Genomic DNA, 56,061 nt, shown 5'->3' on the forward strand with positions numbered 1-56,061 from the left:
TATAGAATGGGCAGAGAAGAGCGCGTTATCGGATATTGAATTTTTGACAAAATGTGAGAATGCAGGACAGCATTTCGTGGGTGATTTTCCGCTTAAAGAAATCACTTTTATTTATAAATATGGAGAAAATGATGAAACACGAACCTATATTAGATCCTCGAATGATAAAAATATGAATCCCAAGGATATAGATATCGAAGTTCTTAGAAAGAACCTGTTTGTAGCTGAACATTAATCAAATCGATTTCCATGTGGAGATCATGAAGGCATGAGCATTTAGCGAAATTAAATTTATAGAAGGACCCGAAACAGAAGATGATCATAACTTGAAAGAGAAGAGCGAACATGGACAAATTTGCCCAAGCAAGAGCCGAGGAAATGAAGTATCACGAGGACTTTTATGCCAGCAATGCGTTGTTTGAACCAGGCACATGGTTATCCAAACCTGTAAAGATTGTGATGGAAATGCTCGAAGCCCTGGATGTGAGCGGCATTCGGATTCTCGATCTTGGATGCGGAGTGGGGCGAAACAGCATTCCTATTGCTCAAAAGATCAAGGAACACGAAGGCACGGTGACCTGTATAGACTTAATTCCGAAGGCGATTGAGTTGCTGGAAGAAAACGCAAAGACCTATGAGGTTGAAGACTGTCTGCTTGCAGAAGCATCAGATGTGGAGTTTTACCATATTGAGCCTGACCATTATAACTACATCATTGCCTGCTCTTGCCTGGAACATGTCTCGTCTGTTGAGGCTTTTGAAACGGTTGTAGCCCGAATGATCAAAGGAACAAAGAACGGTGGAATTAACACGATTTTGATGAGTACGGACATTCAAGATTATGACCTGGCAACAGGAGAACTAACAGAGGGATTGATCGAACTCAACCTGGAGACCCACAAGGCCTATTCAATGCTTGAAGAGCTTTATCGCGGGTGGGAAATTTTAATGGAAAGAGACCTTCCTCAAACAATAACCGAACAGAAGTATGGAAAACAAATCGAATTTCGATCCAATTGGGTAACATTTGTAGCTCGAAGGGTAGATGGCGTTGGCTCCATTGAAACTTTATGAATACGTTGAGGTTATCATATGAATTGTAAAAAAGTAATTTTGCTTATGATAATGATGTTTACCGTTTCTGGATGCGTTCAGCGTAATAGCAATCAGAATTCTGATATTCCTGTTGGTTCTGGTATAGCAAAAGACTACAAACCGCGCTCAGCAAATGAAGGTGCAGTACCAGTGAAAGTTAACATACAAAACGAACCCGAAACGTTTAAACTGGATCAAACCGTTACAACTCATTTAAAGGCACGATCGGGAACAATAAAATTAGACTTCTACTATTTCTTGATAACAATAACCAAATAACAGGCAGCTATTACTATGAAAAGTATCAGAAGAAAATCCAAGTAAAAGGAACTTACAATAAGGATTCAGTGCGGCTAATTGAGCTGGACAATACCACGGGCTCAGAAGCAGCAAGTATTGCGTTCAAAATTTTTAATGATTATGGAGATGCCACAGGAGAATGGATCAGTCGAAATGGGGATAAAAAATATTTGGTGAAATTAAGCCTGATGTCTACCTTTCCTGGAGCTAAGAACAATATATATATTGATGCAGGGGCACAAAGTACAGAAGAAGTAGAGAAATTTGCGATCGAATTGAAGAAAGGGATTCTAGAGAAGAATAAGAAATCGGTCGCAGATAAGATTGCCTACCCCATTGATGTAGAAGTCGATGGCAAAATAGTGGAGATAAAGAATAGGCGTGCTTTCATAGATCAATTTGATAAGATCTTTTATCCTGATTTTGTTGAGGTAATCCGGAATCAGTGTTTTCCTCTAAATATGGATTCGAGCTATCGGGGGATCATGCTTGGTGATCGCGGGGAGATATGGCTTAATTATGTTTATCACAAAACGATCAGTGATGCACAGCTAAAAGTAGTTGGTATCAATAATGGGAAAGAGCAGTAAAGAACTATATGGATTCCGGGGAGTAATTTATGGATATAACGAATTTGCAGCAAAGCAAATCACCGGGAAGCATCTTGCATTCTTAATGTGAGATGCTTTTTGTATTGACTCTCACATGTTGTCAGGGTCTATATTGAAAATGTAAATCATGAAGTAGGGGGAGGAATGCAATCATGCAATTCTCCATGTACTCCTGCATTTTCATTTATCCGCTGAGTATTATCTTCTGCCGTAGACTATAGCGGAAAGGAGTTCTGTATGAAAGCAAATAGATGGGGGTTACGTGTTCTGATAATGGCGTTAATCGTGATGGCCATGTTTTTGTTATACCAATTATATAGGCTGACCGAGAGAAGATAGCACTCCGGGCCGAGTGCAAAAGCGAATCACGGTGAATGGGGCTGGCAATTATCGAGAATGGCTTGGATTAAGCAATACCTATACAGGTATTCGGCATTTAGTGGTAAAATTTCATTATAATTGATAGTTAATGATGGAAGCGCTACAAAAATTGTGTGGAGTGAATACAATGGAGATTACAGAAATCAAGAAAGATCTTTTTACAATGCCGCAAGAATACTGCTTAGCACATTGCATATCAGCCGATGCCAAAATGGGAGCAGGTATTGCCGTGCAATTTCGAAAAAGATTTAAACTGACTTCGCTTCAGGACAGAGCAGCAAACCATGAACTTGAGGTAGGAAAATGCTACAGGGTAGATCGGGTATTCAACTTAATCACGAAGAGCAAGTACTGGCACAAACCCACATACGAAACATTAACGATGGCACTCAGATCGATGAAGGAACTCTGCGAACAAGAGTCCATTCAGAAAATGGCTATGCCTGAAATCGGCTGTGGGCTGGATAAATTGCAATGGGGACGAGTCAAAGAAATCCTTGTGCAAGAATTTGAAGATTTGCCTATCGAGATTACGGTATGTAGGCTGTAATAGAGGAGGCCTGCATGACAAAGCGTGCAAAGCTTAGAGTATGGACTCTAATAGTCTTGGTTAGCATAGCGATTGCTATTGCGCTGAGATATCTCTTTTTGGAAAATCTGGCGCTCAGCTATATGGGTACAACCCAAGAACTGGTATATTTAAACCGGAGTATACTTGGATGGAAATAACATCGGAAGGCCAAAGACAAGATTATCTGGAAGTGTTTCAATTGAAGCTGCCTGAGATCGATTTTGATCAAAATAATATGATTATTTCCAAACATAAAATCTATAAAGCGTACTATACGAAATACGAGTGTTCATGTGATGGTGCGCCGGATGGTTTAGCTGTGTTCAATTATTTGTCCTCGCGGAAAAAAATCTATATTTATAAAATCCCCAAAATATTGATCAGCCAGGGAGTCGGATAATGGATGCAAATAGTGAATGGCCAAATGACGAGTCAGAGAGATGGATCAAGTTAGGGCATTTATTCGGTAAGACCGTATTTGATCAAATCAAACAATATGCTTCAGATCGAATCGATACGAATGCCACCAATGAAAGCAAAATCATAGTGTTGAATTTGCACTAATGGGTAGAGTGTACAATATACAAACGGGACAGCGTTTAGAAGAGATTGAACTAGCGCCTGAGGGGCGATGGTCTGTGAATGGGTTATCATATGTGGGCTGATGGAGAGTTTGAGTAATTTGTTAATCAAGGAGGCGTAATTGAAGGCTATAACCGGTTGAGGGTGGGTTAGGGGCTTTTAGACTTATTCGATTAAGTCAAATTCATTACGGAGTAGAGAAATAGCCGGGAGGTATTTTCAATGGATGTAAGTATTCGTTTTGGAACGGAAAAAGACAAGCCTGCCTTCAAAGCATAGATCGGCATATTGATCCGGAATACATAGACTTCAAATTGAATCATAGAGAAATTCTGATAGCCGAACATAATGATCAAGCAGCAGGATATCTTCGTCTTGAATACATATGGACTAAAGTTCCTTATATAGGGCTGATTCTCGTCAAAGAAGAATATAGAGGACAAGGGGTCGGGACTGCACTTATTCAATTTCCGTTCCCGATGAAGAGGATGTCATATCAATGGCTAAGGAATGGACAACCGATCCCGATATGGACACCGGGCAGCTAGACAAGGGCAGTGGAATTGCAGGAGTCAGATCAAAGAGGTGAAGACACATCAATCTCATCAAGGTGGCAAACCGCAGAAGCGAATATGTGAAAATCGAGCACTACAACATTCTGGTAGATGATGTTCCGTTAGATATGCAGCTGCATCAACTATACCCCGATCATTTGTTTTTAGGCTTAATTCCTGTAATGACAGAGTGGCTTAACACCGACGAGGAGAAAAGTGTCGCAAGAACCCGATACTTGTCATCCCGGAATGGAGAAATTCTTCCGATCCTGATGTGTCCGGATGATTGCGATTTCTACTGCACCCTGCTAGTGGCGGAGGTTGTTATAGAGGGAGAAGAGATCGTCTGGAAGCGGATTGGTCTAGACGAGAGTATGTGAGAAAAAGGAGGATTACCCATGACTTTCAATCTCGACAGGCTTTACCTGATTTCTGAAATACCTGGTTATTCACCGCAAATCGGACACTTGGTATCCATGATGAATTTTGCCAGAGCGACTACACTTGAATCCGTTAAGGATTTGACACAGGAACAGCTGGATTTCATTTATGACAGCAACAGTAATTCGATAGGTGCATTGCTTTTACATATGGCAGCTATAGAATACGCGTATCAAGTTTGTACATTTGAAGAGAGAGAATTCAATGAAGAGGAATTGAATCGGTGGGGGCCCGCGTTATGCTTAGGGGAAGAAGGCAGGACGCATATTAAGGGTCACAATTTAGACTATTATTTATCCGTAATGAGCGAAGTGCGTGAACGAACCTTTGAATGGTTTAAAACCAAAAGTGATGAATGGCTATATGAAGAGAGGGACTTCTGGAACAATCGGCAGGCAAACTTCTACTTTATGTGGTTTCATGTGTTTGAGGATGAAATCAATCATCGAGGACAAATAAGATGGATTGGCAAGCGGATTCGTGAGTAGATGGTGATGGAGCATCACTATGAAGGAAATGAATCGGAATATCTTGCATGGAGATATTTATTGAGCCAATTTGGAGGCAGCCACTATGAAACTTCATGGAGCTTGTATTCAAACGCATAACATTACAGAACTCGTGGATTTCTACAAGAAGTTATTCGAACAGGAGCCTGAGGTGGACGGGGGCGTGGATTTTCGTTTTTATGCGCAGCAGCTCATTATTTTCAAGCTGAATGATGAGGATTCGTCATCAACGAAGAACGTTGCACTCATTTATGCGGTGGATGATGTGGATCATGAATACCGCAGACTGGTGAACCTGGGTCTGGAAGCGGTTTCTCCGCCGAGCGATAAACCATGGGGAGTACGCTCCTTTTTGTTGCATGATCCCGACGGCAATACGGTCAGTTATTTTGTTAATCTGGTACAGCATCCATAGTCTTCTGCAGAACGCTCCAAGCATATCATTATTATCGGTCTGAGGCATAACTACCTCCTACGAAGGATAGGGAGGAGTTGGCCTTTTTTTTGTCTAAATTAGTCCGCTAGGTTCATTTTTCATGTCTAGTAGGAAATATTTATTATTTGTTAGCCAAACATATTGATTTTATGGATAACAGAATATAGAATCAATATAGAAGAGGAGGATTTATTTGTCAAAAAGATTCGGAAGTTAGCGAAAGATGTCAACGAAATTACTTGAAATTCGCTTTTTGAAAGCGCTTATCGTATTATTGCGTAGATTTTGCTTTGGTTTTTGTTTTTTATTTTGTTTGGTTCTTTTTTCGTAACTGAAATTAGGTGTGAGAGGAGGAGGGTGAGTCCGTCTCGGTTATGAAATTTGAATAGATGCTCATTATTCAGCATGAACAGACCGAATATGCGTAAGGGGTTTACCAAGAACAAACAAATAATCTTGGAGGTTCGTATATGAAGAAGGGTTTTATTAGCTTGCTCATGGTGATGATGGTTATCGGTATGATGCCGACCCTCTATGTAAGCGCTGCAACGAATGCGGCTCTTAATCAATCCGCCACCGCGAGCTCGACTGAAGATTCCGGTAAGACGCCTCAAATGGCGGTGGACGGGGACTCATCGACAAGATGGTCATCAGTCTATTCCGATCCGCAGTGGATCAGCGTCGATCTTGGCGCAGTCACCCCCGTTAACGGAGTAAAGCTGAATTGGGAAGTTGCATACGCGAAGGCGTACCAAATTCAGGTTTCAACTGATAATACGACCTGGACTACCGTTTATGCCACCACGGAAGGCGATGGAGGCATCGACAATGTTTCTTTCGAGACGAGCAATGCAAGATATGTAAGAATGTATGGAACGCAGAGAGCGACCAATTATGGATACTCGCTCTGGGATTTCGAAGTACTTAAAGCCGATTCGAACGATCATACCGCTCCGACGGCTCCGGCTAACCTGGCTAGCACCGCCAAGTCGGATACGACAGCAACTCTGGCCTGGACAGCTTCGACTGATGACACAGGCGTAATCGGCTATGACATCTACCAAGGAACAACGATTGTTGGCTCGACAACAACGACCAATTATGTTGTTACCGGTCTGACAGCCAACACGCTGTACACCTTTATAGTCAAAGCGAGAGACGCTGCGGGCAATGTATCGACGGCGAGCAACTCGGTAAGCGTTACGACGAGTGCTTCCGAATCCAACATTATTTCGGGAACCGTGTACAAGCTTACGGCACAGCACAGCGGCAAAGTTCTGGATGTAGCGGGCGGTTCTACTGCTGACGGCGCGAATGTGCAGCAGTGGACCGACAATGGCAACACACAGCAGAAGTGGAGAGTTGTCAGCGTCGGAGACGGCTACTACAAATTGATTGTACAATCCAGCGGCAAAGCTCTGGATGTTGCACAAGGCTCCACATCGGATGGGGGAAATGTGCAGCAATCGACTGATAATGGCTCAGCAAGTCAAATGTGGAAGATTGTTGACATCGGTGGCGGTTACTATAAGCTGATCGCCAAGTCCAGCGGCAAAGTTCTGGACATAGCAGGCGGTTCCACCGCTGACGGAGCCAATGTTCAACAATGGACCGACAACGGAAATCCACAGCAAAAATGGAAATTCACAACTGTTGAGGCTGCGGATAACACCGCTCCTACTGCCCCAACTAATGTAACCGCTGCTTCAAAGACGGACACGACGGTCAGCCTCAGCTGGACCGCTTCGACGGATAATGTCGGCGTAACGGGCTATGAAATTTACAATGGCTCTGTGCTGGCAGGCACCAGCACAACGACGAGCTATACCGTAACCGGTCTGACTGCAAGCACGGCGTACACCTTCACGGTCAAAGCCAAGGACGCAGCGGGCAATGTATCGGCAGCCAGCAGCGCGGTACAAGTTACGACGAATGCTCCGTCTACCGATACCACGGCCCCTACGGCTCCGACAAATGTAACCGCTGCCTCGAAGACGGCTACAACGGTTAGCCTTAGCTGGACCGCTTCGACGGACAATGTCGGCGTAACGGGCTATGAGATCTACAATGGCTCAGTGCTGGCAGGTACCAGCACAACGACGAGCTATACGGTAACCGGTCTGACCGCGAGTACGGCATATACCTTCACGGTCAAAGCCAAGGATGCAGCGGGCAATGTATCGGCAGCCAGCAGCGCGCTGAACGTAACGACCAATTCGTCCACGGATACCACAGCTCCTACGGCTCCGACAAATGTAACCGCTGCCTCGAAGACAGCGACGACGGTCAGCCTCAGCTGGACCGCTTCGACGGACAATGTTGGCGTAACAAGCTATGACATCTACAATGGACAGACGCTGGCAGGCAGCAGCACAACGACGAGCTATACAGTAACCGGTCTGGCTGCAAGCACAGCGTACACCTTCACGGTCAAAGCCAAGGACGCAGCGGGCAATGTATCGGCGGCCAGCAGCGCGCTGCAGGTTACGACCAGCCCGGCTTCAACGCATGACGGATTCTACATCAGCGGCAACACCCTCTATGATGCCAATGGCAATCCATTTGTCATGAGAGGGATCAATCACGCTTACAATTGGTATAAAGGCCAAGAATCGGTTGCTATTCCGGCAATTGCCGCAACCAAAGCAAATACGATCAGAATCGTACTGTCGGACGGTCAACAGTGGACCAAAGACAGTCTGGCCGCCCTTCAGAACCTGATCACCTTGTCTGAGCAGAACAAACTGATTGTCATTCTGGAAGTCCATGACGGAACAGGCTCGGACAATGCGACGGTGCTGGACAATATCGCCAACTACTGGATCGAAATGAAGAGCGCGCTGATCGGTAAAGAGAAGACGGTCATCCTCAATATCGCGAACGAGTGGTACGGTACTTGGGATGGCGCCGGCTGGGCGAATGGATACAAATCCGTAATTCCTAAGCTCCGCGATGCGGGAATCAAGAATACCATTATCGTTGACGCTGCCGGTTGGGGACAGTATCCGCAATCGATCTTCGACTACGGAACACAGGTATTTAATGCAGACCCGCTCAAGAATACGATGTTCTCGATTCATATGTACGAATATGCTGGGAAGGATGCTGCAACGGTCAAGAGCAATATCGACAATGTGCTCAACAAGAATCTGGCACTCATTATTGGTGAATTCGGAATCAAGCACACGAACGGCGATGTAGATGAAGCAACCATTATGAGCTATTCCCAAGAGAAGGGTGTAGGTTATCTCGGATGGTCCTGGAAGGGCAACGGCTCGGGCCTCGAGTATCTCGACATGGCTAACGACTGGGCCGGAACGAGCTTGACCGAGCAAGGCCAGGCTATCGTTAACGGAACATACGGAATCAAGGCGACTTCCAAAATCTGCACCGTATATGACACCACACCGACGGATACCGAGGCGCCTACAGCTCCTACAGCTCTTGCAGGCACTTCGCCAACTTACTCATCGGTTGCGCTGACATGGGGAGCTTCGACGGACAATGTTGGAGTAACCGGGTACAACGTTTATCAGAATGGCAATCTGGTTGCCATCAGTCAGACGAACAGCTATACCGTGACTGGCCTGAAGGCCAACACAGCTTACACCTTTACGGTGAAGGCTATTGACGCCGCAGGCAATGTATCCGCTGCAAGCAACTCGGTCATCGTTACGACAGCGGACAGCAATGATCATACGGCACCTACAGCTCCGGCCGGATTGGCCGTAGTTCCGGCGATCACGACCGCTACCCTGACCTGGACAGCATCTACGGACAATGTTGGAGTAACCGGATACTATGTGTATCAGGACGGGGTCAAAGTCGGCACGACAGATGCCACCCGTTTGATCGTATCGGGCCTTGAGAGCAAGACGTCCTATACGTTCACAGTCAAGGCGTTCGACGATGCGGGCAACCTGTCGGATGCAAGCAACGCGGTAACGGTAACTACAGGCGATCCCAATCAGCTGCCAGAGATTGATCCGGGAATCATCACCAAATATTCGGATTGGTATGTTGGCATCAATGGTGCCGACAAACCGGCCGCAGGCACGATTGCTCAGCTTACACCGCTTGATAACGGCGGTTTGAACATGACCTTCAACCTGAAGACGGAGAATTATCCTTGCTTCCAGGTGGACCCGGTTCCGGCAGAGAACTGGAGTGCTTACACCAACATGAACTTGATCGTAACCAATCCGAACTCTGTTGAGATCCAATTGCAGCCGATTGTTAAGGACGGCGACTGGAAGTGGGTCGAGCTTGGACAATACGTCAAAATTCCGGCGAAGACCACAACCATGGTATCGGTTCCTTTGGCTGGACTTGTCAACAAAGATGTTAACCGGATCATTCTGCGGGTTCAAGGCGGAAGCGGCGGTGTTGAAGGAAGCCTCCAGCTGCATACGATCAGCTTCGATCTGGCTGCGGATGCCTACGCTTCGACCATTGCCGAAATGAATCGTCCGAAGACGGCCAGCTATTATCCATGGACCTTCGTAGAGTCTTCCTTTACGGCGAACGTATCGAGCGGACTCAATGGCGAGACCGTCTTCGTTAATTACGCTTCTACATTGAGCGATACGAAGGCAGCCGGTGTGGGAACCGAGACAAAAGCGGGACTCGGCATCGGAGATGACTGGTCGAAATATGCCAGTATTTCGAGCACTCTGACCAACAAGGGAACGTCTCCTATCCATGTATCCCTGGTTCTGAGAGTCGGCACCAACTGGACATGGGAAGAGACAGGCGGTCAGACGGAAACTGATCCTTCGTTCGAGAGAATCATTGCTCCCGGAGAGAGTGTGGATGTCACTTACGCCTTCAATTCTCCGATCTGGAAATCGGCGCTTACCGAGTGGGTAAACAGCGCCGCCGTGTCCAAGCTGACGGATATCCGGGGTATTGAGTACAAGGTATACACCGGTGTCGGCGAGACAGCAGCGGCCGGAACCCTGGAGATCACCAACTTCAAATTGAATTTCTAGAATAGCTGCGAATCCTCAAAAAGGGTGAGCGAAAGAGACTGCCGGGAATGCCCCCGGCAGTCTTTGTTTAGAATGCTGGATCTGAAGCAGCAATAACGGCTATCCAATAAGCGCCGAACCCAAGGGGCGCTTCCAAAACCTGAATGGCGGCGCGCTACATCCGCGCGCCGCTGCTTGCAGCCTCCGGCTGCCGCATACCCGAGGAAGTACAGGGTATGCGGCGGAGGAGGCTGTTTACTTTTTCCATAGCCAGTTGTGTCTACCGATCTGTTCCACATCATGGTAAAATCCTCAATATAGACGCTTTCATAAGTCAGTGCTCAAGTCGAGGACTCAAGATAACGGAAGCAATCCCGAAGCAATTCCTGGCATGGCAACCGGATCTTCTAATTCAGGGAATGGAGCGGAGGATGAGAAGAGAGAAGATTGTTCGAATATCGATCGGTATCCTGCTCGCGGTTCTGATCATGACGCCAATCGTATATGTCCAGGCGAATAAACTCATTTACGCGCATCGGGTAACAGCCTATCTGTTGGAAGACGGACATTATCGGAAAGAAGAGATTCAATCGGTTCGGGGAATATGGGGGATCAAGCTGCCGTCATTTTTCGCTGTCGTTACGTTTAAGGATGAGCCTCATGTGGAGTATGTCTATTTTGCCCATAATGAGGTGCATCAGTTTGGCTATCGGCTGACCCCGGAAGGCAGGGACCATGATTTTAAGGAAAAGGATTTGAAGCATTACGTCCCGTTCTAATATTCGTATAGCGGCTATATGGAAATGAGGGTTAAGATGAAAATAGCGTTGCTGATTGTGGATATGCAGCCCGTGCATGTGCAGGAGCAAGTGGATATGAGACAAATAAACCGGGCCTGCGAGTACATCAACTATGTCGCCGGGGAGCTTCGTTCGAAGAATCATGTTGTAGTTCATGTGCAGGATGTCGAGGGGATGACAGAGGATAACCGGGAGCTGTATGCGGTGATTCCGGAGATTCATGAACATGAATCGGATCTGAGGGTAGCCAAAGAGAGCGGAAACGCCTTCTGGAACACGGAGCTGGAGCAGCTTCTGGGCCGCCACGGGGTGAAGCTGGTCATTATCGCGGGATTTGCGGCTGAGCAGTGTGTGCTGTTCACCTATAATGGAGCGGAGGAAAGAGGATTCAGACCTGTTATTCTGCAAAATGGCATTCTGAGCACCCACAGTGACGCTGTGGACGCGACATACCGAGACCGCAATGTCATTTCTTATCCTGTTGTTGAGTTTTTGATTTAGGCAGCCCTTAAATCCAGGGGACGGAACCAGAAAGGAACCGGACTATTGAATCCCAACGAATTTTGGAACCAGGCGTTCGGCAGGCCCGGCCTGCAGCCTCTTTATGATGACTGGCTGGACAAATATAAGGAAGAGCTGGATCGATGCAGTCGAGCTATTCTGGACTTGGGCTGCGGCATCGGAAATAATGCAAAATACTTGACGGAGCGGGGGCATAAGGTCCTCTGCTGCGATCAGTCTGAGGTTGCCCTGGAGAAGCTGCACGCTTTTGTGCCCGAGGCGGAGACCAAAAGGTTGAATATGCTGGAGGGCCTTTCTTTTGCTGACGGGAGCTTTCCTGTTGTCATCGCGGACTTGTCCCTACATTATTTCGATGAGGCGGATACTTTTCAGATTGTGCGGGACATTCATAGGGTGCTGGAGAATGGGGGTCTGCTGCTCTGCCGGCTGAATTCCGTCCGGTCCCTGCCGGTTAACACCGGATACTACATAGAAGTCGAAGGCTTAATGCGCCGGTATTTTGACAGGGGACAGGTCGATTATTTTTTCGGGAATGAGCTATGGGAGAAACAGACCTGCCTAGAGTATCCTATGGACCGGTATTTCAAAGGGAAGATTGTATGGGAGGTGCCGGCGAGAAAGAGAGGCTGAACGCTTGGCACACAATGTAATTGTTCTACTGAGCAAAATAAGATTAAGGTCGCCTGAAGGGGAACAAGTATGGTCAATGAGTATTTTTACGTTGGTCCCGATATAATCCAGATCTGCCAATCCCCACAGAGAACAGGATCACAAAGCGGAATCATAAGCCGCCTGCGATCCTGCTGTTAACTGCATTTTATAATGAATTAGTTGACCTCGTAATTATGGCCATAGTTATTATCCCAATACGTTTGCCCGTTAACTGTATACGAAATCGCATATTTAACATCTGCAGCACCAGGAACATTGAAATTGTAGCTCCATCTATCAACACTATTGAAATTATTGAAGGAGCCATTGTAAGCAGCGTTGCCCTCTTGAACTGTTGCCCAGTTGTCCGTTGTGTACACTACTTTTACTGTTTTCGTCGAACCCAGGTTTTTAACATAGATGTTTCCGCTAAATTCACCATTGTTCAGAAGACTACTGGCGTTAAGCACATTTGGTGCTCCCAAGATAACGGAATCCAGAGGAACAGTACTATTGACTTCATTGTAATAATTCACTCCACCGTTGTTATCCCAATAGGTCTGGTTATTCACTTCGTATTTAATTGCGAATTTTACGAAGCTCAGATCTTTCAATTCGGAATGATCTGTTGTAGAGCCATTTGTGGAAATGCCAAAATACCATTTCTCATGGCTTCCATCCGTCGGCCCTACATAACTCGCACTCGTATCATACCAATTTGTGTTATCTGTCGTGTAATGGACAGTGACATTTTTCACGGCTCCCAGATTGGCAACATCAATATTTCCGCTGAATCCGACATATCCAGGTTTATAAATAACGCTGACATCCGAGTCAATAAGCTTGACCTCATCACCGCTGGCAAATGCCGATCCCACAAAGGATACACCAAAAATCAGAGTAAACATCATCAATCCGGCAAATAGTTTTTTCATTGCAGTCATTGTTCTCTCTCCTCTAATTTTAAATTTTTTACACCTGGGTCTTGAGCCGACGGAAATGTTGTTCATACGTTTGCACAATTCTTCGTGTTTTTTCATTCCTCCTTTGAACTTAGAGAATTGGTTGTAATTTGATGAATGTTAATTATTTCCTATCAATAAGGATATCTTTAGCAAAAATTTATGTAAATANATATGGTATATTTTGTCATAAAAGGTCAAAAAAACAGGAAGACAGCACAAAAAGTTCCCTCAAGGCTTCCGACATTCGCCCATATTCTGAAATCAAGTCAATAGAAAGGGATTAGAAAACCGTCAAAAGCCTTGTAAATCTTGGCCACTCCCTGTCCAAGCATTATATTTCTTCACAGGAATGCAATACCGCCATTGCGGCGGGCCTCTTTGCGGGATTGATGCTCTCAAGAGGTTTATTTGGGACCTGGCGAGGAGGTAAATACACTTTTGCAGTTAGTCTTGTCAGTAACGATGTTAGCCCCTATTATACTAATTAAAGAAGGCTTGGAGTTAACAGCAGCACGATAATTTTGATTCTTGTGTTGGTCATCGTTCATGGAGGCGATGGATTTTAGAGGTCTTCAATTCGTACATCAAGAGCTAGGGTTGGCGGCAATTCAGGCGTATCTTCATTGGTGAAACAAAAACAAACGCAAAGCAATTATTCTAAGTGACAAAATAAGATCAAGGTAATCTAAGGGGAGCAAGGACATGCAATATATCCTGATTTTGTTCATGCTGCTGGTTTCGGGGATTGGCGACAATTCGGCCTACAAGCACTATGTTGCGGACGGACCGTCGATGGAGCCGACGATTGCAGCAGGAGAGCGTCTGACTGTAGACACCCAATACTACTCGAACCATGTCTTTGAGCGGGGCGACCTTATCGTATTCAAGGCGCCGTCCACGGATGTCACCTTTATTAAACGGGTTGTAGGCTTGCCCGGAGAAAAAATCAAGCTGGTCGGAAATGTCCTGTACATCAACGGCGCTCCGCTTAAGGAAACGTATCTGCAAGGCCCGGTCGACCCGGACAGCCCCAATGGCGATATGGAGGAAATGAAAATTCCGGAGAACAGCGTATTTGTATTGGGCGACAACCGCGGCGACAGCGTGGACAGCCGGATGCTGGGAGCCATCGCTGAGGATCAGATTATCGGGAAGGTTGTTCAAAACTGGCATCCATAGAGATTCGGAAAAGAATCTATTTCGGGTTCCTGCGTTTCATTTTAATACGGGGGATATTGAGGAAGCTTACAACTGGTTTAACTTTAGAGACCCCGACGGCAACCACTTGATGGTATGCAAATGCTGATCCAAGCCCTGCCGCTAAGCTAAGTATCAATCAAATAAAGGGAAGTTTTGATGACCCTTGAAGCCTTTTACACCAACCTGTCCCAGGAAGACAGCGCGTTGTTCGCAGAAATTGCCGAATCTGCAATACAGCTCGGATATAGGCCGAAAAAGTCGAGAACCGAAGCAATCAACTATGTCTTTACCGGCAGTCAGCGTGCCTGGCATTACCATTACCACAAGCGAACTGCCGGAGATCAAGGAACTGCTGGAGCGGCAGCCTCTATTTTGCGCAGAAAGGAAATGAACCATGATTCAATCTATCGTCCACATCGCGCTTGTCGTCAAAGATTACGATGAGGCTATCGAATTCTATACCCGGAAGCTGAATTTCGTATTAGTCGAGGATATTGACCAGCCGGAGCAGAACAAACGCTGGGTTGTCATCTCGCCTCCCGGTTCCGTAGGAACGACGATTCTGTTAGCGAGAGCCTCCAAACCGGAGCAGGAGCCTTTTATCGGAAATCAGACGGGCGGGAGAGTATTCCTGTTTCTGAACACGGATGACTTCTGGCGGGATTACAACGATATGGCTGCCAAAGGCATTGAATTCGTCCGGGAGCCGAAGGAGCAGCCTTATGGCATGGTTGCGGTATTCAGGGATCTGTACGGGAACCAGTGGGATTTGCTTCAGCTCAATGAGGATCATCCCATCATGAAGCGGATGAAGTAGCGGGCAGGAGATACGCTGACATGATTCAGTTCGCGAACCTGCTGATCCCCGCTGCCGTTCTGCTGCCCAATTTGTTATATGCCTTTTGGCCGGCGGTCAACGTTCCTGAAATTACGGATTCTCCCAAGAGTCTTGTGTATAAAATAGCCGAAGGCGTAGGTAGGGCAGGGGTTATGATAGCCCCCCTGTTCTCCGCTTCCCCGCAGATTGATCTGTATGAACTCCTGTTCTTGTCCGGAATGTTAATCTTCCTATTGCTCTATTATGCCGGTTGGGCAAGGTATTTGGCGGGCGGCCGGGAATGGGCGCTGCTCTTTCTTCCGATGGCCTGGGTGCCTGTTCCTATGGCTGTCGCGCCCGTTCTTTTTTTCATATGCGCTTCGCTCTTTATACATTCCCCCCTGCTGCTAATGAGCGGCCTGATACTTGGAGCCGGGCATATACCGGCCAGCCTGCATATTTACCGGCAATTCACAGAGAGCAATAAAAAATGAAATTTCAGTATCGAGGTTGCCAAGGCATTGAATTTACGGTTGGACAGATTGGCCCGGCAGCAAGACCGTACATGAGGAGGTATTATATGAAAAACCGATTAATTCTGATTGAAGGGCTCCCCGGCTCGGGAAAATCAACAGTCGCTCAGCTTACGGCGCAGCTGCTTGCGGAACAGAGCATCAAGGTACAGCTATATCTGGAAGGGAATCTCGATCATCCGGCGGATTATGACGGAGTCGCCTGTTACATGCAAGAGGAGTTTGAGGCGCGGAAGACGAGAGCTCCCGGCATCGCTGAAATGCTGGATACCCGGGCGAAGAGACTGGGGGAGGATGTGCTTATTCCCTACCGGAAGCTGCTGAACGAAGAAGGGCTTGCCATTCCGCAGGAGGCGCTGGAGGATATGATGACCCGGGATCTATACGAGCTTCCCTTTGAACGGCATGTCCGGCTGATCGCGGAGAATTGGGAGCGTTTCGGCACAAGCCACCTTCATGACCCGGCCGTCTGCATGTTCGAATGCTGCTTCATCCAGAACCCGATCACGATGGGGATGGTCAAATGCAATAGATCCAAGGAAGAGGTCGCTTCGTACATACGAAGGCTGGAAGAGGCGGTCAAACCGCTGAACCCTCTGCTGATTTATGTGAATCAGGAGAATCCTGCGGCTGCCTTTATGAAAGCGGTTAAAGAGAGACCTGCGGAATGGTCCGAAGGGTTCATCTCTTATTATACAAATCAGGGCTTCGGCCATGCAAAGGAATGTAAAGGAATGGAAGGTGCAATACAGGTGCTTCTGGAGCGCAAGGAATGGGAGCTTGAGATTCTGGGTCTTCTGGACATTGAGACATGCATGCTGGATAACTCGAGCTACAGCCGGGATGCCTGCACAAGCGCTCTACAGGCGATTCTGTCAGGAAAGTAGGGAGGCGACAGCATAAGGTTCTTTGAACCGGGAAAATCCGCCAATATTCTGCTGCATCTGCTGCGGGCGGGCATGACTTTCTAACCTTTCAGCAGCAGCTATTCTTCATGTTCTTCGTCTTGCTTGAATCCCACTGTGTTTTTCTTCTGTTACTCACCCGTTAATCCCCGCGAATAACTGAACCATTCGATACATCCTTCCCTGCAATTTTATTTAGCCATGATTACAGGCTCACACCTTTGCACAGATGCCCCTTTTCAGGTAGTTGCTTGTCTCAGGCGGACAATCATACAGGAAGTCCGGGAGGCGTGAGCGTACTGTATAGCAGGCTTGTGAGAAAGGAGAGGGACGTTATGGCAGGAAGACAGCTGGCAAGCAAATGGCGTAAGACGGAAGCGCTGCTGAGCGACAAACGGATATGCGGCTATGTACCCAGAACGGTTACTTACAGCGGCACCGCCTTGCATTCCATGCTGAACCGGTACGGCGTCGTTGTAATCAAGCCGATTGTGGGCGGAGGCGGATACGGTGTTATCAAGGTGTTCCATGACGCCAGAGGCTACGGCTTCACCTACATGTCGGCGACCAGGGCGTTCGGGAGCTTTGCAGGAATGGAGAAGGCGCTGTCACGGGTCAAGGTGAAACGGCGCTATCTGATCCAGCAGGGTATCTCGCTGGCAAACATCGGGGACCGTCCAATTGACTATCGGGTGAAGGTGGTGAAGAACGGCGAACATTGGGAATTTCGTTCCATGGTTGGCCGCCTGGCCAGACCCGGTCTGTTCGTGACCAATCTGTGCAAGGGAGGAACGATGCTGACCTGTTATCAAGGGCTGCGGCGCTCGCTCCCGAAGCAGAAAGCTGCTGCCAAGAAGAGAGAAATGCGGAATTTGACACATGTCTGCATCGAGGTATTGGAGCGCCATTTTCCGGGAATCGGAGAGCTTGGATTTGATTACGCTGTGGATCGTTCAGGGCGAATTTGGATACTGGAAGTCAATACAAGACCCCAATAGATAAAGAAAACGCTTTAATTTTCCGATAGTAAATATAAGAACAGAAAAACTTAAATATTCGTAAAATTGTAATGGAAAAAAGGAATTTTTTTTATTATACTACCAAAGGTTGAAAAATCCTGTGTATAACTTTTATCCCCAAATTCCACTGCAGTTTAATCGAGGAAATGAACGCTATACACAATCTATGCACAGGATTTCCACATGCTCCTGTGGATATTAGGAACACTTGTTCGAGAATAGATAGTTTGCTATGATTAGAGAGAACCAAATAAAGGAAAGGTAGGTGAACGTTGTGGTGGAATTATCGGATGAGATGTTGCTTGACTCTTATCATAAAGCCATTGAACTTCAGCTGGAGCATGATTTTATCGCACTGCTGCTTGTTGAAATTCTAAAACGGAACTTACACTCTCCAGAAGATGCGGTGCTCCAATAGTGGTTTAGACCTGATAACGACGAACTACATATCATTAAACCGCTGCTGTTATGAAATAGGGTATCCTGATGAGCTTCGAGAAATCGCTTGCCCCTCGGGATACCCTTTTTGTTGTATTTAGAGCCTAGGTAATAAGATCCAGGGCAATTAGAGCTTCAGATTGCTGCTGTGTCCCGGGGACAGCTTGGCTTCAGGGTCGATATACACCTTGGCGTTGTTGACCGCTGTCGGAGCTTCTCCGAAACCGACGGCAATAAGCTTCAGCTTGCCGGGGTATGTGGTAATGTCGCCGGCTGCGAAGATGCCGGGGATGCTCGTCTCCATCCGCGAATCAACGATGATGGAGTTGTTCTCGATCTCAATTCCCCATTCGGCAATAGGTCCGAGCGAAGAGACAAACCCGAAGTTAACGATAACACTGTCAACTTCAATGTCCTGCTTCTCCTTCGTCTTCACATCCGTTAATGTGACCTTCTCGATAAATCCGTCGCCATGAAGTTCAGTGATCTCGGAAGGCGTAATGACCTTGACTTTGGACTTCATCAGATTCTCCACGCTGTGCTCATGCGCACGGAACTTGTCGCGGCGGTGAATCAGCGTAACCTCAGCGGCTACCGGTTCCAGCATAAGCGCCCAATCGACTGCGGAGTCTCCGCCGCCGCTGATGAGCACCTTCTTGTCCTTGAACGAGTTCAGATCGCTCACGAAGTAATGAAGATTCGCTTTCTCGAACCGTTCCGCACCCGGGGTTTCCAGACGACGGGGTTCAAAAGCGCCGACCCCAGCCGTAATGATAACGGCCTTCGCATGGTATTCCGCTTTGTCGGTTGTAACGATGAAATGCCGCTCTTCTTGTTTAACGACGGATATGACCTTTTCCTCCAGGCAGATATTGCTTTGGAACAGATCCATTTGACGGGAAAGATTGTTTACGAGTTCTTGAGCGGTTATTTTTGGAAATCCTGCCACATCATAAATATGCTTTTCCGGGTACAGAGCGGCAAGCTGGCCGCCCAGTTGGGGCATACTCTCTATTAAGGTAACGGTAGTCTGGCGCATACCGCCGTAGAACGCGGCGAACATGCCGGCCGGACCTCCGCCGATGATTAGCAGATCGCTCATGGGAACGTCGGGTTGCTGGGAAGTCACAGGATTATTACACCTCCGAGTTGATATAATCAATTTGCCATACTACTCAATTATAACCACAGCCGAGCCATCCTGCAAAGAGACAGTCAGGCAGGAAAACGGGGATTCCAGGATTATCTGATAACAATTGCTATTTGCCAAATAGCACGATATTATTTAAAATATATATGATATTTTTTTGAATCCTTTAAGTTTTATTGGAATTTATTCTAATTCCATGTGTATAATTTCACAAAAATAAAGCAGAGAAAATCTGTATGGCTGTTGGAAGGAGCCGGAACATGAACAGCATTCCCAAAATCGTTATTCTAGGTGCGGGCTACGGAGGCATTTTGACCGCACAGCGTCTGCAGAAAGCACTGAACTACAATGAGGCGGATGTTACGCTCGTTAACCGTCACGAGTACCATTACTTTACGACCCATCTTCATATGCCCGCAGCGGGTACAGACAGCATTGAGCACTCGCGCGTTGCGATTTCCAAGCTGATTGACGAGTTCAAAATTGACCTGGTGAAGTCTTCCGTCCAGGAAATTCGGACCCAGCAGAAAAAAGTGATTCTGGAGGACGGCACCCTGTCCTACGATTACCTGGTCATCGCGCTCGGAGGAGAACCGGAGACCTTCGGTATCCCGGGACTGGACAAATACGCCCTGACGATCCGCAGCATTAACTCCGTTCGCCTCATTCGCGAGCATATTGAGTACCAGTTCGCCAAATACAAGAATGAAGGCAACCCGCAGGAGCATATCAATTTCGTAGTCGGCGGCGCGGGCTTCAGCGGAATCGAATTCGTCGCCGAGCTGGCCGACCGGATTCCGGATCTGTGCAAGGAATACGACATTGATCCGAGCATGGTCAACATCTATAATGTGGAAGCCGCACCAACCGCGCTCCCGGGCTTCGCTCCGGAGCTCGTTGAGCATGCCATGAACGTGCTGAGCAAGAAGGGCGTGACGTTCAAGATCGGCGTTGCGATCAAGGAATGCATGCCTGGCGCCGTACTGCTGGCAACAGGCGAAGAAATCAAGGCATCGACCATTGTCTGGACGGGCGGTATTCGCGGCAACCGTCTGATCGAAGCCGCAGGCTTCGAGGCAATGCGCGGACGCGTCAAGGTTGACGAGTTCCTGCGCGTGCCGGGACATGACAACATCTTCATCATTGGCGACGGTTCGCTCGTCATGGGCCCTGAAGGACGTCCTTATCCGCCGACAGCCCAGATTGCGATGCAGCAAGGCGAGTGCTGCGCACATAATCTGGTAGCCGCAATTCGCGGACAGCAGTCTAAGAAATTCGTGTTCAGCAACAAGGGCACGGTCGCTTCCCTGGGCAAGGGTCAAGGCATCGCCGTTGTCGGAGACAAGAAGTACAAGGGCTGGGTTGCCGCGCAGCTGAAGAAAGTCGTCGACATGCGCTACCTATTCATTATCGGCGGTATTCCGCTGGTGCTGAAGAAAGGCAGATTCCTGTAAAATGCGTCACTGCAGCGTGCAGGTAAGGGGGCTGCTGACCCGGGAGGAGCTTGACCGGTATAACGGTCTGATGGAGGTTGGCTCTTACCTTGAGGACCAGAGCCGGTATGAACTGGCCTATATCGTCCAGAAAGAGGTGGACATTCTGATCCTTCCCGCGATCGAGCGGCTGAAGGAGAAGAGTCGTGCCCGCGACCGGGCAACTGCCAATTATTTGAAAGCCCTGCAGGACGGGGAAGTGGAATCCGAGTCCTGATAGCTCGAAATAAAGAAGGGTGCGTCCGAGGCGTTCAACACGCCAGGGACGCACCCTTTGTTACGTTTCAGTCCAACCCACAATCCTTATACCTTGAGCATCTCGTCTAATGCTTCCAGGTCAAGCAGGTTGCCCACATAGAACGGCCCGAACTCGCCATACCGGGCGCTGACTTCATCAAAGCGCATTTCATAGACGAGCTTCTTGAAATGCAGTGCGTCATCGGAGAACAGGGTAACTCCCCATTCCCAGTCGTCAAAGCCTACCGAGCCGGTGATGATCTGCTTGACCTTGCCGGCGTAGCCGCGTCCGATCAGACCGTGCGAGTACATCAGCTCCTTGCGCTTCGCCATGTCGAGCATGTACCAGTTATCGTCCAGCTCGCGTTTCTTGTTCATCGGGTAGAAGCAAATATGCTTGGCCTTCGGCAGCACCGGCTTCAGCCGTGCGGCGACATGCGGATTCTGCATCGGGTCACCGCCGCTGTCTCCGCTTGGGTTATAATTGCTCAGCTCCACAATGCTGACATACGAATAAGCTTTAGTCGTAAATCGGGCGAATGCGGTCTTATTAAAAGCGGTCTCCAGCTTGTTCAGCTCTTCCAAGCTCTCACGCAGATGCATCATCACGAAGTCGGCCTTCTGCCCGACGATCGAATACCAGGCAGAGCTGCCAAGCTTGGCGTCCTCCACACCAGACCATTCCTGTACAAAAGCGTTCAGTTCATCCAGAGCCACAGCGCGTTCCTCATCATCGGCCGCCGTCCAGGCGGTCCAATTCAGAGAGCGGAAGTCATGGAGCGCATACCATCCTTCCAGCGTCAAAGCGGCTTCACTCATGCGATCACTCCTCAATTGGTTGTCCTCTATGCATTGTAGCGCAAGCGGGACGGCTGAATCAAACGGGTGAATCCGTTTCTTTATGATTCGTTGTTTCGTACGTTCTTTTCAAGTACACTATCCTGAAATAACCGGGTTCCGAATTCCCCGACCTTCAATTTCTGACGACGCCTGATAGCTCCGAGAAGCAGAATGAAATGCCGATAGTGGATCACTGGTTGAGAATGTTATTTTGAGAGCGCTTAATAATAGGAAGAAAGAGGTGGAGAATGAATGGGATTCATCTCGATATTTGGACAAGCTGTCCTGTTTTTGGTCATGATGTTCGTCATCGGATATATCCTCAACATGCTGATGAAGACCACCTGGTTCCCGGTCTATCTCTATGTACTATTGATCCTACCGGTGATGGTGTACTCGATATGGGACCGTTCCTCGGTATCCCTGTGGGAGCATATATCATCCTATAGCCTTGTGGATTATCTGACCGGAATCGCGGGTCTGGCCGGAGTGGTACTCAGCGGCCGGATGATCCGCCGTCTGCGGCTTGGCGGGTACAAAATGTTATAGTTATAGGAGCAGGACAAGACTTCCCTAAAGCCGTCCCCGGGTCAAGCCGGAGGAGTAGCCTTCAACTGATCCGGGGAGCTGTTTCGAATAAAGTCCAAAAACCCCCTGGCTGCGGGAGGCAGATAACGGTCCGTTCTCCATTTAAGGCCGATTTCCCACATCCAGCCCTTCTCTTCAATCGGGAGCCAGGAGATGCCATCGAGCTGGAGTCCCGTCATTTTGGGCAGTACGGACACCCCGAGTCCGGCGGAGATAAAACCTGCGACAGTGATTAAGTCTTCAGCGTCATACATGGCATTTAGTTCAAAGCTTGTATTCTCAAACCGGGCTGCCAGCGTCTGTTTAAGCCCACAGTTCTTGTTCATTCCGATGAAAGGTTCTCCGGTAATCTCTCGAAGACTGATTGATCCGCGAGACGCAAAGGAATGGCTGTCAGGCACGGCGAGGTACAACGGAACCGTGTTGATGGATAACCACTCGTACTGGCCATCAGTCGCCTCTTTGGACGTTATCATCAGATCCGAGAACCCTTTTTCAAGATGGGCGTTGATAACGTCATAGTTACCCTGCGTCAACTCGAATCTAATCCCCGGCTTCTCCAGCTGATAGCGTTTGATGAGTCGCGGAACCTGCTCGGCGCCCAAAATATTGAGATATGAGAGATTCACGATTCCCGTATCGGGGTTTGTATAGGCCTCGATCTCATGAACGCCCGCTTTCAGTTCCATGAGTCCCTGCTCCACCCGCTTGGCGAACATGAGGCCGTAGGCATTAACCCGGATATTGCGCCCGGTCCGATCAAATAAAGGAACACCCAATTCGCTCTCAAGCCTGGAGATGGCATGACTTAGGGCGGACTGGGTTACCCGCAGTTCCTCAGCCGCCTTGGTCAAATGCTGGTGACGGACAACCGTCAGGAAATATTCAAGTTGAGTCAGTTCCATAAGGGACTGTCCTTTCATGATAAATATTCATTAATTTGATGAAAATAATAAAATAGATTAATCAAAAAGTCCATTGTATGATGTACCTGTCCGATCGGAGCACATGATACAAGGAGATGAGACAATGGCTTTTCACATTACGGGAGAGAAGGAATTCGCCGGGAAACGTGTGTTGGTGACTGGCGGTACCAAGGGGATGGGAGCTGCGATTGCGGGAAGGATGGCGGATTCCGGGGCAACAGTTATCACCACAGCCCGTTCGATGCCAGAATCGGGGAGCTTCCCGGGCATATTCGTTGAAGCGGATATCAGCACGCCGGAAGGAACGGACAAGGTTGTACAAGAAGCTTTGAACCGTCTGGGCGGAGTGGACATCCTTGTGAACAATGTCGGAGGTTCGTCCGCTCCATCAGGAGGTGCGCTCGCCTTAAGCGATCAAGATTGGCAGGAGACAATTAACGCCAATCTGCTTGCGTCCGTCCGGCTGGACCGCGGCTTGCTGCCAGGCATGGTTGAGCGTAACAGCGGAGTTATCATACACATTTCCTCCATTCAGCGACGGCTCCCCCTGTATGAGGCGACTCTCGCTTATGCAGCGGCCAAAGCGGCGCTTACCACCTACAGCAAGGGATTGTCGAAGCAATTTGCTCCCTTAGGGGTACGTATCAATACGGTAGCTCCGGGCTTTATCCAGACCAAGGCTGCCGATGCGTTAATAGATAGGCTGGCCGTAGAAACGGGAAACCGGGAAACGGCACTGAATGCATTGATGGATTCGCTTGGTGGCATTCCGATTGGCCGGCCTGGATATCCGGAGGAGGTGGCGGAGTTGGTTGCGTTTCTGGCATCCGGCCGGGCGGCCTCCATCACCGGCAGCGAGTATGTGATCGATGGCGGGACGCTTCCCGCCGTGTAACAGGCAAGAGCGGGATTGAGACAGGGATAGCCTGGTTAAGCCGCATAGATTAAAGAGAAGGGAGCCGCTTAATGCTGACGAATAATCTGCTTATTAAGCTGAAAGACAACAGCCCGGAAATGAGAAGCCGCGTTAGGGAGAGACTGCTCGGCATGAAAGGACAGATTGAGAACCTTTCAGGGATTGAAGTCAGGGAGGAGGTCCGGACCGGACAATCAGCCTTTGACCTGATGCTGATTACCTGTTTCCGGTCCATGGAGGATTACGAAGCTTATTTGACGCATCCCATTCATGTTGAGGTGTCGGTATTTATGCAGAGCGTTATAGAATCCGGCGCTTCGCTGCTCTATCAAGACTGAGTTATATCAAGGCAGGGTCAAGCATATCCATAGAGAAGGCGCATTGAGACGGCCGCTTCCGTGAGGATTTATCCGGGATGCGGCCGTTTCGCCTATTTTCATGACAGGGCCCCAAAAATCCAGCAAGATACAGGATGCCGGGGACCGGATGCGAAACGTCCCTAGAAAGCGCCTGATTTGGGCTTTTTTCCACATTTCCAGACAGTCGATTTATGATAGAATAGAACTCTACTTGTCGTAGACAAGATTATGAATTCGTGATTTTTTGTGGGGGGTTCCGGAAGATGCATATCCAGCATCTGCATCATTTCACCGAGCATCATCGGTACTGCGTTTCCCGCGAATTCGGCCTCAGTCCCGTTGACGAGCGTATGCTGAATTCGATCTATCAGCCTATGGTCGGCGCCTTTGCGATAAGCCTGTACCGTCTGCTCTTCAGCCATGTGCCCGCGGAAAACATCGGCTACTCCGCTGCGGAACCGCAGCGCCGGCTGTTTCTGACGCTGGGCGTTGAGCCGAACGAGAAGGGCCGGAGAATGATGATCGAACAGGCATCCCGGCTGGAAGCCGTCGGACTGCTTCAGACCAGCCGGATATTTGTCCCGGAGTCGGAAGATTATATGTACGAATACGAGCTGCTGCAGCCCTTGTCTCCAAATGATTTCTTCTCCACCCAGCATCTGACGCTGCTGCTGCGCGACAAGGTCGGCAAATTCGCTGTCCTGTCTCTTAGAGAGCAGTTCTGGAGCCGGGAGCCGGAGGAATGGAGCCGGGGAGCCGTCGGCAAGGAGAATATTTCGCGGCCTTTCTATGATATCTTTGAATTGAATACACATGTTATCGATTATGAGCTGGAGCAGGCGCTGACTGAAGTGGCTTCCGTCCGTCAGCCCCTGAAGAGCGCGGAGGGCAAGCCGGCGATCGGATACAGCGATCTCATTCTGCGTTTCCCGCGCGAGTCGGTCAACCGCGCACATGTCGAGAAGCTGCGGTTCGATTTCGAGCAGATGGGCGTCATCAACTATGTCGCTCACAAGTACAAGCTGAGCGCACAGGACCTGTGCCGGCTGCTGGATGAGGACGGCGTATTCTCGGTAGAAGGCGAGCTTATGCTGGATGTGATTCAGCACCGGGCGAGCCAGCATTTCCGGCAGGGCATGAAGCGCAAAGAGCAGCGGGAGGTGGCGGCCGCCAAGGTGGTGTCGCTGCGAGCTTCCGGGCTGGAAGGCGAGGAGGCTTTTCCGCAGGAGCATCCTGTGGAGATGGAATATTACGTGGAGGTTCCCCCGCAATTCCTCTCGAAGTGCGATATTCATCAATATAATATGATGCTTCGCAACGAGCCCTATACGCGCATGCTGGAGAACTTCTTCCCCGGCGCAGTGCCGGGCGGACTTATGGATATCTTCCAGAGCATCGACAGCAATTACAAGCTTCCGGAGGAAGTGATCAACATTCTGATCCACTATCTGATGACGATGGTGGCGTCGGAGGGCGAGCAGCGAATCAACCGCAATTTCGTGGAAGCGATCGCTTCCAACATGCTGGTGAAGCAGGTTAACACATACGAGAAGGCGGTACGCTACATACGCGATCAAGCCAAGGTTAAGGGCAAGGGGGCTTCGGGATCTTCGGCTCGCCAACGGACTTATGCCAAATCGGGAGCCCGGCCGGCCAAGCCTGAAATCCAGATGGCGGTGGACGACGGACAGGCTGGAGCTGTATCCGAAGAGGAATTCGCGGAGATGATGAAGATGGCCGCCAGCATCAAGGCCAGCAAGAAAAAAGGAGCGGCGGATCAGCCGTAAGCGAAAGAGAGGTGTGTGGGGATGGAATCGATGGGCGAAGTGCTTCGTTCGATGAGTAATCCCGCTGTACGCCTGCGGTCAAGGGATCTGGAACGTGAGCTTCTGAACCATGAATTGGTGCTTCGGCTGAGAGCCGAGCATCCCGAACTGGACGAATCCAGGCTGAGGCTGCATCTGCCCCGCCTGTATCAATATGTGGAGGAGGCCCGGAATTGCGCGAGCTGTCCCGGGCTTGACAAGTGCCCCAATGATTTCCAGGGGCATTACAGCAAGCTGACCGTGGAAACGGCCGGGGGATTCCCGGATCTGTATGAACGGAAGACCGCCTGTCAGCTTCAGATCGCCAGAGACAGCCAGGAGCGGATTCGACGCCGGATCACCAGCTTCTATGTCGACGAGCGGGTGCTGAACGAAGGTTATGACGAGATTGAGATTATGGGCAAGGATTCGCGCCGCGCTCCGGCGGTAGGGCGATTGTTTCAGTATATCGAGAACGTCAAGGAGAACGGCTTGTCTGCGCGCGGCCTGTACCTGTACGGCTCTTTCGGGACGGGCAAGACATTCATGATGTGCTATCTGCTTCACGAACTTGCCGTTGCGGGACATAGCGGCGTCATTGTCTACATGCCGGATTTCATCGAAGAGCTGAAATCGATGATGACGGACGGAGCCAAGCTGAAGGAGACGGTCGATACGCTGAAGAACTGCGATCTGCTGATCTTCGACGATATCGGCGCAGAGAACCTCAACCCCTGGGCGCGTGATCATGTGTTGGGGCCGATCCTTAATTACCGGATGGAACGCAAACCGACGTTTTACACGTCCAACTATCCGCTGGAAGGCCTGGAGAAGCATCTCAGCTTCACGAGCAAGGACGGCGAGGAGATGCATAAAGGCCAGCGTCTGATGAACCGGATCTCGCCGTATGTCGAGGTGGTGCAACTGGTCGGGGACAATCAGCGGGGCCTGCCGCGCTCCTGATAAAACACAACCATCCACAAAGGCAGGTCTGTCTTCCGGGCCTGGCTTTGTTTATTTTATCCGAGACTTGATCATAGCCTTAATGAAAAAATAAACCGGTTATCACCGTCGCCATTCCCATATGACGCCTGTCAAATCCAGTAGTGGAAGGTGCAACCATATCTTTTTCAAAAAGATGTGACATTTCACATATTGGATCAAATTATGTTATACTGATTATGTGTCGGTAAATGGCAATCTGGTTATCATACTTACATGACTGCAGTTCACAATACCGGCTTTCTTCAATACCGGATGACCGCAAGTCGATTGCGGGTCCGCAACTGCATAGAACGGGCAGTTCCATCCGCTACGGCGCAGAACACCGGCATATATAGAGCAGTTCGTTGTCTTACGGAATTCCTGAAGACCGCCCGTATTGCTGATATGTGAAGGGTTTTGAAACCGGGCATGGGCTGTCACTACCATTTAAGGAGGAACTTATCATGGCAATCGTGAACGTGTCTGACCAAACCTTTAATAACGAAGTCCAAACAGGCGAAGGTACTGTAGTCGTGGACTTTTGGGCCCCTTGGTGTGGTCCTTGCAAAATGCTGGCTCCTATTCTGGACGAACTGTCCAGCGAACTGGGCGACAGCCTTAAAATCGCCAAATTGAATGTAGACGAGAACCCGGAAACGGCTTCCAAATTCGGCGTGATGAGCATTCCTACGCTGATCTTCTTTAAAGACGGCCAGCCTGTCGATAAAGTAGTCGGACTGAACTCCAAGGAATCCCTCAAGAACATCGTCGCTAAACATCAATAATCAATAAACCGCCGCATGTCCGGGCCCTGCGCCCATCCAGCGCCTCCGGTTCATACCGGAGGCGCTTTGTGCGCTATGGAAGCAGGCGATCCCCGAAGTAGAGCGATTCCCGAAGGGAGAGCGCGGGGAACGCGAGTGCTGAGAAAAGCACGCCCACCCGCGCCGAAGTAGAGCGATTCCCGAAGGGAGAGCGGCGGGGAAGCGCGTGTGCTGAGCAAAGCACGCTCACCCGCGCCGAAGTAGAGTGATTCTCGAAGGGAGAGCGGCGGGGAAGCGCGTGTGCTGAGCAAAGCACGCTCACCCGTGCCGAAGCAGAGCGATTCCCGAAGGGAGAGCGGCGGGGAAGCGCGAATGCAGAGTAAAGCACGCCCACCCGCGCCGAAGTAGAGCGATTCCCGAAGGGAGAGCGGCGGGGAAGCGCGAGTGCTGAGCAAAACGTTGCCCACCCGCGTGCCGAAGTAGAGCGATTCCCGAAGGGAGAGCGGCGGGGAAGTACGAGTGCCGAGCAAAGCACGCTCACCCGCGCCGAAGTAGAGCGATTCCCGAAGGGAGAGCGGCGGGGAAGCGCGTGTGCTGAGCAAAGCACGCTCACCCGCGCCGAAGTAGAGTGATTCTCGAAGGGAGAGCGGCGGGGAAGCGCGTGTGCTGAGCAAAGCACGCTCACCCGTGCCGAAGCAGAGCGATTCCCGAAGGGAGAGCGGCGGGGAAGCGCGAATGCAGAGTAAAGCACGCCCACCCGCGCCGAAGTAGAGCGATTCCCGAAGGGAGAGCGGCGGGGAAGCGCGAATGCAGAGCAAAACGTCGCCCACCCGCGCGCCGAAGTAGAGCGATTCCCGAAGGGAGAGCGGCGGGAAAGCGCGTGTGCAGAGCAAAGCACGCCCACTGCGCCGAAGCAGAGCGATTCCCGAAGGGAGAGCGGCGGGGAAGCGCGTCGTATGCGATTACGCCACAGCAGGAGCGCCGCATGAAAGTGTCCCGAGCCCACCGCCCGGCAGGGCGGCGGGCGAGAAGGACCGCTTGATTCACAGCCAGTCATTTACCCAGGTGCTCAACCGCCACTCGTTCGCCAATTTAGGGTGTCCAGAGGGCAGAGCCCTTGGAGTCCTCCCCGGTGGGGAGGATTGAGGAGGGGAAAACCATTGACCTACACCGATAACATCCGCAACAAGCTGGCGCTGCTGCCGGATTTGCCCGGATGCTACCTGATGAAGAACGAAGAAGGAACCATTATTTACGTAGGCAAGGCGAAGGTGCTGAAGAACCGGGTCCGCTCCTATTTTACGGGCAGCCATAACGGCAAAACCCAGCGGCTCGTTACGGACATCCGCGACTTCGAGTACATTGTGACCGGCAGCAACATGGAGGCACTCATCCTGGAGTGCAACCTGATCAAGAAGCATATGCCGCGCTATAATGTGCTGCTGAAGGACGACAAGACTTTTCCCTATATCAAAATTACGAATGAACGCCATCCGCGCCTTGAAGTGACACGACGGGTGCTTAAAGACAAAGCGAAATATTTCGGACCGTATCCAAACGGCTATGCGGCCCAGCAGACGAAGAAGCTGCTCGACCGGATGTATCCCTTGCGCAAATGCAATACGCTGCCGAAGGAGGTCTGCCTGTATTATCATATGGGCCAGTGCCTCGCCCCCTGCGAGAAGGAAGTGGAGAAGCCGGAATATGACGAGATCATCCAGAACATATCAACGTTCCTTGGAGGCGGGCATGAGGCGGTCAAGAAGGATCTTCAGCAGAAGATGCAGGAGGCGGCCGAGGAGCTGTATTTCGAGCGGGCGAAGGAACTGCGGGATCAGATCATCCACATCGAGGCCCTGATGGAGAAACAGAACATCAACACGACAGACACGAAGGACCGCGATGTATTCGGCTATGCTGTGGACAAGGGTTGGATGTGCGTGCAGATCCTCTATATGCGGCAGGGAAAAATGATCCAGCGCCACTCCTCCAGCTTCCCGTTCTACGGGGAAGCGTACAGCGACTTTATGTCTTACGTGACGCAGTATTACAGCGACAACCCGGCGCTGCCGCAGGAAATCCTCCTGCCTGAGGCGCTGGAGGTCAAGGACGCGGCGACGGTGCTGCCGCCGGAGCCTGCTGAAGACGCCGCGGCGGCTACCGCGGCGCTGAGCGGCGGCGCAGCAGCCGCCGCCGAGCTCTCCGCGGAGGATGACGCGGAGGACGAGACGGCCGCGGACGAAGCGGCCGCAACCACAGGCGAGGCCATGGACGCCGCCGCCGAAGGCGTGGTCGATGCCGCCGGAGGAGCGGCGGCTCTGCAGGAATGGCTGGGCGTCAAGGTGCTTGTGCCAAGACGCGGCCTCAAGAAGAAAATGGTGCGCATGGCCTGTGAGAACGGGCGCGTGGCGCTGGAGGAGAAGTTCCGCCTCATCGAGCGGGACGAAGAACGCACCTCCGGAGCGGCGCAGAGCCTGGGCCAGAGCCTCGGCATCGAGAACCTGAGCCGCATAGAGGCGTTCGATAACTCGAACATTCAGGGCACGAACCCCGTATCGGCCATGGTGGTCTTCATTGACGGCAAGCCGGACAAGAAAGAGTACCGCAAATACAAGGTGCGGACGGTGCAGGGCCCGGACGATTACGAGACGATGCGCGAGGTTATACGCCGCCGCTATGAGCGCGTGCTGAAGGAAGACCTCCCGCAGCCCGACCTGATCGTCGTGGACGGCGGACGCGGCCAGATTTCGGCCGCCGTGGACATTCTGGAGAACGAGCTCGGCCTGTTCATTCCGGTCTGCGGGCTGGTCAAGGACGACAAGCACAAGACCGCCGAGCTTCTGGTCGGCGATCCGCCAGAGCCGGTACGCCTGGCCCGGGACAGCGAGGAGTTCTATCTCCTCCAGCGCATCCAGGACGAGGTGCATCGCTTCGCGATCACCTTCCACCGGGAGCAGCGCGGCAAATCGATGGTGACCTCCCGGCTGGATTCCATCCCGGGCATCGGCGAGAAGCGCCGGAAGCTGCTGCTGAAGCATTTCGGCTCGCTGAAGAAGATCCGGGAGGCCAGCGTGGAGGATTTCCGGCCGTTGTCCATCGGTGACAAGCTGGCCCGGCAGATTCTCGATGCACTCCGGGATGAGGAAACGGTCTGATTCCATTGCTCATACATGAATGAATAGGCAAGCCCGCTTCTTACGTTATTGATGATGACGTAAGGAGCGGGCTTTTTTTCGTGAAAAGATATGCCGTCCCGAACGTCCCGAACATTAAGGCTTCGATAGCCCATCATGCCGAAACCGAAGACGATGATGCCTGGGGCTGGACAAGTCCGGTCCCATATACTATTATACTATCAGTAAATGAAATTGATTCTCATTTTCATACTTACCTTTCATCTGTGTTCAAAGGAAGTGGCTTGTGTGCAGCATAAACGGTGGGCCGCCGCCTTGTGGTTCATCTCTGCGGCTGCGCTTCTGCTCCTCTCGATTGGTTTCGCCGCTTCATACGGAGCGAAAGAGCTGAGCCTCCGGACAGTATGGACGGCGATCTTTGCCTATGACGACCGTCTGACCTCCCATCAGATCATCCATGATTTGCGGCTGCCGAGAGTGCTTGGAGCCGCATTATCCGGTATGGCCTTCGGCGCGGCGGGAGCGATCATGCAGGCTGTCACCCGGAATCCCCTCGCAGACTCCGGTGTGCTGGGAATCAATGCCGGTGCAGCTATGGCGGTGGCTCTCAGCTTCGCTTTCTGGCCGGGGCTGCCATACATACAATTAATGATGCTGTCGTTCCTCGGCGCGGCTCTCAGTACGCTGGCTATTACAGGCCTCGCCTCGCTGACTCCGGGAGGGCTTACCTCGCTGCGGCTGACCATTGCAGGCGCGGTCATTTCAGCCATCCTGCATTCCGTTACCGCCGGAATCGCCATTTATTATGCGCTGAATCAGGATTTGGCCTTCTGGTATGCAGGCGGTGTGGCGGGAATCGGCTGGAGCCAGCTCAGACTGCTGGCGCCTGTCATTGTGCCCGCGCTCCTGCTGACACTGCTCATGAGCCGCTCTATTACGCTCATGTCGCTTGGTGAAGAATCGGCGGCCGGACTCGGAATCCGTACAAGCCGGGTCCGGCTGCTCGGAATGGGAGCAGCCGTGCTTCTGGCGGGAGCCGCAGTATCGGCGGCTGGCTCCATCGCTTTCGTGGGGCTGGTCGTGCCCCACATTGCCCGCAGGCTTGTCGGCGTCACCTTCGCCAAGGTGCTGCCGCTGTCCGCACTGCTGGGGGCCATCCTGCTGGTCCTTGCCGATCTGGCGGCACGAACCGTCAATCCCCCCAGGGAGTTCGCCATCGGGGCGATGGTCGCTATAATCGGCGTTCCATTCTTCCTGTACCTGGCCCGCAAGGAAGGGAGGGAGCTTTAGCATGGAGATGAAAGCTCCTGCGAGGAACCGGAGGATGCTCGTCCTGTCCCTCGCTTTTCTGCTGCTGGCCTGCGCGGTCATCCTGATCAGCCTGAACACCGGCTCTATCCGGCTGTCGCCCGGCGAGGTGCTGCGGACGCTGACGGGCTACGGCACAGCCGACCAGCGCCTGATTCTGTTTGAATATCGGCTCCCCCGTATTCTGATCTCCGCCCTGGCCGGGATCGGGCTGGGCGTCGCCGGTGCGGTCCTTCAGGGCGTATCCCGGAACGCGCTTGCGGACCCGGGCATTCTCGGACTGAATGCCGGAGCGGCCTTCGGGCTGGTCGCCTTTGTATCGTTCTTCCATTCGCTGAAAGGCCTCGTATCGTTGATGCTTCCGCTGTTCACATTTGCGGGCGGGACGTTGGTCGCGCTGCTGATTGTGCTTCTGGCATACGACCGGTACAGAGGGCTGCCGCCGATCCGCCTCATTCTCGTCGGCATCGCCGTTGAAGCGGGAATCAGCGCGGTGACGCTGTATTTGTCGCTGAAGCTGGATGAAGACACCTATGCGTTCGCAGCCCGCTGGCTTGCGGGAAGCATATGGGGAAGAGACTGGTTCAGCGTCTGGGCGCTCCTGCCCTGGATCGCTGTGCTTGTGCCGCTCGTGTACTACCACTCGCGGACGCTCGATCTGTTCACGCTGGGCGATGAGACGGCGGCAGGCCTTGGCAGCAGCGCCTTTCGCAGCCGACTTCTGCTGCTGGCCGCGGCGGTGGCCTTGTCCTGCGCCAGCACCTCGATGGCGGGCGGGATCGGCTTTATCGGCCTGGTGTCTCCCCACATCGCCAGACGGCTGGCAGGACCGCAGCACCGGCATTTTCTGCCGGTTGCCGCTCTGACGGGACTCGTTGTGCTGGTTGGGGCGGATACGATCGGCCGCTCTCTTTTTCAGCCTAATGCAATTCCGGCAGGGGTCGTGGTGGCCGCGATCAGCGGACCCTACTTTCTATACTTGCTGTTAAGAACGAAATCCTAGACTTAAGGAGCATACATCATGATAACCAAACTGAGATCTACGCTGCTGTTGACGCTTGCCGTCTCGGCCGCCCTATGGCTTGCAGCCTGCGGAACAGGAACGAATTCCTCCGGAACCGCAGCGGAGGGGAGCGCCTCTCCGGCAGCATCGGCCGCCGCTTCCCCGCCTGCCGAAGGCGCCAAAATCGCCTCCATGTCGATTCACATAACGAATAACCTGCTGGCGCTGGGGCTGAAGCCTGCCGGCTCGGTGATCGGGGGCGATGTCAAGGACTTCCTGCCTCATGTGGCCGACCGTCTTGAAGGCACTGCCAAGCTTGGCGTAATCAGCGATCCGGACCTCGAGGCAGTGCTCGCGCTGAAGCCCGATGTCATCTATACCGATTCCTCGCTCGGAGCGGATACGATTCCTCAGCTGAAGAAGATCGCTCCCACTTACTCGATCGATATGGACGAAGGGACCTGGAGAGATCATCTGAACCGTCTGGCGGAGTATGTGGGCAAGCAGGACGAAGCGAAGGCCTTTATCAGCGAGTACCAAGCCAAGGCAACAGAGGTTGGAGAGCTGATCAAGAGCAAGCTTGGAGCAGATGCGAAGGTAATGGCAATCCGTTCCACGCCCAAAGAGCTGCGGGTCATGGGCATGAAGCGTCCGGTGGGTCCGCTGCTGTATCAGGATTTGGGGCTGAAGCCGGCGGATGGAGTCGAACAGATCAAGGATGAGCCTTACGCCGTCATCTCGCAGGAGATGCTTCCGGACTTCAACGCCGATGCGATCTTCGTTATTATCAGCACCGGGACTGCCGCCAAGGGGAACTTCGAGGAGCTTCAGAAGAGCGCCATCTGGAAAAACCTCAAGGCGGTCCAAAATAATCATGTCTACGTAGTCAACGGATCGGCCTGGCTCGATTATTCCGCAATGGGCCACCGGATCGCGCTGGATGACGCGGCGCAGCTTTTTGCCAAGTAGACGGTTAGACTCCGGAATGTCCGCAAGCGGGACCAATAATTCCAGACCCTAGCAATAGGGTCTTTTTGCGTTGAGGCTATGAGTGATATTGTGAATATATGGTAGTATTAAAAATGACGGTTGTTCTGAAGCTATCGAAGTATATACAGTCTCATTTGTCGATAAGTTTGGCGTTCGATGGTGCTTCATGGTTTAAGCATAACGGACTACTTGCAAAATGGCTTTGCAGGATGCTTATTGACTTTGACGTCGCGGCGTCCTCTACACTTCAAGTATAGGAAAGGAGGAGGAACATGGAGCTTGTGACTATCAGCGAGGTATCAAGATCGTTTCAGGTGACGACCCGAACACTCCGATATTATGAGCAGCTAGGGCTTATCGAGAGTACCAAAAAAGAAGGATACGCGTACAGAACATACGACGATCTTTCTTTACAGCGTCTCCGGCAGATCATGATATTAAGAAAGTTAGGTGTGCCTCTAAGACAGGTAGCTACCATTCTAGACCATGAAGATGCTGTTGTCGCTATAGACATTTTTAAGGAAAGGGTAGAGCAAGCAGCAAGCCGGATCGAGTCTTTGACTACGATCAAGGAAATCATGATGAAGCTTATCGAAGAGCTGGAACGAAATAATGTACTCCAGATCAAGCCTGATATCTGGTGTGATGAGGCTCTGCTCCATGAAATTGAATCCTTATCCTTAACATGCCTGGATTTGAAGGAGGAGAAGTCAATGAAGGATCTGAACAAAGCAGCGGAGCAATTACAGGTACTCGATAATGTAAGGATTGTCCATGTTCCGCCCGGCACAGTGGCGGCAAGTCATTATGAAGGGGAGAACCCGGAGGAGCATGCCGGCAACCAATTGGCAGAATTCCTGCAGAGAAGTCAGCTTTATTCGATCAAACCGGATGCCCGTGTCTTTGGTTTTAATCATCCGAACCCTTCTCATGAAAGACCCTATTATGGGTATGAGCTGTGGGTTACGATTCCTGAAGATATGGAGGTTCCTGCACCTCTTCTTAAGAAGCAGTATTCTGGCGGTCTGTATGCGGCGCATACCATAACGCTCGGCAATTTTCATGAGTGGAAACTTTTGTCCGACTGGGTATGCCAGGATAATCCGAAGTATGAACCCGATTTATTGGCTGACAACGGGGAGTTCATGGGCGGGTCATTGGAAGAACATCTGAACTATGTATATCATTGTCATCTCAATTGGCCGGAGAGCGACGAGCATCAGCTGGACCTGCTGTTCCCTGTTAAATTGAAGAACTCATAAAGCAAGCCAATAAAACCACGCTCCCATAACTTTTGTTATGCGGGCGTGGTTTGTTCTTTATAGACAGCATGTAATTGAATAATTTTATAATGAAATGAACCTTTTTTTATCCTTAGAGCCAATACCCATTGTAAGACCCGATTGGAGGCCGGCCCTATGAAGGAAATAGATTTGACCCCACTGCTTATCCGGATGAGACAGGGGGATGAAGAAGCATTCCAAATCGTTTACGAATCGACGCGTGATCATGCATACCGGTTGATCGGTTATCTCACTCGGAATCAGCATGACGTTGCGGATATTATGAGCGAAGTATACGTAGAGCTGTTCCGAAGTCTGCATTCGTACGATCCGAAGAGAAGTTTCTCTTCATGGTTTAACGGTTTGATTGTGAGACAGGTTCGGAACTGGAAGCGGAAAGAGTGGCGTCTGTTTCGCATTGCGGAAAAGCTAAAAGTAGGCATCTCTAATTCGAGCGATCAAACAGAAGAGCGGCGAATACAGGAAGTGGGTGATCGGCTGGATCTGCTTCCGATTCTGCAGACGCTCCCGCTTAAATTCAGGGAAGTGATCGTCCTCCGCTACTACCAGGATTGTACACTCGAGGAAATCGCCGAATTGTTGAAGGTGCCGTTAGGCACAGTGAAATCCAGACATCATCAAGCGCTTAAGCATTTGCGCCGACGATTCGAGCATCTCGGATTGAGAAAGGAGGGGGAAGGCTTTGTCTATTGAACAGCAATTGGTGGAAGAGTTCAAGCGAGATTCTGAGAACAGGAGGTGTCCTCCCGGCCTGGATGCCCGAATTGCGGCCGAATACAGGCAGCTGGTGGTGAAACAAAGGGGAGAACGTCTCATGTTGAGAAAAGGGAAAACAGCAAAAATCATTTGGATCGCCGTCATCGTGCTCGTCGTTTGCGGTTTTGGATATGCGGGCAACGAACTCCTATTCGAGGATCATAAGGATCGGTTGGCCGTAAACTACCAAACCGATCAACAGCTCCACTTGGAAGCGGCCGATGTGGAGAAGATCCGCAGTTCGTTAGCGGAAGTGAAAGCCAAATTGGCACCTGGGGACACCGCAGTTGTCTACTTGAAAGACTATGAGTTAAAGATCCAGGGATCACCTGTAGTCTTCGGGATTAATAATCCGGTTTCCTTGAAGCCGGACGCATGGAGAGCAGCGCTGAAGCAGCATAACATCGGGGAGAAGTTACCCGAATCCCTCCCGGGGATGTTCAAGCTTGCGGAAGGCATGGAGGCTTCACCCTATCGAATTATTTATGGGACGGATGCTTACCAGCTCCTGGACGAGATGAAAGCCGAGAGTCAAAAGACGGGAAGCCGCGTATTATGGCGTAAAACCGAATTATCCGCAGATCAGCCGATTGTTCCCTATACATCTGTATACCGGAATTCGTCCAATGACACGATTTACGTAACCTGGGAAGTTGCCGACGGTGACACTGACGTTAAGTTGTTCCAGGCTGCACCGCCTAACACGGAATACGAGGATATAACGATCAACGGCGTTACTGCGCATTATTTGATGAACGATCAGGCGCTGTTCGGTCAGAGCACTATTCAACAAGATGTAATGTGGCTCAAAGAAAGCGGAACACAAACGATCATCTACCACGTGCAGTCCGATTCCACAACGTTGACCAAGGAACAATTAATTCAGGCAGCCCAAAGCTTGTTGCAATAGGATGCTGGTCAGTTCCGCATTGCAAGGAAAGATTGAGAAAAGGAGCCTCATTTCGAGGCTCCTTGTGAACTTCTATGTGTTTTAGATGCTATATCCTTGCGCTGTGGGGCGGACCACTATTTCACTGACGTCCACATTATTTGGTTGCTCAATTGCGAACGCAAAAGCGCTAGCGATAGAGTAGGGGGATAAGCCGATATTCTGATAAGCTTCGAGTTTGGCCCTGCTGCTATCCCATACAGGACTCCTTTAATGTTGATGTCGATCATGTCCTCCCATTCCTCGACCCGCAGATCGTCAAAGGGAGACATTGGCATGACACCGACATTGTTGACAAGAACATCAAGCTTACCAAATTTCTCGCATGCCAATTGGACAAGGTTTGAGAGGTCTTCGGACCGCTTCACGTCAGCGGCTAGATAAGCTGCCTTGCCGCCAGACTTCTCAATGCGGCTGGCTATAGCTTCAAGCTGATCCAATCGGCGCGCACCAAGTACGACTCGGGCTCCTCTCTCGGCAAGCAGCATTGCAGTTGCTTCACCGATCCCGCTGCTTGCACCTGTAATTACAATTACTTTATCTTTTATTCCGGACACACTCACCACTGATTTTTCCTTGTAGACAATCAGCGCTCAAGAGGTGGGTAATTGAGTCGGTGAATAACAAGACATACTGATCAACATGGCAGATTCCTATTCAAGAGGGTATCCCCACCGTCAGTTCATTCATTAATTTCATTTCTAAATTTCCGGTAATCTTTCGGCGTTCTATCATAATGTTTTTTGAAAGACTGAATAAAGTGATTGGCATGATTGAAGCCCACTCTATGGGCTATTTCGGTTATTGTATAGTCTGTTGAATATAATAGCTCGCAGCTTTTCTTAATCCGGTACTTAATCAAGTATTCGTAAGGGGTCATATGGATGGTTCTCTTAAAGCCGCGAGTGCATTCCGAAACGCTTAGATGCGCTGCATCAGCAATCTCTTGCAGTGTGATTGGACTATAGTAGTTCTGGTGGATGAAGCTGAGCATCAATTGAAGTCTTTCTTGCTGCAGCTTCAAGTATTTCGGCGCCTCTTCAGAAGAGAGCGAAATGTTGGAAATTAAGGTGAACCATAGCTGAACCGTTTTGATCGAAGCCTCATACTCCCAGCCCCAGCTTTTTTCCATATCAAATTTCGTCTTCATCTCCCGCAGCATTTCCAGTACTTGTCTTTCCCATTCCACATCTCCCCTGATTACCAATGACACCAAGGAAGAGTCTGTATAAGGTCGTACATAATTTTGTTCCATGGCACTGTCCGAATAGAAAGCCAGCAGCTTCTCGGGAAAATTAAAACTGATATATTGACCGTTAGCTGTCAGGTTCGTAGTAACATGAAGAACGCCCTTGTTAATAAAAATGGCTTGGCCTGTCTCTAATTCATAATCAATCCCGTTCACTTGTATAACCAGTTTTCCTGTAGTAACCAGCGTAATTTGCAAATCTTCATGCCAATGCAAATCGTTAAATCCTCTACCCTCTGGGATGCTTCCATGAATGGTATGGGTGTACATGATATATGGAAATGAAACATCGGGATATGAAATAGTCTCGTGCAATTGCTTTTCCATTTCTGCAGGCTCCTTTCTCATGACGATATTTCTATATAAATGAAAGATATATTTACACAAATTATAAATTAATGGTGATATTATTATATCAGATTTTTCAATCGATTAGCCCAATCCTGTGCACGGATGGAAAGAATCCTGGAGGCGTACATGTGAAAGTGAAAAAATCGTCGTTACCGTTTCATCCGTATATATTGCTCTTCATCAGCATACTGTCTGTTTCGGTCTCTTCCATCATGATCAAATCCTCGGATACTCCAACCTCTGTCGCAGGAATGTACAGATTGTATCTGTCCGTCATTATTATGCTTCCTTTTGTATCCTGGAAGACTCTCCGATCCTCAGGAATGAACACAAAAGATTGGCGTACCGTCTTGTTAGCCGGCCTCTTCCTCGGGTTACACTTCTTGTGCTGGATGGAATCCTTGGTATATACCTCCGTTGCGAGCTCCATGGTCATCTTGTCCTTGCAGCCGTTATTTGTCATGATTGGTTCATACTTCATGTTCAGAGAACGGAGCAACATCTTAACCATACTTTGTTTAATAGCAGCTTTGTTCGGTTCAGTGATAATAGCTTGGGGAGACATCGGGGTTTCGAGAGAAGCGTTAATAGGAGATGTATTATCTTTCCTGGGAACCATTTTGGTGTCGGCATATATGCTGGCAGGGCAGAAGGTAAGCCGCAAAATTGACGCCAATTTATACAGCGTGATTGTCTTTTTCATTGGCGGGAGCGTCATGCTGGTCTACTCTCTATCCAAACATATGTCTTTGATCGAATACGACTCTTCGGATTGGACCTATTTCTTGTTACTTGCAATCATCCCGACAATATTTGGGCAATCTATATTTAATCTATTGTTAAAATCCATAGGTGCAACTACTGTTTCGGTAGGCATTATTGGAGAGCCTGTTATAGCCATCATCCTTGCCTTTTTTATCTTGGGAGAAACAATTTCTATCTTTCAGTTCGTAGGCGGGGCGATGACGTTGCTGGGCATGAGCATGTATTTTTGGGTGCAATCCTCAAACTATGCAGCAGCTCAATATCGATCTAATTGATGAGGTGAATGTGAAATGGCAACGATTGATGATTTTTTGAAGCTGGATATTCGTGTTGGGACCATTGTTAAAGCCGAGTTTTTCGAAAAGGCCAAACTGCCTGCCATTAAACTTGAGATTGATTTTGGACAGGAACTTGGAATCAAGACATCCAGTGCACAAATTACCAGAAGATATACGGCTGAGGATATCATCGGGCAGCAGGTAATAGCCGTGGTCAATTTCCCTCCGCGCCGTATAGCCGGGTTTAAATCAGAGGTATTGGTTCTGGGAGGAGTACCCGAGAAGGGAGATGTCGTTCTGTTAAAGCCAGAATTCAAGCTCCCTGACGGAACACCGATCGGGTAATGGTTCATTCGAGAAGGCTTGCTCCACTTGTGTGCAATTGGGGTGAGTCTTCTTCTTGGTAAAAGAGTCTCCCGGATCGGAAGAATCCGATACCTGGCTACATGGTCTCTTTTACTTTGATTAATAGTTTCATGAAGGTCTCGCTTTCTGCTTCGGTAAGGCCTTGGGTAATGCTTTTTTCTACTTCCATGAAGATTTCGTTGAATTCTTCGACGAGATCGGTTCCTTTTTTCAACAAGTATATTTTCTTCTGCCGCTCGTTATCCTTCGGAATCACCCGCTTGATGTACCCCTTTTTCTCCAACCCCTGAAGCATGCTGGTGATGGTGGCTCCCTTGCGGCCGAAATGTTCGGCCAAATCCTTCTGGATCACGCCTTTGTCCTGATGTTCAAAAATGTAGCCCATCATCTGCCCCTGCTGAGCATTCAATCCCAGTTCTGACAATCGGATGTTGGACATGTTTCTGATTTTCATTCCGATGGAACGGATCAAGTACGAGTAGGGGGTGTGCGGATCATGTTCTGTCATCGTGCGCCTGATTCCCTTTCTATAATTAGAATTCTAACTATGAGGCTATCTTAATGTTCCAACGCCTAATTGTCAAACGCATATTGTTAGCACTATTTCAGTTTATATATTGACAGTTAGAATTCTAATTGTTATAGTTCGATCTATAAAGGCGAATAAGTTTGTTAAGGAGGAACACGCAATGGTTACAGCAATTACAAATGCGCGAATTTTTGACGGGGAACAAGTAATCGGGGCCTCAACCGTTCTGCTCGAAGGCGAACAGATCATTTCGATTGGCGGTGAAATCCCTGAGCATGCGGCGATTATTGATGCGAAGGGAGGAACTTTGCTGCCGGGTCTGATCGATGCTCATGTTCACACATCCGTAGAGGGATTGCGCGACGCGCTGAGATTCGGTGTTACGACCGAGCTGGAAATGATGGGCGGGTTCACGAAAAGTGGCCGGGAGGCGCAGCTGCAAGGAATCGAGGATATCGCCGATGTGCGTTCTGCCGGGATGGGGGTCACGCCTCCCGGCGGGCATCCCGATGAACTCATGCCCGGGGACGGGGAAATTCCGGAGTTCGTGCTGAAGGAACTGGAGAAGATGAGCGAGGAAGACCGCAATGCCTTGATGGCTGCTCATGCGCATGATCATGGAGAAGCGCCCGCGCTTGCGAACCGCGATGAAGCCAAGGCATTCGTTAACGAGCAAGTCAGCCAGGGCGCCGACTACATCAAGATTATGATCGAAGAAGGGACTGTGTTGGCGGCACCCGGCCTGCCTGTCTTCGGTCAAGAGATTTATAGAGCGGCTGTCGAGGAAGCGCATCGGCATCACAAGCTTGCGATAGCCCATGTATTGACTGCCGAATCCTCCAGACAAGCGATCGAAGTCGGGGTCGACGGTCTCGCGCATTTATTCATTGACCGGCCGGAAGCCACTGCGGGCCTGGTGAAAATGATTGCGGACGAAGGTGCTTTTGTTACGCCATGTCTCGTCCTGAATTCCTCGATTATCGGAAATCCTGCGTCGGAGCTGGCACAAGATCCGCGTGTGAGCTCCAAGCTGAGCCCTGAATGGATGGATACCCTTAATGCCAGCTTCAATACCTACCCGCAAGGCAGCATGAAAGACAATTATCGGAATGTGATGGACCTTCACCGTGCAGGCGTAGACATCCTGGTGGGAACGGATGTATCCGTGCCGGTTCCATCGTTGGGAGGGCTTGCCCATGGCGCCAGTGTGCATCATGAGATGCAGCTATTGGTGGAAGCGGGGTTCACGCCTGTAGAGGCTCTTCAATCTGCGACTTCGAAGACGGCTCGCCGCTTTGGCCTGGATGATCGCGGACGTATCGTGGAAGGGGCAAGGGCGGACCTGGTGTTGGTGGACGGCGACCCGACAACCCATATCTCGGATACGCTATCGATCCGTGAGGTATGGCAGCGGGGTGTTAGAAAGTAAGTTCTCGAACCACCTGTATCAGAATATCGTTCCATTATAAATCTTGTGACAGTCGTATCATGTCTATAACTTGTATACCATTTTCAAATATCTCTTCATCGTAATGTCTAATAAAAAAGTCTCTGTCTACTCCAGTTATTCTAAAGCCGCATTTCTGATAAAGGGCAAGCTGCCCAACACTTGAATTTCCAGTACCGACTTCAATTGTTTTGGCTCCTAGTTCCCTTGCAATTTGTATTGCATGTTTCACCAACTGTTTTCCAAACCCTCTGCCATGATTCTGTTCATTAATTGCTACATTTACTAATTCAACTGTATCGGGTCTTGTTAACAGTAAAACATAGACTCCTATGATTTGATCATTCAGTGAGGCGATATAACAATGTCCTCTTCGGAGATATTCCTCAACAAGCTTCTGTGAAGGATCTGCTAATAGTAATAATTCAAATGGCGGGAATTCGTGCGTATTTAACTTTCGTATTTGCATGTATTACACCTCGATTTTTTATTGTTCCCCTGCTATCATTTGGCATCTTTTGTCGTGTTAGCGGCAGGGCGATAATTAGATTGTCAATAGTATCAGGACGTCGAATATTATATATAATATTTGATGTTTATCAGAAAGGAGGCTGAAGGGCATGATGAAGTTCTTTTTTTATCGTTAATGGTCGGGAACCCTTTAAGGATCTTGTCCGGAGGAAAGAGAAGGCCAAGCTCCGTCGCCCTCTCCACAATATCGTGATACGCAACACGCGTCAATTCGCAGGGACCTCCTTTGATAACGAATACATTCTATCATCTGAAAAATTGGTAAAAGCGGGATTCACGCCTGTGAAGCCCTTCAGTCAGCGACTTCGAAGACGGCCCGCCGCTTTAACCTGGATGACCGCGGACGTATCGTGGAAGGGACAAGGGCGGACCTGGTGTTGGTGGACGGCAACCCGGCAACCCATATCTCGGATACGCTATCGATCCGTGAAGTATAGCAGCGCGGTATTAGAAAATAAAGGGGAGAGCTTGATGGCGTAACCCCGAGTGCACAAGCTGTGGCTTCACTGAATTGGACAAAGCTCTGGGATAACCAGGGCTTTGTGTGTTGTCTGGGGCCTCCTGCGAGATGCCTTTATCATTTAGGCGTTAGGGTGAGAGTGATGCGGGGAGCCGTATCATAAGTAGGGGCAAGTTTTTTTGGTGGGAGACGGGCAAGATTGCTTGCGAAGCATGAGGCTAGGTAATCGTTGTCGAAAAGAAAATGCCCCCTTAAAGGGGGCCGTGGTACTGGGTCACGAATATAATATATGTCTGAAAATTTGCTTGAAGCGGTTAAGGGGCAGAAATGCTCAATCCGATTACGCACTTTAAGGAGGAATGGGAACGAAATGAAGTACGACCTTCGAGAATTAGCGGTGTTTGCAGAACAGACTATAACAGAAGCGGGTGACAGAATTTCCGAATTGCGCAGTCGGGTAAAAATTGAAGTCAATTACAAGGATTCGGGTGAACTTGTGACATCCGCTGATTTGTTATCGGAAAGAATCATTCAAGAAGCCATAATGGGTAAATTTCAAGGTCATCGAATCCTTTCGGAGGAAAATGGAGTACACAACTGGGATAATTTCAAGTTTGACGGTCCAGTTTGGGTGATAGATCCCTTAGATGGAACAGTTAATTTTGCTCGGAACCTACCGCATTACGGCGTTTCATTGGCTTTTGCCCTTGATGGTGTAGTGCTGGTAGGAGCAGTATATGCGCCAGATTTGAACTGTACTTATGTTGGGATTAAAGGGGAAGGCTCCTATTGCAATGGTGAGCGTTTACGAATTCGTAAATGTACTTCGCTACTAGATGCTGTCATTGGCACTGGTTTTCCGCATGATTCAACAAAAGTGCAACCAGCAATTGAAAGAGTGAATCGACTCAGAAGAAACTGTCGTGACATTAGGCGTTTTGCCGCACCAACAGTAGACATTTGTTATGTGGCGTCCGGAAAATTAGATGCGCATACGGAAAGTCTTTCACCATGGGATGTAGCCGCCGCAGGCTTGATTGCACGGGAGGCAGGAGCATTGAGTTGCCATGTACAAGCGGTGCCTGATGGCATCCCTAATGAACTCTATGGTGAAGAGGTCGTATTCACAACACCTGGAATCTTCGATGATCTCTTGACATTATTGCGTATGGAATCAGAATAAAAGGTCCAGTCTCATTTCAACATTGTTGCACATGTGAAAACGTTAGGGATCAGGAGGAATCACTTGAGAGACATGGGATTTAATGCAAACTGTCAAGTAGAAAGGCTGGTTTTAGATGCCGTTAACGACTGAGGGCCAATTAGTGGACGAAATCGCGGGCTGGCTGAAAAAGCACTTTTCGGTTGAGTTGCTGTCCGCCGAGCGTGTAAGGCGTGGGTTAAAGAACGAGAAGTGGATTGTCGAGTCGAACAAGGGGCGGCTGTTCGTCAAAAGCTATCACCCCGGACGGTTTAAGATGCATGATCCGGAGTTTCGCGGCAAGATTGAAAATGCGCTGCAGCTGCAGCTTCTTTTTTATCAGTCGGGAGGACCGTGTCCTGAGCCGTTGACGCTGGAAGGGCACTGCATGCACATCCTGCCGTGCGGAAGGTACATGGCTGTCATGACGTGCTGTCCAGGCGCTATGGTGCCTGCCGGCATGATCGGTGAGCATAGAATGCACTCACTCGGACGAGCTGCTGCAGATATGCATGTCGTCTGGGATTCCGCGGCGGCATTAGGATTGGGAGCAGCAGTGCCGTCAGAGGAACCGGCTTGGCGGTTGTCTCGCGAGGAGATGGAACGCAACTGGTAAGTAAGTTGGGATGCAGCTCGTAACTCGTCCAAGCGTGTCCGGAACGCAATGCAATTACAGAAGACGATTATTGATTCACTTGGAGATGATGACTTTACGCCTCTGACTGCGGGCTGGGCCCACCTCGATCTGTGGGCAGACAACCTGCTTTTCGAAGGAGACGCTCTGGCAGCCATCGTTGATTTTGATCGAGCACGCTACTCGTTTCCTGCGCTGGACCTCGGGCGGGCTGTCCTTTCCGGCACGCTCAGCGAGCGCGGGTTCCGCAAAGATGCGGTGGTCGCGTTCATTGAAGGCTACCGTAATGTGCGGTCGCTGCCACCGGGCTCGCTTTTTAGGGCAATCAAGTACGTCTGGTGTATCGAATCGTTTTGGTGGATTCAACCGTCGCTCGAATCGTCGAGCGTAGTCCCAGTCCGTTTTGCCAAAGAAATGATTTACACCGCGGAGCGTTGGGAGCAGCTGGACGCCCTTCTTGGGGATATCTAGCCGGATGTTACGCTAAACTAGTGCACGGACTTGCCGTTACAGACAGCGCGGAGAACCCTAACAAAGGGCAAGTTATTTTTTGCGGAATTCCTTGCGGGGCATGGATTTGTATATATGTGTAAGCTAACAGGCAGGTTAGAAACCACACAGTTTCTCTAACGTATAATCATTATTCAAATTATTCCAATATGGCTCATGCGGAGGTGAACTTGACTGGAGCATTTTTATGACTTGGTTCAATTGGCATTTACTATCGCTCTCATCTCTTCCATAGTGATACTTCCATACACCTATTTTTCTTTACAAGAGATACACTGGGATCATGAAATTGCTGCAGCCGGTTCAACTTGGTTTGTGGCTGTCAGACTGTCGCAACAGAGCAGCATTCAGAGGTGGATAGTACGTACCGTCAGACGAAGAGAAGCGCCTGATGATGACGACAATGGTCCTTCCCTACATTGATATTCCATACTTTCAATTAGGGAGGACCACGATGAAAAAGATTTTGTTGCTCCAAAAATGGGCGAAGCCCATTCTCGTCATGTTGATTGGGGTTATTCCGATCATTGTGCTTAGCGGGTGTTCGACAGCATCCCAATCAAACTTGATTAATGCCGATTCACCAGGGATATTTAACCACTATTTTATTTATCCATTTTCGATCTTGATCAAATTCTTCGCGAATGCACTTCACGGAGATTACGGATTATCAATCGTGATGATGACTTTCATCATCAGACTTGCGATCATGCCGCTCATGATGATTCAAACCAAGAAACAAATGGACATGAAAGAAAAGATGGCCGTCCTCCAGCCGGAGTTAACTGCACTTAAGGAGAAGTATAAGAACGACGTCAGTGCGGATGCAAAAAAACAACAGCAAGTCGAGATGATGCAGCTCTACCAGAAGCATCAATTTAATCCCTTAAACATGGGGTGTTTACCGATGCTTATCCAATGGCCGATCACCCTCGCATTTTACTACGCCATTCGTCGTACCCCAGAGATTGCAGCTCACGATTTTCTGTGGTTTAGCTTGGGGAAAACAGATATGATATTGCCGCTTATTGCCGCTGCGGTGTATTACGTTCAATTTCGCGTGTCTCAATCCGTTTCAGCGCAGTATCAGCAAAATCAAAATAACCAAATGGCTTTCATCGGATTGTTGTCACCGATCATGATGGGTGTGTTTTCTTTTACGATGCCTGCCGCGTTACCATTATATTGGGCGGTTGGTGGTATATTCATTATCGTACAAACGATCATACTCAATAAGATGTACACGAAGCCAAATGTAGCGAGTAAAAACATACCCACTGGTGTAGAAGATTAATAAAATTGAACCAGTCATAAGACAATACTAATAATGAGTAAAATGAAAGGGCCATTCCTGCAAAGGATGGCCCTAAAACTTGCCGTTACGGACAGCGCGGGGAGCCTTATCATAAGTAGCGGCAAGTTTAACAGTATTCGCCGTTTCGTTAGGATTGGTCCGCAGCCAGGCGACTGTTGGAAATGTGTCTTGGACGAAAGCGATTATTTCCGATATTCAGTTGGGATGTTGTCATGGAGGGGACGGCCGGGTAATAACTGTGAACAGAACTTTTGAATAGACTGCATTTGGAGCGGAAGCCAAGAGTGGGGAGGTACAGATTATGGCGGAACATGTAGTATCAGGGGTTAGCTCGGTTCAGGCAATTATGGCATACGGCGGCACACAGAGCGATGTCAGTTCCCTGGAGAAGCAGCGAGACCGGCTGATAATGGAGCTGGACAAGGTAAATGCGGCGCAGGACGGCGAGACGCAGAGTTCTTACCGCCGAGAGCAGCTGCAGAGACAAATCCGACTGTTAGAGGTCAAACTCGCGCAGAAAGTCGGGAGCAGCGCTTCCGTTGATTTTGTATCAGCTTCCCCGCAAGACCAGCCCCCGCTCTTGCGGAATGAGTGGAAGGGAGGCCTTAAAGGCATCGGTCTGGCTGATCCCCGGACGGCTACGGTGAACTCGGAGGGCCATTTCAACGAGTTAATTTAGGCAACTGAGTGAAGGTGCGACAAGCGTCCAGTGATGAACGGGCCCTTTCGCACCTTCTTTTTTGAGCCATCAACCATCGCGGTGAGCCATATCTTAAGTAGAGCGAAATCGCCGCTGCCCCCTCGTTCAGATGACGTTTAAGCCCTTTCCGTGTAAGTATTCCGTCATGCTGCCGAGCGGCATTTTCAATTTGAGCAAGTCGATGTGACTCCGTGACCAGCCGGCGTCGCGGTTGTTCTCGCTGCGGGTCTGGTAGTAGCGCTGCATGACATGATCATACAACTCGATTTGTTCCCGCAGTTCGCTCTCGGATGCGTAGCTATTCTCGAAGTAAACGGCTTCTAACGGAAGCCGAGGCTTAATCTCGGGCTGCTGGTCGGGTATGCCGACCGCTATACCAAAGAGCGGAACGACATACTCAGGCAGAGCAAGCATCTGGTCAAGCCGTCGAATGTCCTTGTTGACTGACCCCATAATGACGGCGCCAAGACCGAGCGATTCTGCGGCTAGAACGGCGTTCTGTGCGGCAAGCGATGCGTCGATGACAGCTGTTTGGTATACGGTGGAGCTCTCCAACATCGTTCGCATGTCCATCTGTTCTTGTTCATTGCCCATAACCGTGAATCGTTTCAGGTCTGCGCAGAAAATGAACAGATGTCCATTCTCTTCGATATACGGTGTCTTCGTGATCTCGCGGAGCTCGCGCTTCAAAGCCGGATCGGTAAGGCCGATGATCGAGTAGGCTTGCATGAAGCGGGAGGACGAAGCCATCTGCGCGGCACGAACGATGGTTTCGATCTGGAACGGCGCCAGCTTCTCGTCCTTGAACTTGCGGATCGAGCGATGATTCATGATCGCTGCGAGCACTTCGTTTGACGCGGATGCGGAAGTTTTATTCATTGTAAGTCACTCCTTATTATTTTTTTGTTTCTTGGAAACAATATAGCATCAAGGGAGTGTTGAAGTCAACATTGTTTCTTAGAAACAATATTTACGGACCTGGACTTCGTTTGTTATACTGGGAGCAAAGAGCAATCAAACATGGAAAGGCAGCGTGGAAACATGGATCACCCTCACGACGAGCTGCTGTTGCGGGAAGTGTTCGAAACTTTTACGCAATTTGCGAAGAAAATAATGCAAGAGGACGATGAGGAGAAGGCCTGGATGCTGGCGCAAACCTCAGATCTCGAGGTGAAGGCTGTGATGCAGCAGATGACATTAATGATGGTTCATGTGCTGGATGCGATTGGCAAGTTCGACCAGGTGAATGGAACGGTGCTGTCGAGTCGGTTCGGCATTCCGAAAGGGACCGTTTCTAAGCTGGCGAGACGTCTGGAGGAGCTCGGCTTGATTACGTTCGAGACCATTCCAGGTAATAAGAAGGAGCTGCATTTTGCGATAACGCCGCTGGGAGAGACAATTTATAAGATACACGAGCGTCTGGATCAGCGCATTCTGGAGGGCGCAACCCGGTTCATGGCCGATTATTCAGAGGAACAGTTAAAGTTCATTAGGGATTTCATGAGCAAGCTGATATCCCATTCGTTCCTCCAGGATGACCACTTTAAGGAGGTGGAAAATGGATTTACGCCTGAAGTTTAATGAAGATGTACTAAATTATGACAAAATGCGCCCAACGTATGTAAAAGAACTGTTTCATGATGTGATTCAATTTTCAAACTTAAACAATAGTAAGCAAGCTCTGGAAATAGGTATAGGGACAGGACAAGCCACATTGCCTTTTCTGGAGACCGGCTGCAAGGTTACGGCGATCGAACTTGGAGAATCTTTGGCTAAGTTCTCGGCTGACAAATTTTCGGAATTTGCTAACTTCAATGTGATCAATCATGATTTTGAAAGTGCAGTTCTTGATCATAATCACTATGATTTAGTGTACTCGGCGACAGCTTTTCATTGGATACCGCACGAAATTGGATATCCCAAAGTCTATCAACTTTTGAGAAGTGGCGGAGCATTAGCACTATTTTGGAATCGTCCGTTTCCAGCCAGAGAAGGTGACCTTCATATTGCAATGCAGAAAGCCTATGACAAATATGCACCATTATTTAAAAAGCCGGTATTAGCACACAGACACAGCGAAGAGAACGGTTTGGAATTGGTCAATACAATTGAGCGATACGGTTTTATTGATGTAAGTTTTAAGCTATACCATCGAACAAGAACATTTGATGCTAATAGTTACGTTTCACTTCTTAATACGTATTCAGACCATAGGTCACTACAGGAGGATCAACGGATTCTGCTTGAACAAGAAATAATAGAAGCAATCAATCATTACGGCGGACAGATTGATTTACACGATACAATAGAATTATTCTTAGCCAGGAAGCCTTGAGGTCTTAGACCAACTGTCAGCCGAAACGCTGATAGGCTTTGAGCGATTTGGCGAACATTTTTTTGATTTGCTTCATGTCTACACTCTGACCGATCCGCTCTGTCCGGGCGTAAAGCTTCTCCAATGCTTCCTGGTGATTCATATGCGGATTCATGGACAGCCTGCTTGCGGCGTTCGTTCTGAATGCGGCTATTCCTCGGGTCAAAGGCGACGAACCTGTTCCCTTGTCCAAGCAACTCGCCTTTCTCAAGAATGGAAATGTCTCACTAGGACTTGCCATTACATTCTTCTGGTTAGGCGGGTATTCGATCGCCTATACGTATATTTCACCGTATCTCCTCGATGTTGCCGGGTTGAGCCCGGGATTGCTTAGCGAAGCTTTGTTAGCCTTTGGAATCGCCAGTCTCATTGGCTCCAAGTTTGGCGGCTTCAGCGCGGACAGATGGGGAGTGTTCCCGACATTGACCTGGGGGTTGCTTCTACACGTCATGGCTCTTATTCTCCTCTCGGTTGCCGTTTCCGTTAACCATTCGTGGCTGCCTATTATGGGTTTGCTCGTGCTGTGGTCGTTTGCCGCCTGGTCTACCGGTCCGACACAGCAAGTTAATATGGTCCGGATTGAGCCGAAGTATTCGGGCATCATGTTAAGCCTGAACCAGTCGATGCTGCAGTTGTCAATGGCGGTCGGTGCGGGAATTGGGGGGATCGTCATCGACAGGGTAACTTTATCCGCAATCACATGGGTCGGTATTGCAGGAATCATCCTTGCGATTGTTGCAGCTCTTCTATATGAAGCGGCGGTTATATCCAGTGAAATAAAGCGTCTCAAAAGAGAAAGCCATCCCACAAAGGATGGCCCAAAACTTACCGTTACAGACAGTGCGGAGAACCGTGCCAGGCGCACATTTTACTGGAGGCAATGTTCAAAGCACGGTCGGTCTAACCATAATTTCACTAACCAGAGTGTCATCAGGTTCATTAATGGCAAAAGCAATGGCTCTGGCAATGCTGTATGGAGAAATACCCATATCCTTAATTTGACTGGCCATTGCCTGTACTTCCGGGCTGGTAATGCGATCGAGCAGTTCGGTTGTAGTCAGCCCTGGAGCTATTACGGTAGACCGTATGTGCGAAGTCGGGGATTCTTCCAGGCGCAGCCCTTCCGAAATTGCTCTTACGGCGAACTTGGTAGCCGAGTAGACAGCTGATGCCGGAGCCACATGATAACCGGCTGTAGAAGATAAGCTGATGATATGGCCGGATTTCTGCTCCCGCATCGTTGGCAATACTGCTGCAATGCCATACAGAACGCCTTTGATATTCACATCGATCATCTGATCCCATTCATCAACTCTTAGCTCAGACAGCTTGGAATTCGGCATGATGCCTGCATTGTTGATTAATACATCGATACGGCCATGCGTATTCAAGGTGAATTTGGCCAAATTCTGCATTTCCTCGGCAGAAACAACATCCGCTTTTACTGAAAAAGCGTCACCGCCCCCCTGTCTGATTTCATCAACAATTGCTTGCAGACGTTCTTCTCTTCTGGCAGCCAGTACGACCTTCGCGCCGTTTTGAGCAAGCAGCTTCGCAGTTGCTTCTCCTATGCCGCTGGAGGCTCCTGTAATAATGACCACTTTGTTCTGAATATGTTCCATGAGTTACTGCTCCTTTGCTAACCATCAAATATATAACACGCGTTGAATATCGGACGTCCGTTGCTTAAAATTATAGATAGTAGCCCCGAATACTCAATGGTTAACTGATGCGTATATGTTGGATATCCAACAGTGCACCGGGAATTGTTGATGATCTTAAGGAGGTAACAAATGCAATGGAACATGCCGTAAAAACCGACCGTCGCATTCTCCGCACAAAGCAATCCATTACGAAGTCCTTTTTGGAGCTGTTCGAGGAAAAAGATTTCGAAGCCATTACGATTAACGATATCGCGGAACGCGCCAATGTTAACCGTGGTACCATTTATCTACACTACATGGACAAATATGATCTCTTGGACAAATGCATTGAAGAGCGCATTAATGAATTAATTTCGCTGTGCAAGAGAGGGGATGCCGATGAAATTAATCAAGAGCTCATTCATGAGCCAAAACCGTTTTTTGATTATTTGCGGGACCACTTCCCGTTCTTTTCTTCCATGTTCTCGAATCAAAGGGCTTTTGTATTCCAGGACCGACTGCAGCAATTTATCTCCGTCAGTCTTATGGATAAATTGAATAAGCAGGGCAATAAGTCTGATGTCGAGAATGAGATCAATGCTCAATTCATGACTTCTGCTTTTATCGGGATTGTCGAGTGGTGGGTTCGTAATCAAATGCCGCATTCCACGGATTTTATGGCCGATCAGGTCCGGAAATTATTTGAGAAAAATCAGAATTAGTTCTCTCCTAAGACATAGCTGAACAAATTTACACTTTGGGCCGGGGCCAGCTTGTTGTAAAGGTTTTGGGCTTCCGGACCAAAGCCGGTTAAATAAGCGTATTCAATTCCTTGCTGATGCAAGCGATGGAAGCACTCCCGGATAACAGCCTCTGCCAGGCCCTTTCTTCTATATTCCGTATGGGTGCAGACTTTTTCGATTTCGGCATAGTTATTCTTGTAATCAACAAAGGCAACACAGGAAGATAGATGCCGTCCCTCCTGATCCACAACCGACAGATCAAACTCGGGAGAAAAACACGGGCTTTCTCTGTTATACTCGTACTGTAGCAAATCCAGTTTGTTTAGCGCTTCTGTTCGAGTTCCATTGCTCCAGGCATTTATTCCTAGCATTGCCTTTCCTCGGAGGTCCGGGTTCGCCAGCATATCCTGAACCGTAAACTCTTCACGGAGCACGATACCTTCCGCCGCTTTCTCCCTCAAATGATACTGTCCGGTTATGGCTGACCCCCCTTTTTTTCGAAAACCTGCCTTCTCCAGCTCCTGCATCAACAGATGATGGTCTTCATGTGCATCCGTGCTTAACGCCCCGTTACGGTCGTTCCAATTGGTTATCGCCCATTGAAGCATTTCGGAATAGAGGAACCCGTACCCTCTCCTTGCAAAAACATTGAAGTAACTATCGCCATTCTCGGATATCACAAAGCCGATTAATTCGTTGAAGTTGTTAAACCAGAGTTGTGCATTTTTCCTCATAAAGCTGGGAAAGTACTTTTCCTCGTTCCAGATCCCAAATTTCCAATCGCCTAATCGCCCTATTGTCCAAATGAACCGTTCTTGTCTTACCGCATAATCATCAACCAAAAACTGCCACAAACGATCGAAATCATATTTTCTGTCATCAAATGCTCGATTCTGGATTTCCATAGCCTCAAGTTCCTTTCCTGGGCATTCAAACGCCAATGGGGCAGGTATGTTTCATGACCTCACTAGCGGCTATAGTTTAAAAATATAGACTCGGCATATGTGATTCAAGGCACAATATGAGTTTAATTAAACTTGCCCTAACAGACGGCTGGAGCTCTTGGGGATCAACGAGCTGATGACCTGGACCGAAATAATGACGAAGATCTGGAGAAGTTAACTTCAAAAACACCTCAATCAGAGGTGCCGACATGCCAACTCCTTAGCATCTCCTCGGCTTTTTGCGGGTCGTTCATGAGCAAAATCCGGTACTCCAGCATCTTATTGAGGGTGTCCAGCATCTGGTCATATTCTTGCTTCTTGCGTTCGATCTCCTCTTTCTTGCCTTGAATCCAATCGATAATCTGCAGGTTGGTCCGCGAATTCGTATCGTGGTCTTGCAGAGCTTCCTTTAATTCAGCCAGCGAACAGCCTATGGACTGGAACTTCTTGATTAGCTTTAGCCGATCGATTGCCTCTTCCGAATAGTTGCGGTAATTGTTGCTTTCCCGCCGGACATGCCGGTTATCCAGCAAGCCTTCCTTTTCATAAAAGCGGATCGTATGGATCGTTAACCCCATCTTGTCCGCCAGTTCCTGAATTCTCATAATCATTTCTCCTTCGGAGTGCTTGCCCTAGAGTTCACTTCATAGTTTATGCTTTAGCTATTCAAGCAGTCAATCACTGAAGGAGGAAATGAGTATGCATGTTTTGGTTACAGGAGCAACAGGGTATGTTGGTTCCGCAGTCGTCCGGGAACTGATCGGAGTGGGCCATACAGTGACGGGCCTTTACCGTTCTGAAGCGAAAGCCGCGGGATTAAAGGCGGCGGGAGCCGAAGCGCTGTACGGCACGCTAGGAGATCTCGATACGCTGCGCAGCGCCGCCGCTGCTGCGGATGGCGTGATTCATCTGGCGTTCACCAACGACTTCTCCGACTTTGAAGGTGCGTTGGCTCTGGATTTACAGGCCGTTCAGGCCATGGGAGCGGCGCTAGAAGGTTCCGGGAAGCCGTTCATTACTACGGCGCACGCAAATGGAACCGCTGTGGACCAGGCAGTGCTCGCAATGGCAGAGCGGAACATCCGGGCGTCCATCGTCTCGCTTGCACCGTCCGTACATGGCGAAGGCGATAAGGGCTTTGTGCCGATGATGATCAACATCGCCCGGGCGAAGGGGTTCGCCGCCTACATCGGCGAAGGAACAAACCGCTGGCCAGCGGTTCATCGCCTGGATGCGGCGGTGCTGTACCGTCTGGCGCTGGAATCTGCACCGGCAGGCTCACAACTGCTTGGCGCCGGCGATGAAGGCATTCCGCTCCGCCAGATCGCCGAAGTCATCGGGCGCCAGTTGAACGTGCCGGCGGTCAGCATAACATCTGAAGAAGCTGCCGCCCATTTTGGCTTTCTTGGCGCCATTGCCGCACTCGACATCACAAGCCTGTACAACACTGCGCAGGCGAGTCTGGCAACAAGGGAGCTTCTGGGCTGGACACCGGTGCAGCCTGGCCTGCTCGCCGATCTCGAAGAAGGACATTATTTTGCATAAAAAGAGGGGAGACCGACAGCACTGAATTGATGGGTGGAGATTTTTAATGGGCATTCGCCCAAGCGCCCTCTCCGCGAATGCATATGATGATTATGCCTATTCATTGAAAGGAGCGATCACATATGGGATTTTTTCCAATGCCGGGAACCAGCGGAGGAGTTCCGGGATTCCCGGGCGGATCTGGCGTGCCAGGAGGACCGGGGGGACCAGGAGGTGGATTTCCTGGAGGAGCTCCGGGGACTCCGGGACAGCCGGGGGGTGCACCGGCAGGCGTTCAAGCGCCGACGGCTCCTCCACCGCAATTCATACCGCAAATGCCGGTCACCACATTTGCCATCGACCCCGGCGGGATCAGATTCTGCCTGTACCGCAACACATACATTTGGCTGAACAACGGCGAGCAATTCTGGTTCTTCCCGGTATTCGTCGGGCGTAATTCAATTGCAGGGTTCAGATGGTTCGGTTTCTTCTGGTCGTACTTCGGCATTGATTTGAATCGGATTAGCGCGTTCACGTGTTTCTAAGGCAGACGGCACAGTGAGCCGTATTACAGAGCCGTCTTATACATGTATGGCGAGCAGCTAGTGCCTGCAAAATAATTCAAGAGGATGTCTCAAAGCTTTAACGGCGGAGAGACATCCTCTTTTTTTTCCTATAGATTACCACTTAG

The 56,061-nt window shown here is 49.7% G+C and carries 63 protein-coding genes and 3 pseudogenes; 52 read left to right on the forward strand and 14 right to left on the reverse strand.

The window, feature by feature from the left end; all coding sequences use genetic code 11:
* From KIH86_RS27965 to KIH86_RS28030, 14 genes are all read left to right on the forward strand, one after another.
* Positions 1–235, forward strand: a 235-nt coding sequence (locus tag KIH86_RS27965; RefSeq protein WP_223110781.1) for a hypothetical protein, incomplete at its 5' end; no start/stop codon positions are given.
* Positions 236–345: 110 nt separating this feature from the next.
* Positions 346–1,074, forward strand: a complete 729-nt coding sequence (locus KIH86_RS27970; protein WP_223083224.1) for a class I SAM-dependent methyltransferase — start codon at positions 346–348, stop codon at positions 1,072–1,074.
* Positions 1,075–1,092: 18 nt separating this feature from the next.
* Positions 1,093–1,374 (forward strand): hypothetical protein, encoded by a 282-nt coding sequence (locus KIH86_RS27975; protein WP_223083223.1) that lies wholly within the window; start codon positions 1,093–1,095, stop codon positions 1,372–1,374.
* 68 nt (positions 1,375–1,442) lie between these two features.
* A complete protein-coding gene (locus KIH86_RS27980) occupies positions 1,443–1,985 on the forward strand; it encodes a hypothetical protein (protein ID WP_223083222.1) in 543 nt (180 codons plus the stop codon).
* A gap of 529 nt (positions 1,986–2,514) precedes the next feature.
* On the forward strand, positions 2,515–2,937 hold the full coding sequence (locus KIH86_RS27985; protein ID WP_223083221.1) for a macro domain-containing protein: 423 nt from the start codon (positions 2,515–2,517) through the stop codon (positions 2,935–2,937).
* A 169-nt stretch (positions 2,938–3,106) separates the two neighbouring features.
* Entirely contained in the window at positions 3,107–3,358 is a 252-nt protein-coding gene (locus KIH86_RS27990) for a hypothetical protein (protein WP_223083220.1), read from the forward strand.
* A 484-nt stretch (positions 3,359–3,842) separates the two neighbouring features.
* Complete coding sequence (locus KIH86_RS30240; RefSeq protein WP_407672371.1) at positions 3,843–4,088, forward strand: GNAT family N-acetyltransferase; 246 nt, start codon at positions 3,843–3,845, stop codon at positions 4,086–4,088.
* A 62-nt stretch (positions 4,089–4,150) separates the two neighbouring features.
* Positions 4,151–4,474, forward strand: a complete 324-nt coding sequence (locus KIH86_RS28000; protein WP_223110782.1) for a hypothetical protein — start codon at positions 4,151–4,153, stop codon at positions 4,472–4,474.
* An 18-nt stretch (positions 4,475–4,492) separates the two neighbouring features.
* Entirely contained in the window at positions 4,493–5,023 is a 531-nt protein-coding gene (locus KIH86_RS28005; RefSeq protein WP_223083217.1) for a DinB family protein, read from the forward strand.
* A gap of 85 nt (positions 5,024–5,108) precedes the next feature.
* Complete coding sequence (locus KIH86_RS28010; RefSeq protein ID WP_223083216.1) at positions 5,109–5,459, forward strand: VOC family protein; 351 nt, start codon at positions 5,109–5,111, stop codon at positions 5,457–5,459.
* Between the two features lie 491 nt (positions 5,460–5,950).
* Entirely contained in the window at positions 5,951–10,471 is a 4,521-nt protein-coding gene (locus tag KIH86_RS28015) for a fibronectin type III domain-containing protein (protein ID WP_223083215.1), read from the forward strand.
* Positions 10,472–10,869: 398 nt separating this feature from the next.
* On the forward strand, positions 10,870–11,229 hold the full coding sequence (locus KIH86_RS28020) for a DUF3139 domain-containing protein (protein WP_223083214.1): 360 nt from the start codon (positions 10,870–10,872) through the stop codon (positions 11,227–11,229).
* Positions 11,230–11,265: 36 nt separating this feature from the next.
* Positions 11,266–11,751 (forward strand): cysteine hydrolase family protein, encoded by a 486-nt coding sequence (locus KIH86_RS28025; RefSeq protein WP_223083213.1) that lies wholly within the window; start codon positions 11,266–11,268, stop codon positions 11,749–11,751.
* A gap of 45 nt (positions 11,752–11,796) precedes the next feature.
* Positions 11,797–12,402: a class I SAM-dependent methyltransferase gene (locus KIH86_RS28030; RefSeq protein WP_223083212.1), complete on the forward strand. Its 606-nt coding sequence runs from the start codon at positions 11,797–11,799 to the stop codon at positions 12,400–12,402.
* Between the two features lie 197 nt (positions 12,403–12,599).
* Here the strand turns inward: KIH86_RS28030 and KIH86_RS28035 are convergent, their stop codons facing one another.
* A complete protein-coding gene (locus KIH86_RS28035) occupies positions 12,600–13,367 on the reverse strand; it encodes a carbohydrate-binding protein (RefSeq protein ID WP_223083211.1) in 768 nt (255 codons plus the stop codon).
* Between the two features lie 747 nt (positions 13,368–14,114).
* On the opposite strand from KIH86_RS28035, the gene lepB reads away from it, so the two are divergent.
* The 7 genes and pseudogenes from lepB (at position 14,115) to sda (ending at position 18,280) form a co-directional block, all read left to right on the forward strand.
* The gene (lepB, locus tag KIH86_RS28040) at positions 14,115–14,567 is read left to right on the forward strand and encodes a signal peptidase I (RefSeq protein ID WP_407672372.1); all 453 of its coding nucleotides are present in this window, start codon (positions 14,115–14,117) and stop codon (positions 14,565–14,567) included.
* Positions 14,554–14,694 (forward strand): annotated as a pseudogene (locus KIH86_RS29715) (VOC family protein); the annotation flags it as partial. The gene lepB and the pseudogene KIH86_RS29715, both read left to right, overlap by 14 nt.
* Positions 14,695–14,982: 288 nt before the next feature.
* Positions 14,983–15,405, forward strand: coding sequence for a VOC family protein (locus KIH86_RS28045; RefSeq protein ID WP_223083209.1), 423 nt, complete (start codon positions 14,983–14,985; stop codon positions 15,403–15,405).
* A 20-nt stretch (positions 15,406–15,425) separates the two neighbouring features.
* On the forward strand, positions 15,426–15,899 hold the full coding sequence (locus tag KIH86_RS28050) for a hypothetical protein (RefSeq protein WP_223083208.1): 474 nt from the start codon (positions 15,426–15,428) through the stop codon (positions 15,897–15,899).
* A gap of 86 nt (positions 15,900–15,985) precedes the next feature.
* Entirely contained in the window at positions 15,986–16,825 is an 840-nt protein-coding gene (locus tag KIH86_RS28055; protein ID WP_223083207.1) for a P-loop NTPase family protein, read from the forward strand.
* Between the two features lie 353 nt (positions 16,826–17,178).
* Positions 17,179–17,841: a YheC/YheD family protein gene (locus tag KIH86_RS28060; RefSeq protein ID WP_223083206.1), complete on the forward strand. Its 663-nt coding sequence runs from the start codon at positions 17,179–17,181 to the stop codon at positions 17,839–17,841.
* Positions 17,842–18,136: 295 nt separating this feature from the next.
* On the forward strand, positions 18,137–18,280 hold the full coding sequence (gene sda, locus KIH86_RS28065) for a sporulation histidine kinase inhibitor Sda (RefSeq protein ID WP_156996083.1): 144 nt from the start codon (positions 18,137–18,139) through the stop codon (positions 18,278–18,280).
* Between the two features lie 147 nt (positions 18,281–18,427).
* Here sda and KIH86_RS28070 read toward each other — a convergent pair whose 3' ends face one another.
* Positions 18,428–19,402 (reverse strand): NAD(P)/FAD-dependent oxidoreductase, encoded by a 975-nt coding sequence (locus tag KIH86_RS28070; RefSeq protein ID WP_223083300.1) that lies wholly within the window; start codon positions 19,400–19,402, stop codon positions 18,428–18,430.
* Between the two features lie 308 nt (positions 19,403–19,710).
* On the opposite strand from KIH86_RS28070, the gene KIH86_RS28075 reads away from it, so the two are divergent.
* Together KIH86_RS28075 and KIH86_RS28080 are read left to right on the forward strand one after the other, a co-directional pair.
* Entirely contained in the window at positions 19,711–20,904 is a 1,194-nt protein-coding gene (locus KIH86_RS28075; protein WP_223083205.1) for an NAD(P)/FAD-dependent oxidoreductase, read from the forward strand.
* Between the two features lies 1 nt (position 20,905).
* Positions 20,906–21,160 carry a hypothetical protein gene (locus KIH86_RS28080; RefSeq protein ID WP_223083204.1) on the forward strand — a complete coding sequence of 85 codons (255 nt, stop codon included), beginning with the start codon at positions 20,906–20,908 and terminating at the stop codon, positions 21,158–21,160.
* Positions 21,161–21,246: 86 nt separating this feature from the next.
* Here the strand turns inward: KIH86_RS28080 and hemQ are convergent, their stop codons facing one another.
* On the reverse strand, positions 21,247–21,999 hold the full coding sequence (hemQ, locus tag KIH86_RS28085) for a hydrogen peroxide-dependent heme synthase (protein WP_223083203.1): 753 nt from the start codon (positions 21,997–21,999) through the stop codon (positions 21,247–21,249).
* A 273-nt stretch (positions 22,000–22,272) separates the two neighbouring features.
* Between hemQ and KIH86_RS28090 the strand changes: the two genes are divergently transcribed.
* The gene (locus KIH86_RS28090; protein ID WP_223083202.1) at positions 22,273–22,569 is read left to right on the forward strand and encodes a YuiB family protein; all 297 of its coding nucleotides are present in this window, start codon (positions 22,273–22,275) and stop codon (positions 22,567–22,569) included.
* Between the two features lie 41 nt (positions 22,570–22,610).
* Here KIH86_RS28090 and KIH86_RS28095 read toward each other — a convergent pair whose 3' ends face one another.
* Positions 22,611–23,513: a LysR family transcriptional regulator gene (locus KIH86_RS28095; RefSeq protein ID WP_223083201.1), complete on the reverse strand. Its 903-nt coding sequence runs from the start codon at positions 23,511–23,513 to the stop codon at positions 22,611–22,613.
* Between the two features lie 124 nt (positions 23,514–23,637).
* Here KIH86_RS28095 and KIH86_RS28100 point away from each other — a divergent pair, with 124 nt between their 5' ends.
* The 5 genes from KIH86_RS28100 (at position 23,638) to trxA (ending at position 28,383) form a co-directional block, all read left to right on the forward strand.
* Positions 23,638–24,429: an SDR family oxidoreductase gene (locus KIH86_RS28100; RefSeq protein WP_223083200.1), complete on the forward strand. Its 792-nt coding sequence runs from the start codon at positions 23,638–23,640 to the stop codon at positions 24,427–24,429.
* 71 nt (positions 24,430–24,500) lie between these two features.
* Entirely contained in the window at positions 24,501–24,788 is a 288-nt protein-coding gene (locus KIH86_RS28105) for a Dabb family protein (protein WP_223083199.1), read from the forward strand.
* 284 nt (positions 24,789–25,072) lie between these two features.
* Complete coding sequence (locus tag KIH86_RS28110) at positions 25,073–26,596, forward strand: DnaD domain protein (RefSeq protein WP_223083198.1); 1,524 nt, start codon at positions 25,073–25,075, stop codon at positions 26,594–26,596.
* 21 nt (positions 26,597–26,617) lie between these two features.
* The gene (gene dnaI / locus KIH86_RS28115) at positions 26,618–27,577 is read left to right on the forward strand and encodes a primosomal protein DnaI (protein ID WP_223083197.1); all 960 of its coding nucleotides are present in this window, start codon (positions 26,618–26,620) and stop codon (positions 27,575–27,577) included.
* Positions 27,578–28,062: 485 nt separating this feature from the next.
* Complete coding sequence (gene trxA / locus KIH86_RS28120) at positions 28,063–28,383, forward strand: thioredoxin (protein WP_038698395.1); 321 nt, start codon at positions 28,063–28,065, stop codon at positions 28,381–28,383.
* A 50-nt stretch (positions 28,384–28,433) separates the two neighbouring features.
* On the opposite strand, the gene KIH86_RS28125 is transcribed toward trxA, so the two are convergent.
* Positions 28,434–29,192 carry a hypothetical protein gene (locus KIH86_RS28125; protein WP_223110783.1) on the reverse strand — a complete coding sequence of 253 codons (759 nt, stop codon included), beginning with the start codon at positions 29,190–29,192 and terminating at the stop codon, positions 28,434–28,436.
* Positions 29,193–29,244: 52 nt separating this feature from the next.
* Here KIH86_RS28125 and KIH86_RS28130 point away from each other — a divergent pair, with 52 nt between their 5' ends.
* The 8 genes from KIH86_RS28130 (at position 29,245) to KIH86_RS28165 (ending at position 37,767) form a co-directional block, all read left to right on the forward strand.
* Positions 29,245–29,508, forward strand: a complete 264-nt coding sequence (locus KIH86_RS28130) for a hypothetical protein (protein ID WP_223083195.1) — start codon at positions 29,245–29,247, stop codon at positions 29,506–29,508.
* Positions 29,509–29,522: 14 nt separating this feature from the next.
* Positions 29,523–31,517, forward strand: coding sequence for an excinuclease ABC subunit UvrC (gene uvrC / locus KIH86_RS28135; RefSeq protein WP_223083194.1), 1,995 nt, complete (start codon positions 29,523–29,525; stop codon positions 31,515–31,517).
* Positions 31,518–31,784: 267 nt separating this feature from the next.
* Complete coding sequence (locus KIH86_RS28140; RefSeq protein WP_235775646.1) at positions 31,785–32,786, forward strand: FecCD family ABC transporter permease; 1,002 nt, start codon at positions 31,785–31,787, stop codon at positions 32,784–32,786.
* Between the two features lie 7 nt (positions 32,787–32,793).
* Positions 32,794–33,807 carry a FecCD family ABC transporter permease gene (locus tag KIH86_RS28145; RefSeq protein WP_407672373.1) on the forward strand — a complete coding sequence of 338 codons (1,014 nt, stop codon included), beginning with the start codon at positions 32,794–32,796 and terminating at the stop codon, positions 33,805–33,807.
* 18 nt (positions 33,808–33,825) lie between these two features.
* Positions 33,826–34,776 (forward strand): iron-hydroxamate ABC transporter substrate-binding protein, encoded by a 951-nt coding sequence (locus KIH86_RS28150; RefSeq protein ID WP_223083191.1) that lies wholly within the window; start codon positions 33,826–33,828, stop codon positions 34,774–34,776.
* Positions 34,777–35,069: 293 nt separating this feature from the next.
* Positions 35,070–36,059, forward strand: coding sequence for a MerR family transcriptional regulator (locus KIH86_RS28155; RefSeq protein WP_223083190.1), 990 nt, complete (start codon positions 35,070–35,072; stop codon positions 36,057–36,059).
* Between the two features lie 156 nt (positions 36,060–36,215).
* Positions 36,216–36,794 carry a sigma-70 family RNA polymerase sigma factor gene (locus KIH86_RS28160; protein WP_223083189.1) on the forward strand — a complete coding sequence of 193 codons (579 nt, stop codon included), beginning with the start codon at positions 36,216–36,218 and terminating at the stop codon, positions 36,792–36,794.
* On the forward strand, positions 36,784–37,767 hold the full coding sequence (locus tag KIH86_RS28165; RefSeq protein WP_223083188.1) for a hypothetical protein: 984 nt from the start codon (positions 36,784–36,786) through the stop codon (positions 37,765–37,767). Before KIH86_RS28160 ends, KIH86_RS28165 begins: the two co-directional genes overlap by 11 nt.
* A 224-nt stretch (positions 37,768–37,991) precedes the next feature.
* Here the strand turns inward: KIH86_RS28165 and KIH86_RS28170 are convergent.
* Positions 37,992–38,363 (reverse strand): annotated as a pseudogene (locus KIH86_RS28170) (SDR family oxidoreductase); the annotation flags it as partial.
* A 125-nt stretch (positions 38,364–38,488) separates the two neighbouring features.
* The gene (locus KIH86_RS28175) at positions 38,489–39,382 is read right to left on the reverse strand and encodes an AraC family transcriptional regulator (RefSeq protein WP_223083187.1); all 894 of its coding nucleotides are present in this window, start codon (positions 39,380–39,382) and stop codon (positions 38,489–38,491) included.
* Between the two features lie 236 nt (positions 39,383–39,618).
* Between KIH86_RS28175 and KIH86_RS28180 the strand changes: the two genes are divergently transcribed.
* Both KIH86_RS28180 and csaA read left to right on the forward strand, forming a co-directional pair.
* Positions 39,619–40,446 (forward strand): DMT family transporter, encoded by an 828-nt coding sequence (locus tag KIH86_RS28180; protein WP_235775667.1) that lies wholly within the window; start codon positions 39,619–39,621, stop codon positions 40,444–40,446.
* A gap of 15 nt (positions 40,447–40,461) precedes the next feature.
* Complete coding sequence (gene csaA, locus KIH86_RS28185; RefSeq protein WP_223083185.1) at positions 40,462–40,794, forward strand: chaperone CsaA; 333 nt, start codon at positions 40,462–40,464, stop codon at positions 40,792–40,794.
* 97 nt (positions 40,795–40,891) lie between these two features.
* On the opposite strand, the gene KIH86_RS28190 is transcribed toward csaA, so the two are convergent.
* Entirely contained in the window at positions 40,892–41,323 is a 432-nt protein-coding gene (locus tag KIH86_RS28190; RefSeq protein ID WP_223083184.1) for a MarR family winged helix-turn-helix transcriptional regulator, read from the reverse strand.
* A gap of 181 nt (positions 41,324–41,504) precedes the next feature.
* Here KIH86_RS28190 and KIH86_RS28195 point away from each other — a divergent pair, with 181 nt between their 5' ends.
* Positions 41,505–42,773 (forward strand): amidohydrolase family protein, encoded by a 1,269-nt coding sequence (locus tag KIH86_RS28195; RefSeq protein ID WP_223083183.1) that lies wholly within the window; start codon positions 41,505–41,507, stop codon positions 42,771–42,773.
* 34 nt (positions 42,774–42,807) lie between these two features.
* Here KIH86_RS28195 and KIH86_RS28200 read toward each other — a convergent pair whose 3' ends face one another.
* Entirely contained in the window at positions 42,808–43,260 is a 453-nt protein-coding gene (locus KIH86_RS28200; RefSeq protein ID WP_223083182.1) for a GNAT family N-acetyltransferase, read from the reverse strand.
* 391 nt (positions 43,261–43,651) lie between these two features.
* On the opposite strand from KIH86_RS28200, the gene KIH86_RS29720 reads away from it, so the two are divergent.
* The 6 genes from KIH86_RS29720 to KIH86_RS28230 all read left to right on the forward strand — a co-directional run bounded on the left by KIH86_RS29720 (position 43,652) and on the right by KIH86_RS28230 (position 48,121).
* Complete coding sequence (locus tag KIH86_RS29720; RefSeq protein ID WP_235775668.1) at positions 43,652–43,759, forward strand: hypothetical protein; 108 nt, start codon at positions 43,652–43,654, stop codon at positions 43,757–43,759.
* A gap of 393 nt (positions 43,760–44,152) precedes the next feature.
* Positions 44,153–44,965, forward strand: a complete 813-nt coding sequence (locus KIH86_RS28210; RefSeq protein ID WP_223083181.1) for an inositol monophosphatase family protein — start codon at positions 44,153–44,155, stop codon at positions 44,963–44,965.
* A gap of 142 nt (positions 44,966–45,107) precedes the next feature.
* Positions 45,108–45,599, forward strand: a complete 492-nt coding sequence (locus tag KIH86_RS28215) for a phosphotransferase (RefSeq protein WP_223083180.1) — start codon at positions 45,108–45,110, stop codon at positions 45,597–45,599.
* Positions 45,600–45,647: 48 nt separating this feature from the next.
* A complete protein-coding gene (locus KIH86_RS28220; protein WP_223083179.1) occupies positions 45,648–46,088 on the forward strand; it encodes a phosphotransferase in 441 nt (146 codons plus the stop codon).
* A gap of 493 nt (positions 46,089–46,581) precedes the next feature.
* On the forward strand, positions 46,582–47,421 hold the full coding sequence (gene yidC, locus KIH86_RS28225; protein WP_223083178.1) for a membrane protein insertase YidC: 840 nt from the start codon (positions 46,582–46,584) through the stop codon (positions 47,419–47,421).
* Between the two features lie 322 nt (positions 47,422–47,743).
* A complete protein-coding gene (locus tag KIH86_RS28230) occupies positions 47,744–48,121 on the forward strand; it encodes a hypothetical protein (protein ID WP_223083177.1) in 378 nt (125 codons plus the stop codon).
* Positions 48,122–48,247: 126 nt separating this feature from the next.
* On the opposite strand, the gene KIH86_RS28235 is transcribed toward KIH86_RS28230, so the two are convergent.
* On the reverse strand, positions 48,248–49,021 hold the full coding sequence (locus KIH86_RS28235) for an NADPH-dependent oxidoreductase (RefSeq protein ID WP_223083176.1): 774 nt from the start codon (positions 49,019–49,021) through the stop codon (positions 48,248–48,250).
* A gap of 162 nt (positions 49,022–49,183) precedes the next feature.
* Here KIH86_RS28235 and KIH86_RS28240 point away from each other — a divergent pair, with 162 nt between their 5' ends.
* Positions 49,184–49,723 carry a MarR family transcriptional regulator gene (locus tag KIH86_RS28240; protein ID WP_223110784.1) on the forward strand — a complete coding sequence of 180 codons (540 nt, stop codon included), beginning with the start codon at positions 49,184–49,186 and terminating at the stop codon, positions 49,721–49,723.
* Positions 49,701–50,477 (forward strand): class I SAM-dependent methyltransferase, encoded by a 777-nt coding sequence (locus tag KIH86_RS28245; RefSeq protein WP_223083174.1) that lies wholly within the window; start codon positions 49,701–49,703, stop codon positions 50,475–50,477. Before KIH86_RS28240 ends, KIH86_RS28245 begins: the two co-directional genes overlap by 23 nt.
* Before the next feature lie 16 nt (positions 50,478–50,493).
* Here KIH86_RS28245 and KIH86_RS28250 read toward each other — a convergent pair whose 3' ends face one another.
* A complete protein-coding gene (locus tag KIH86_RS28250; protein WP_223083306.1) occupies positions 50,494–50,709 on the reverse strand; it encodes a hypothetical protein in 216 nt (71 codons plus the stop codon).
* Here KIH86_RS28250 and KIH86_RS28255 point away from each other — a divergent pair.
* Positions 50,639–51,265: pseudogene (locus KIH86_RS28255) on the forward strand (MFS transporter); the annotation flags it as partial. The gene KIH86_RS28250 and the pseudogene KIH86_RS28255 sit on opposite strands and share 71 nt — an antisense overlap.
* A 135-nt stretch (positions 51,266–51,400) precedes the next feature.
* On the opposite strand, the gene KIH86_RS28260 reads toward KIH86_RS28255, so the two are convergent.
* Complete coding sequence (locus KIH86_RS28260; protein WP_223083173.1) at positions 51,401–52,138, reverse strand: SDR family oxidoreductase; 738 nt, start codon at positions 52,136–52,138, stop codon at positions 51,401–51,403.
* Between the two features lie 176 nt (positions 52,139–52,314).
* Between KIH86_RS28260 and KIH86_RS28265 the strand changes: the two genes are divergently transcribed.
* Positions 52,315–52,881, forward strand: a complete 567-nt coding sequence (locus KIH86_RS28265) for a TetR/AcrR family transcriptional regulator (protein ID WP_223083172.1) — start codon at positions 52,315–52,317, stop codon at positions 52,879–52,881.
* On the opposite strand, the gene KIH86_RS28270 is transcribed toward KIH86_RS28265, so the two are convergent.
* Positions 52,878–53,807 carry a GNAT family N-acetyltransferase gene (locus KIH86_RS28270; RefSeq protein ID WP_223083171.1) on the reverse strand — a complete coding sequence of 310 codons (930 nt, stop codon included), beginning with the start codon at positions 53,805–53,807 and terminating at the stop codon, positions 52,878–52,880. The two genes, KIH86_RS28265 and KIH86_RS28270, sit on opposite strands and share 4 nt — an antisense overlap.
* A 230-nt stretch (positions 53,808–54,037) precedes the next feature.
* Positions 54,038–54,451 carry a MerR family transcriptional regulator gene (locus KIH86_RS28275; protein ID WP_223083170.1) on the reverse strand — a complete coding sequence of 138 codons (414 nt, stop codon included), beginning with the start codon at positions 54,449–54,451 and terminating at the stop codon, positions 54,038–54,040.
* A 94-nt stretch (positions 54,452–54,545) separates the two neighbouring features.
* Here KIH86_RS28275 and KIH86_RS28280 point away from each other — a divergent pair, with 94 nt between their 5' ends.
* A complete protein-coding gene (locus KIH86_RS28280) occupies positions 54,546–55,391 on the forward strand; it encodes an SDR family oxidoreductase (protein ID WP_223083169.1) in 846 nt (281 codons plus the stop codon).
* Positions 55,392–55,513: 122 nt separating this feature from the next.
* Positions 55,514–55,915, forward strand: a complete 402-nt coding sequence (locus KIH86_RS28285) for a collagen-like protein (protein WP_223083168.1) — start codon at positions 55,514–55,516, stop codon at positions 55,913–55,915.
* Positions 55,916–56,061 lie beyond the last annotated feature (146 nt).

The organism is Paenibacillus sinensis, assembly GCF_019904155.1.
Classification (GTDB): domain Bacteria; phylum Bacillota; class Bacilli; order Paenibacillales; family Paenibacillaceae; genus Paenibacillus_AQ; species Paenibacillus_AQ sinensis.

Bases quoted from the DNA above. Each gene is read 5' to 3' on its own strand.
- KIH86_RS27970 (WP_223083224.1), top strand. From the start codon at position 346: ATGGACAAATTTGCCCAAGCAAGAGCCGAGGAAATGAAGTATCACGAG.
- KIH86_RS27975 (WP_223083223.1), top strand. From the start codon at position 1,093: ATGAATTGTAAAAAAGTAATTTTGCTTATGATAATGATGTTTACCGTT.
- KIH86_RS27985 (WP_223083221.1), top strand. From the start codon at position 2,515: ATGGAGATTACAGAAATCAAGAAAGATCTTTTTACAATGCCGCAAGAA.
- KIH86_RS27990 (WP_223083220.1), top strand. From the start codon at position 3,107: ATGGAAATAACATCGGAAGGCCAAAGACAAGATTATCTGGAAGTGTTT.
- KIH86_RS28005 (WP_223083217.1), top strand. From the start codon at position 4,493: ATGACTTTCAATCTCGACAGGCTTTACCTGATTTCTGAAATACCTGGT.
- KIH86_RS28010 (WP_223083216.1), top strand. From the start codon at position 5,109: ATGAAACTTCATGGAGCTTGTATTCAAACGCATAACATTACAGAACTC.
- KIH86_RS28015 (WP_223083215.1), top strand. From the start codon at position 5,951: ATGAAGAAGGGTTTTATTAGCTTGCTCATGGTGATGATGGTTATCGGT.
- KIH86_RS28020 (WP_223083214.1), top strand. From the start codon at position 10,870: ATGGAGCGGAGGATGAGAAGAGAGAAGATTGTTCGAATATCGATCGGT.
- KIH86_RS28025 (WP_223083213.1), top strand. From the start codon at position 11,266: ATGAAAATAGCGTTGCTGATTGTGGATATGCAGCCCGTGCATGTGCAG.
- KIH86_RS28035 (WP_223083211.1), bottom strand. From the start codon at position 13,367: ATGACTGCAATGAAAAAACTATTTGCCGGATTGATGATGTTTACTCTG.
- lepB (WP_407672372.1), top strand. From the start codon at position 14,115: ATGCTGCTGGTTTCGGGGATTGGCGACAATTCGGCCTACAAGCACTAT.
- KIH86_RS28045 (WP_223083209.1), top strand. From the start codon at position 14,983: ATGATTCAATCTATCGTCCACATCGCGCTTGTCGTCAAAGATTACGAT.
- KIH86_RS28050 (WP_223083208.1), top strand. From the start codon at position 15,426: ATGATTCAGTTCGCGAACCTGCTGATCCCCGCTGCCGTTCTGCTGCCC.
- KIH86_RS28055 (WP_223083207.1), top strand. From the start codon at position 15,986: ATGAAAAACCGATTAATTCTGATTGAAGGGCTCCCCGGCTCGGGAAAA.
- KIH86_RS28060 (WP_223083206.1), top strand. From the start codon at position 17,179: ATGGCAGGAAGACAGCTGGCAAGCAAATGGCGTAAGACGGAAGCGCTG.
- KIH86_RS28070 (WP_223083300.1), bottom strand. From the start codon at position 19,402: ATGAGCGATCTGCTAATCATCGGCGGAGGTCCGGCCGGCATGTTCGCC.
- KIH86_RS28075 (WP_223083205.1), top strand. From the start codon at position 19,711: ATGAACAGCATTCCCAAAATCGTTATTCTAGGTGCGGGCTACGGAGGC.
- KIH86_RS28080 (WP_223083204.1), top strand. From the start codon at position 20,906: ATGCGTCACTGCAGCGTGCAGGTAAGGGGGCTGCTGACCCGGGAGGAG.
- hemQ (WP_223083203.1), bottom strand. From the start codon at position 21,999: ATGAGTGAAGCCGCTTTGACGCTGGAAGGATGGTATGCGCTCCATGAC.
- KIH86_RS28090 (WP_223083202.1), top strand. From the start codon at position 22,273: ATGGGATTCATCTCGATATTTGGACAAGCTGTCCTGTTTTTGGTCATG.
- KIH86_RS28095 (WP_223083201.1), bottom strand. From the start codon at position 23,513: ATGGAACTGACTCAACTTGAATATTTCCTGACGGTTGTCCGTCACCAG.
- KIH86_RS28100 (WP_223083200.1), top strand. From the start codon at position 23,638: ATGGCTTTTCACATTACGGGAGAGAAGGAATTCGCCGGGAAACGTGTG.
- KIH86_RS28105 (WP_223083199.1), top strand. From the start codon at position 24,501: ATGCTGACGAATAATCTGCTTATTAAGCTGAAAGACAACAGCCCGGAA.
- KIH86_RS28110 (WP_223083198.1), top strand. From the start codon at position 25,073: ATGCATATCCAGCATCTGCATCATTTCACCGAGCATCATCGGTACTGC.
- dnaI (WP_223083197.1), top strand. From the start codon at position 26,618: ATGGAATCGATGGGCGAAGTGCTTCGTTCGATGAGTAATCCCGCTGTA.
- trxA (WP_038698395.1), top strand. From the start codon at position 28,063: ATGGCAATCGTGAACGTGTCTGACCAAACCTTTAATAACGAAGTCCAA.
- KIH86_RS28145 (WP_407672373.1), top strand. From the start codon at position 32,794: ATGAAAGCTCCTGCGAGGAACCGGAGGATGCTCGTCCTGTCCCTCGCT.
- KIH86_RS28150 (WP_223083191.1), top strand. From the start codon at position 33,826: ATGATAACCAAACTGAGATCTACGCTGCTGTTGACGCTTGCCGTCTCG.
- KIH86_RS28155 (WP_223083190.1), top strand. From the start codon at position 35,070: ATGGAGCTTGTGACTATCAGCGAGGTATCAAGATCGTTTCAGGTGACG.
- KIH86_RS28160 (WP_223083189.1), top strand. From the start codon at position 36,216: ATGAAGGAAATAGATTTGACCCCACTGCTTATCCGGATGAGACAGGGG.
- KIH86_RS28175 (WP_223083187.1), bottom strand. From the start codon at position 39,382: ATGGAAAAGCAATTGCACGAGACTATTTCATATCCCGATGTTTCATTT.
- KIH86_RS28180 (WP_235775667.1), top strand. From the start codon at position 39,619: ATGATCAAATCCTCGGATACTCCAACCTCTGTCGCAGGAATGTACAGA.
- csaA (WP_223083185.1), top strand. From the start codon at position 40,462: ATGGCAACGATTGATGATTTTTTGAAGCTGGATATTCGTGTTGGGACC.
- KIH86_RS28190 (WP_223083184.1), bottom strand. From the start codon at position 41,323: ATGACAGAACATGATCCGCACACCCCCTACTCGTACTTGATCCGTTCC.
- KIH86_RS28195 (WP_223083183.1), top strand. From the start codon at position 41,505: ATGGTTACAGCAATTACAAATGCGCGAATTTTTGACGGGGAACAAGTA.
- KIH86_RS28200 (WP_223083182.1), bottom strand. From the start codon at position 43,260: ATGCAAATACGAAAGTTAAATACGCACGAATTCCCGCCATTTGAATTA.
- KIH86_RS28210 (WP_223083181.1), top strand. From the start codon at position 44,153: ATGAAGTACGACCTTCGAGAATTAGCGGTGTTTGCAGAACAGACTATA.
- KIH86_RS28220 (WP_223083179.1), top strand. From the start codon at position 45,648: ATGCAATTACAGAAGACGATTATTGATTCACTTGGAGATGATGACTTT.
- yidC (WP_223083178.1), top strand. From the start codon at position 46,582: ATGAAAAAGATTTTGTTGCTCCAAAAATGGGCGAAGCCCATTCTCGTC.
- KIH86_RS28230 (WP_223083177.1), top strand. From the start codon at position 47,744: ATGGCGGAACATGTAGTATCAGGGGTTAGCTCGGTTCAGGCAATTATG.
- KIH86_RS28235 (WP_223083176.1), bottom strand. From the start codon at position 49,021: ATGAATAAAACTTCCGCATCCGCGTCAAACGAAGTGCTCGCAGCGATC.
- KIH86_RS28240 (WP_223110784.1), top strand. From the start codon at position 49,184: ATGGATCACCCTCACGACGAGCTGCTGTTGCGGGAAGTGTTCGAAACT.
- KIH86_RS28245 (WP_223083174.1), top strand. From the start codon at position 49,701: ATGGATTTACGCCTGAAGTTTAATGAAGATGTACTAAATTATGACAAA.
- KIH86_RS28260 (WP_223083173.1), bottom strand. From the start codon at position 52,138: ATGGAACATATTCAGAACAAAGTGGTCATTATTACAGGAGCCTCCAGC.
- KIH86_RS28265 (WP_223083172.1), top strand. From the start codon at position 52,315: ATGGAACATGCCGTAAAAACCGACCGTCGCATTCTCCGCACAAAGCAA.
- KIH86_RS28270 (WP_223083171.1), bottom strand. From the start codon at position 53,807: ATGGAAATCCAGAATCGAGCATTTGATGACAGAAAATATGATTTCGAT.
- KIH86_RS28275 (WP_223083170.1), bottom strand. From the start codon at position 54,451: ATGAGAATTCAGGAACTGGCGGACAAGATGGGGTTAACGATCCATACG.
- KIH86_RS28280 (WP_223083169.1), top strand. From the start codon at position 54,546: ATGCATGTTTTGGTTACAGGAGCAACAGGGTATGTTGGTTCCGCAGTC.
- KIH86_RS28285 (WP_223083168.1), top strand. From the start codon at position 55,514: ATGGGATTTTTTCCAATGCCGGGAACCAGCGGAGGAGTTCCGGGATTC.